The organism is Sinomonas sp. G460-2 (assembly GCF_047759905.1).
Taxonomy (GTDB): Bacteria; Actinomycetota; Actinomycetes; order Actinomycetales; family Micrococcaceae; genus Sinomonas.
In genome coordinates this window covers 1-56651 of the sequence record NZ_JBKZWT010000002.1, presented here as the reverse complement: position 1 = coordinate 56651, position 56651 = coordinate 1, and the positions used below count along the sequence as shown (strand labels likewise).

Here is a 56651-nt window from a genome sequence, read left to right as displayed (position 1 = left end):
GAAGTTGTCCCGTTCCTAGGTCCTGGTTACCCACTCACCACGTCGGTCCAGCAGCCGGAGCATAGAGCCTCATCATCGGAGGCTTTCAAAGCGCCGCACCTGCCACACCGGCCCAGGTCCTCTGCTTCAAATACCGCGGCGCAGGTGAAACATACGTGCGTGAGCTTCGGACGTCTAGCGACCTGGGCTCCGGCGACGAGGGCGAACGATTCGCAGTTGAAGCACTCGTGGAGAGGATTTTCCCCGCCGTCGGCTTCGTCTTTCCAGCTCCACCACAGAACATCGCTGACATATCGCTGTGCTAGTTCCTCACCGTCTGTTGTTGCCAAGCAGAAAAGACAGGTGTCGGCATCGTCCTCGCTATCGATGACAAGGGCTTCTTGGTTGCAGTCCGGGCATGTCACGGTTGTCGCGCGGGTGTTAAGTTCCGCCTCAAGGGCTGCAAGGCGGTCGGTTCTGAATTCGTCGAGCTTCGAGAAGACTTCGGTGATCTCCTGCTTCAGCGTTTCGAGTTCCGTTTGTTCTTCGGTTGGAAGCTCCGATAGCAGGTGCTTATGAATGAAATCGAGGGCGAAACCCAGGCCAACGGCCAGTTCGACTCGGACGGCAAGTTGAGGGGGAGGCCCGTAGTGGACCATTCGATTGCGCAGTCTAAAGACCTGATCCGGGGAGTCGGATTTAAGACTCAGCGGTGCCACATTGTTGAGGCGCTGGACCAGTTTCGAGGCTTGAACACTGAGGAATTCACCACTTTTTAGATCCTGCAGCTTCGCTTTGGAGGGATCTTCGAACAGAAGCGTCCAATGTTCCAGCGCTAGCCGAGTCTTGAGCAAGACCTCCACTGCTGCTGCGACGAAAATGACGGCATTGCGGTTTCCGGTCTCGTCGTCCCTGCCGATTTCATCGAGTGTGCTTCTTAGAAAGTGTCGTCCGTTCTCGGACAGCACTTTGATGGCGTGAACCGCGTCGTGATGCATGTGGAGAATCTTACGGTGATCGCGCCCTAACCGGACGACACCGACAGCTCGCACTTCCGCGATGCCAGGGCGTCGTGGCCACAGCGGCGTCGATCCTGCTAGAGGCCAGCCCGGCTGACGCTCCACGCTGGGGGCGCACCGTTGTTTTCGGGGATTTGCCCCGAGCAACTCGGGCAACTGAAACGAACTGCGACTATCGGTTAGAAACCGCGAGATCCCGCGGATCTAGCCCCTAGATGCAGTACGAAGTGCCGCTAAGGCTCATCGAAAATCAAACGGTCATCAGGCCGACTCCCCTCGAAGGCGGATCGAAGCGAGAGCGAAGCCAGCTCGTGCGGCCTGGGCCTTACTTCGCTGCGCTATGCCGCTTCACAATCCCGGGGGGCAGTTCCAAGGGCGACTCCGTAGACCGCCGCTGGCTCACGTGGCGTCCCCTGATGGTCTTCGGTGACATCAAAACTGAAGACGGAGCACGAGAACTCATGAAGTCGCCATGCCCATAAAATACCCATCTAAAACACCCGTGACCGACCGGGAATGACACGGTAGAATCCACATGGGGGAGTCGCCCGATTCCCCGTCTGATCAGGGAAAACGCGAGATTTCCGCAGTCTTCCGGAGGGTTCAAAATTCCTCCAAGGGGTCGCAGGTTCAAATCCTGTCAGCCCGACAAATCAACTCCGGTGAGAGGTCACTCTTGCCGGAGTTTTGTTTTCCCTGGTGAGAGGGCAGAAGGTCCCCTCTCGACCTTCCCTCGCCGGCCTACGGGCCGTCCTGTGATCTCTTGCCGCTGCTGGTCCTCGTGGCGGTGAAGTGGACCAAAATGTGCCCGTTAAGTGGACCAATTTCCGGGCAGAGCGACGATCCGGCCCCTTCCGGGGGTCGGATCGTGCTCGCAAGCTGCTCAGAGCCGGGGGACGTCGGGGCGGGGCGTCTCCCTTCGGACTTGCGGTGCGGAGAGGAATTGGTTGGCCTGTCGGGCGGCTGCGGCGAGGTGCCGGTGGTCTGGGTGCAGGTATCGCTTCGTGGTCTCGATGGACTGGTGTCCGAGGATTTCCTGGAGCACGTGCAAGGGGATGCCTGCGTCGGCCATCCAGGTTGCCCCGGTGTGCCGTAGCCCGTGGCGGGTGAGGTCTTCCAGGCCGAGCGTTTTCACGAGGTCATCCCAGTGGGTTGCGTCGCGGACGGTCGCGGTGGTCAGGACTCCGCCGCGTGGGCCGCGCAGCAGCGGTGCCTCTGCTTGCTTGCCTTGTGTGAGGCGTTCTAGGACGGGTTCGAGTGCGTCGAGGATGGGGACATAGCGGGCGCGGCGCCCCTTGGTTTGCTTGAGGACGAGTCCGCCCTTTCCGGGGTAGTGCTGGCGCTCGATCTTCACCACCCGGTTCCTCCAGTCGACGTCTCCGACGTGCAGGCCGGCGACCTCGGAGCCGCGGGCCGCGAGAAGGGCGGCGAGCATGACGTGGTCGGAGTAGGACTGGTGCACCTTGCCGCAGGCGTCCGCCAGCTTGCGCAGTGTGGGCAGATCCGGGACCGCGTGGGCGCGAAGCGAGCCGGTCCCGCCGGTTGCGTTCTGGTGGAGGCTGCGGCGGGCGCGGTTCCTGGCGGGGTTGACGGTGATGAGGTCGTCGCGGACGGCTTCGTCGAGGAGCCGGACAAGGGCCGCGGTGGTGTTCTTGACGGTAGAGGCGGAGTAGTTGGTCTCCCAGGAGTCGATGGTGCGGTCGATCATCCCGGCGGTGAGCTTGACGACCTGGATGTGCCCGAGCGCGGGAAGCACCCTCAGCCGTAGTCCGATCGCGTAGTTCTCGCCTGTCGATGTTCGGTCGAGGCCGCGCTTCCAACGGTCGCCGATGGATGAGGCGTACTCGGCGAGCGTGGCGGTGGTGTCGGTTCCAGTTTCTGTGGCCTTGCGCATCTGGTCGAAGAATTCCTCGAGCTCTTCCTTGGTGCGCACGTGGCTGACTCGGCCGAGGCGCTTCTTGGTTGATGGGTCGGTCCATTGCACTCGGGCACGGAACCCGTCGACGCGGCGCTCGACGTCGGTGGTCAGGTGGACCCCGACTGGAGGCATCCTGTGGTTGCGGGGGTCAGCCATGCGCGGCCTCTTGGTCGCATACCCAGGCCCGTACGGCGGCGGGGTTGTAGCGGGAGACCCCGCCGACCTGGAGGAACGGTGGGCCGACTCTCTCGCGGCGCCACCGGGAGAGGGTGGCCTGGGAGACGTTCAGGAACTCCGAGACCTCGCGGGCGCGCCATAGCGGTTCGACTGGCGCGATGCCGTGCTCAGTCGTCCCGCTCATCGTTGCCAGACCAGCTCGGGGTGTCGGTGCCAGGACGGCGGGATCACCGCGGCCGGGAGTCCGTAGGTGCGGCGGAGCCAGTCCACCCACGCGTTGAGCTCCAGCCATTCCGCTTCGGCCTCGCCAGCGCTGAGCAGGTTCCAGTTGATCGGGTGCGGCGGCTCGGGCAAAGTCGAGCCGGCGTGCTCGCTGTCGGTGTCGTAGGGTTCGGGCTCGTCCGGCTCAGGGGCCGTGTCGGGGTTGGTCCTCATCGCGGTGGCCGTTCAGAGCCCGAGGGCCGGCGAGGTGTTCGCCGGGTCCCTGCGGGCCTCGCTCGCCTGGGGCCCGGTGGCTGGGTTTTCGCGTTCGGCGGCGGCCTGTGCCCGGCGGGTGCGGTCGACCTCGTAGGTGGTGCGGGCGAGGTTGTGTCCGATCTTCTTGGCCACGAATTCCTCGCTCTCGACGGTTTGTCCGTCGCGCTCGTGCTCGAAGGTGTGGGCGTATCCCTCGGCGACGAAGCTGTCGCCCTTCGCCAGCCGCTCGTGCGCCCGCTCGGCCGTGGCCCGGTACGCCACGAGGTCGTGGAACGTCGGCTCCAGCTCGGTGAACGACCCGTCGGCCTCGCGCCGGTAGTGCTCCTGGCCGATGCGGGCGTAGAACCTTGCGTCGCCTTTGGCTGTGTAGCTGAGCTGTGGATCGGATGCGATGAACCCGGAGACGGATTGCTGTGTGTGGATCGCCATGGGACTGCCCTCCTGACATCGACGGCAACCCGTTTGGGTCGCCCTTGTCGGGCAGGTGCGCCGCAGCTCCCCGGGGTGCGGGTCAGGCGCCATCGGGCGCCGCAGGAGTGCTTCGATCCCGGCGCGGTCGGCCTTGAGCTGGGCGCCGTCGTGGCGGGCCGGCCAAGGGTTCAGGTCGGTGACGATCGGCGGGGCGGAGCGGAGCATGATGACGCCTGTGCCGAACGGGAATCAACGCCCAAGCTGCTGTCGATCTCCCCGCCGAATTGCTCGGTCACACCGATCCGAAGATCACCATCCAGCACTGCATCCGCCGCAGCGAGATGGTGGACCCGCCCCGGCCGAGATGCTCGAGCGCGCGTTCGCGAGGGACGAGGGACTTCCCCCGGCCAAAAGAAGCGGTCACGGGTGTGCTCCGCCCGTAGCGGTTTCTGTCGAGGAGTGGTGGAATAAGTGGTCTCGTCGCATTCGCTGATCACGGTGGTCAGGGAGTGCAAATCCATGGGGTTGGAGCCCCCGCCGTGAGGACTTTGACGATGGAAGCTTCCCAGATTGCCTCGGGGTTCTCCGACCATTTCTCGCGCGCCCGCCCAGGGACTGGAGGACGGCAGCGTCGCGATCCGGTGGCGGTCGACGGTGCCGCCACCGTGGCGGCACCGTCCGACCTGGGGCTTTGCCCTGCCGGCGGTGAACCGTGCTGCCGCCTGCCCTCGCGCTGTGCTCTCGGCGAGCTCGTCCCACGCTGCGGATCGCTGATGGGTTCCAGGCTCCTGTACGAGATTCGTCCTCTGGCCATGAGCGCGGCGTGTTCACGCGTCTTCCCGTTCGCCCCTGACGGTGGGGCCACGGTGGCCCCACCGTCTGACCTGGGCTTTTGCCCGCCGTCGGGAGCCTGGACGCCGTCTGAGGACGCGCGGCTTCCTCGCCCCGGCAGGGCCTAAGCTCCCCGTAGTGCGCGGCCAGCCCAGTGTCGCGATCGCTCAAGCGCTCCGCGTCGTGGAATCCGCGGCATCGGGGGCGGCCTACGGGGTCGTCCCTTCGGGCGCCGCGCCCGGCTTGGTGCGGGCGGCTCGGGAGAGCTGGCAGCTCCTCGGGATCTTCGAACCCGTACGGGTCCTTCTGTTCGCCGTTTGTCCTAGCCATGGGTGTGGCACCTCCTGGGAGGTAGGTGCGCACTCGTTCCCCAGCAATCGATGTCGGCGCGTTCGAGGCGAGACTTTCAATGGCGCATTAAGCCCGTCGGGCCGCACCGGGACGCGGAGTACGGTATTGGCAGCGCGCTGAACGATGAGACCCTGGCGTTGCCAATCCTCTGCTAAATCTGTTGCGTCATGTCTGAAGCGTTGGACACTACTGATGCAAATGACAGACAGACCACCCTAGAGCCATATCGAATCGAGTGGCCCCTGGGCGTTGCGTTGGGGTGCACGCTAGCGCAACACATAGGAGAGGTGCAGGTTTACTAGAGCCGTGCGCGTTCCGCGATGGGGGGCGAAGGGCAATAGACAGGCCTGCCGCTGGTTCCGGTCAGCCAGCGCGCCGCAGGCCGATTCTTGGTACCAGGTTTTTGACCTTCTAGCGGGCCGCGACGGCGAGGAACCGGATGGGGAGGTCGATGAGGTGGAGCGGCCCGTGCGGTCCCTCGCCCTCGAATACGAGCGAATCCCCGGGCGCGAGCTCGTATTCGTACGACCCGTGCCCGTACACCATGCGGCCCTCGAGCATGTAGATGAATTCGGTGCCCGGGTGCTGGAACAGCGGGAAGACGTCAGATGCACTCGTGAGCGTGACGAGGCTCGGCTCGATCGGGTTCTCACGCCGCTTCAGGGCGCCAAGCGAGCGGTATTCGTGACCGTGCCGCGTCCCGGTCCGCACGGTCACACTGCCCTCGCCAGCCTTCGTGAAGGTCGCCTCACGCTCGGTGTCGGCACCTTGGAAGAGTGCGGTAACGGGCACGTTCAGGGCCTGCGCGAGACGCTGCACCGTGGTGAGCGAGCACGAGGTGCTCGCAGACTCGATCTTCGACACCATGGCCTTCGAGAGCCCGGTCCGCACGGCGAGCTCGGCGGCGGAGATCCCGGCTTCGTGCCGGTACCGCTTGACCTGCCCGGCAATGATGGCCTCGAGAGAGCCGGGGGCGCTGGGCGTGCCCTCGGCTTCCTCAGTCGTCATGGAGCGAGTATAGACAGCAGCTGTCATGCGCGCCCTGCAAGGCCTTCGAGGACGTCGGCGAGGGCAAGCGCACCGGCCTCGGCGTCGTCGTCCTCCACGTGCTCTTCGGGCGAGTGGGAGACGCCGGTGGGGTTGCGGACGAAGAGCATCGCCGTGGGCAGCGCGGCGGCGAGCACGCCGGCGTCGTGGCCTGCGCCTGTGGGCAGGACCGGCGCGTCCGGCAGGAGCTCCCCAAGCCGATGCCTGAGCGCGGGGTCGAAATGGACCGTGGGGCTCAGCGATTCCTCTCGCAATTCCACGGAGCAGGCTTCGACGGCGGCGGCTTGCCGCGCGTCGGCATGGATGCGTTCGACCACGGCAGCCGTCACCGCATCGTCGGCGTGCCGGACGTCAAGCCACAGGTTCACCGACGACGCGATGACGTTCGTGCCGCCTGGCACGGGCACGATCCGGCCGACAGTGGCCCGCGCGCCTGGGTGCTGAAGGGCGGCGTGCCGTACGGCTTGGACAATCGCCGCCGCGGCGATGAGCGGGTCGTGGCGGTCCTCCATGAGGGTGGTTCCGGCGTGGTTCCCTTGGCCGATGACGGAGATCCTCCACCGTCCGTGACCGAGGATCGTCGAGCCGATCGCGACGGGCCGACCGAGGTCGATGAGCCCGCGCCCCTGTTCGACGTGCAGTTCGACGAATGAGCCGATCCTGCCGAGGGCCTCCGGATCCGGCCCGATGAAGCGGGGATCAAGGCCCGCCCTGGCCGCGACCTCGGCGAAGGTGTCACCATGGGGATCGCGCAGAGTCCGCGCCCTGTCCGGGTCGATCGCGTCAGTGAGCAGCCGCGAGCCGAGGCACGCGACACCGAAGCGTGAACCCTCCTCCTCGGGGAAGACAGCGAGGGCGAGTGGCTTGGCGGGAGTGAGGCCGCGCTCACGGAGACGGTCGACGGCGACGAGCGCCGAGGCGACGCCGAGCGGGCCGTCGAACGCGCCACCGCCGGGGACGGAATCCAGATGGCTTCCGGTGACGACGGCGTCCTGCCGCACTGAGCCGGGCCTATCCCACCACGCCCACAGGATGCCATTGCGGTCCGTCTCGACGTCTAGACCGCGGCGGGCGGCTTGGGCGATGAACCACTGGCGAAGGTCCAGTTCAGCGGTCGAAAAGACTGGCCTGCTGTAGCCTCCCCGGGCGCCGTCCCGACCGATGTCCGCGATCTCGCCCAGGAGCCCGGCGACGCTCGCGCCCTCGGGACCGGCCGCCGTCGTCCGATGCCGGGCGGACGTCGTCGCGCTCACGCCTGCCTCCCTGCGCCCGCCAAGGACGGGCGGAACCGCAGGGGCACCTCCCGCGCCCCCGTGGCAAGGTCCACCGCAAGCTCGCCCAGCAGCGGGGCGAACTTCGCACCGTGGCCGCTGCAGGGGGAGAGGACCGTGACTCCGTCCGCGGAGTCGATGACAAACTCCTCGTCGGGCGTGTTGGTGAACAGGCACGTCGTCTCGGCGTAGGGCTCCGGGAGCAGGCCGGGGACGTACTGCTTGACGTACTCGACGATGCGCTCGCGGTGTGCTGGGTCGATCAGCCCGTCCTGGGCGGAGGCATCCGCGATCGCCCTGCCGCCATTGAACTCGGCGAGCTTCTGCCCGCGGTAGTCCGCGTCGCGGCGGCCGGGGAGGCCGTAGGTCTGGATGCCGTGACGCTTGTGGATGAACGCGGGCCAGAACGTGCCCGGGTCGGGCTGCTCGCGGTACGGGAAGTGGAACGCCGTCTCCTGCATGACCGTGAAGGCGGGCAGGGAGGCGAGGAACGCCGACGGCAGGTCGAGGCCGCCTAAGAGTCGGGGGAGCCAGCCGCCCGCCGCGATCACAACGCGCCCCGCGCGGAGCTCCTCGCCGCGCTCGTTCGTCAGCAGGTAGCCCGCGCCCGAGCGGCGGGCCGCGGCCAGCGCCCAGTCCTCGTAGACGCGCGCCCCGAGTCCGACGGCGGCACGCACCATCGTGTGCACCGTCTCCTGGGCGTCGATGACTCCTGCGCCCGAATGCCAGAGCACCACGGTGTCGAACGCGAACTGCGGCCAGCGGGAGCGGGCCTCCTCGGGCGAGAGCACCTCGTGGGCCACACCAACGCTCGCAAGCACTTCGGCCAGTTCGCGCGGCTTCCGGACTTGGCCGTAGTCCACGCAGCCCGTGGGCGTGATGAGGGAGTGCCTCGCGAGCCGGCCGAGCTCCTTCCAGCCCGCGAGCGATTCCTTCACGAGGGCCGCGTACGCCGTTTCCGCATAGGCGAACCGGAAGATCCGGGCCGAGCCGTGGGAGCTGCCTTCATGGTTGGCCGGTTCAGAGCGTTCGACGACGGCGACCTGGTGCCCGCGCTCTGCGAGCCGCCACGCCGTGGCGGCGCCGGCGAGGCCCGCGCCGACCACGACGTAGTCGAAGGAGTCCGCCATCAGAGCCCCGCTCCCGCGACGCCGGGAATCCACGAGGTGCCGGCCAACGGGACGCGGGCCATCGCCGCGGACTCGATGGTGAGCGCGACGAGGTCCTCGGGCTCGAGGTTGTGCAGGTGCGCCTTGCCGCACGCCCGGGCGATCGTCTGGGCCTCCATCGTGAGGACGCGGAGGTAGTTCGCGATGCGATGGCCGCCTGCGACGGGGTCCAGCCGGGCCGAGAGCTCAGGGTCCTGGGTGCTGATCCCGGCAGGGTCGCGGCCGTCCTGGAAGTCGTCGTAGTAGCCGGCCGCGGAGCCGAGCTTGGCGTACTCGGCCGCGTAGCGGGGGTTGTTGTCGCCGAGCGCGATGAGCGCGGCGGTGCCGATTGCGACGGCGTCGGCGCCCAGGGCCATGGCCTTGGCGACGTCGGCGCCCGTGCGGATGCCGCCGGAGACGATGAGCTGGACCTTGCGGTGCATCCCGAGCTCCTGGAGTGCCTGCACGGCTTGGGGGATCGCGGCGAGCGTTGGGATGCCGACGTTCTCGATGAAGACCTGCTGCGTCGCGGCGGTCCCGCCCTGCATGCCGTCCAGCACGACGACGTCGGCGCCAGACTTCACTGCGAGCGCCGTGTCGTAGTACGGGCGCGAGGCTCCGACCTTGACGTAGATCGGCTTCTCCCAGTCCGTGATCTCGCGCAGTTCGCCGATCTTGATCTCGAGGTCATCGGGCCCGGTCCAGTCGGGGTGCCGGCAGGCCGAGCGCTGGTCGATCCCGATCGGGAGTGTGCGCATCCCAGCGACGCGCTCGGTGATCTTCTGGCCGAGGAGCATCCCCCCGCCGCCGGGCTTCGCGCCCTGGCCGAGCACGACCTCTATCGCGTCGGCCTTGCGCAGGTCTTCAGGGTTCATGCCGTAGCGCGACGGGAGGTACTGGTACACGAGGTGCTTGGACTGGCCGCGCTCCTCAGGCGTCATGCCGCCGTCGCCCGTCGTCGTGGAGGTGCCCACGGCGCTCGCCCCGCGTCCCAGGGCCTCCTTGGCGTTGGCGGAAAGAGCGCCGAAGCTCATGCCGGCGATGGTGACTGGGATGTCGAGGTGCAGCGGCTTGGACGCGTAGCGGTCGCCGAGGACGACGTCGGTCCCGCACTTTTCGCGGTAGCCCTCGAGCGGGTAGCGGGACATCGAGGCGCCGAGGAAGAGCAGGTCGTCGAAGTGTGGGACTTTGCGCTTGGCGCCCCAGCCGCGGATGTCGTAGATGCCGGTCTCGGCGGCGCGCTGGATGTCAGCGATCGTGGCGCGGTCGAAGGTCGCGGACTCGCGCAGGCCCAGTTCTGCTAGGGCGGGGAGGGCGGGGGAGGCAGCGGTCTGGTCTGGTGCAGTGAGGGTCATGGCCGTCTCCTAGTAAGCGCTCGAGTTGTCAACGTGGAAGTTGTAAAGGGTTCGGGCCGAACCGTAGCGGGTGAAGTCCGCCGGGTCGTCGTCGCGCCCCGCGGCGCGCAGCAGCTCGCCGAGCTCGGCGAGGTGCTCGGGGCGCATGTCCTTCGCGATGCAGTCGGCGCCGAGTGAGGCGACCGTGCCCTTGACGTAGATCCGGGCCTCGTAGATCGAGTCGCCGAGGGCTTCGCCCGCGTCGCCGCAGACCACGAGCCTGCCGGCCTGGGCCATGAAGGCGGACATGTGCCCGATGTTCCCGCCGACGACGATGTCCACGCCCTTCATCGAGATGCCGCAGCGGGCCGAGGCGTTGCCGTCGATGACGAGCAGTCCGCCGTGCGCGGTGGCGCCTGCGGACTGCGAGGCGTCGCCGGTGACGTGGACGGTGCCGGACATCATGTTCTCGGCGACGCCTACCCCGGCGTTGCCGTTGATGGTGATGCGCCCGCCTTGGTTCATTCCGGCCGCGTAGTAGCCGACGTGGCCGTTGATCTCGATGTCGACTTCGGCGTTCACGCCGACGGCGATGCTGTGCTTTCCGCCGGGATGGTCGACGGCGAAGGCCTCGCCGTCCGCGGCGTGGTGGAGGACTTGGTTGAGGTCACGAACGCTGTCGGTCTTCAGGTCGAAGATCGCGGTCTTGGTCTGGACCGGGTCGATAGTAATAGTCATTGATGCTCCTGATGGGTGAGTGGGCGCGACTGGACGTTCATAGCGACCAGGTGTAGACCTTGCCGGGCTCGGGTTCGAAGATCCGGGCGTTCTCGATGCCTGGCAGCTCCGCGAGGGCGCGGAACTCGGACGCCATGGCGACCCAGTCCTCGGTCTGGGCGATGATCGCGGGCTTGCACGCGATGGGGTCGCGGACCACGGCCATGCTGTCCGCCGTGGTGACCACGAGCGTGTAGAAACCGTCGAGGACCTTGCCCAGGTTCACGAGCGCGGTCTCGAGGTCGTCTCCCTGCTCGAGGCGGTGGGCCACGTAGCGCGCCCCGACCTCGGTGTCGTTCTCGGAGTCGAAGTGCACGCCCAGCCGCTTGAGCTCGCGACGCACGGACGCGTGGTTGGAGAACGAGCCGTTGTGGACGAGGCACAGGTCGTCGGCCACCGAGAACGGGTGCGAACCCCCGGCCGTGACGGCGGATTCCGTGGCCATGCGGGTGTGGCTCACAGCCTGCGTTCCGTGCATCGCCTTGAGGCCGTGGCGCTCGGTGACCTCGACCGGATGGCCGACGCTCTTCATGACCGCCACGCGCTCGCCGCGGCCGGCGACGACGACCTGCGGGTAAGCCCTGGCTACTGCCTCTGCTAGATCCTGGGCGGGGACTTCCGCGGAGATGAACGTGGTGTCGCCCACGACCTTGATCTCTGTACCGAAGCCTTCTGCAGCCAAGCCTTCGGCGGCGAGCTCGCCCAGGAGGGCATCGACGTCGTCCGCTCGAATGCCAAGGTCGCCGCCGAGCAGGCTCAGCGTTGACCGGCCCTCCGCTGTGAGAGCCGGGTTGTCGTAGACGGCGAGGCCAGCCGAGTCAGGGCCGCGGTCGACGATCTCGCACAGCATCGTGGTGAGCAGGGAGCCCATGCTCGAGCGCAGTTCGGGGTTGCGCAGCTGGAGGGCGGCGATTCCGCACATGGTGTGGTTCCTCTTCTGTGGGGGTGGGTGGGATCGGAGCCAGCAGTCAGACCGCAGTCAGGTAGCGGTTGACCTCCCAGGACGTGACCTGGCTGTGCCAGTCGAGGAACTCCTCTTCCTTGGCAGCCGCGTAGTAGCTGCCGATCTCGGCCGAGCCGGACAGTGCGGAGAGCATGATCGGGTCGTTCCGGAGTTCCTGGACGGCATGCAGAAGCGTGGGCGGGAGCGGCTTGGCGTCGGGTCGGCGCTCGCCGGGGCCGCAGGGCGCCCCCGGGTCGAGCTCGCGCTCGATGCCGTCGAGGCCGGCCGCGATCGCCGCGGCGACGGCGAGGTACGGATTCGCAGAGCCGTCGCCCGAGCGCAGCTCGATCCGGTGCGGGTCCGGGACGCGGATCATGTGCGTTCGGTCGTTGCCGCCGTACGAGGCCCGGTTGGTGGACCACGTCGCGCCGGATTCGGTCGCCGTGGCGCCAGTGCGCTTGTACGAGTTCACCGTCGGCGCGAGGAATGCCTGGAGCGCCGGGGCGTGGTCGAGGATTCCGGCGACGAACGCGTAGGCGGTGTCGGAAAAGCCAAGCCCGTGCCGGTCATCCCAGTCGGTGGGGAAGAGCTCCTCGCCGCCGTCGTTCCACAGGGAAAGGTGGAAGTGGAGGCCATTGCCGGTGCGGTTCGTGAAGGGCTTGGGCATGAACGTGGCAACCATGCCCCGCTGTTCCGCGAGCACGTTCAGGAGGTAACGGAGCGTGACGACGCGGTCGGCGGTGACGAGGGCGTCGGCGTAGTCGAAGTTCTGCTCGAACTGGCCGGCGCCGTCCTCGTGGTCGTTCGCGTAGTTGCCCCAGCCGAGCGCGTTCATGGCCTCGGAGACCTCGGTGAGGTGCTCGTACATGCGGGTGACGCCGCGGGCGTCGTAGCACGTGTGTGCGCCGTCGTCCTTTGTGTCGGCGGGAGCCAGCGAGTCGTCGTCGCCCTTCGTGACGAGGAAGTACTCCACCTCCGCGCCGGCTTTCGCCGTCATGCCCTTCTCGGCGAGGCGGGCGAGGGCGTTCTTGAGGATGACGCGCGGGGCGTAGGGCCAGGGCTTGCCATCGACGTACGGGTCGCAGTGCACGAGGGCCAGGCCCCGGCGGACCGCGTCGAGGGGAGTGAAGCTTGCGGCGTCCGGTACCGCGCAGAGGTCGCCGTCCTGTGGCTTCTGCCCGACGAGACCTGCGGCGTAACCGGCGAAGCCGAGCTTGCCGGCCTCCAGCTCGGCGAGGGCAGAGACCGGAACGAGCTTGGCGCAGGGCTTGCCGTTCATGTCGACGAACGTGGCGAGGATGAACTTCGTGCCGTAGGCCCGGACCAACTCGGACAGGGGGCTGCGGGCCTCCTGAAGGTCGAGGACTGAAGGATCTGGGGCGAGGGCTGTCATCGTGGATCCAATCTATCCGAAATGTTCCCTGTCAGGAAACTGTGTTGAATCCAGTTATCCACGCGCGAGGTGTCAAGACAATGGTCGCCGCGTAAATCCTGCGTTTCCGCACCCTCACGAAGGTCTCGGGGAGCCGCGGATGTGCGCCGCGGAGAAGGAATTAACGCGAGAGAAACCCATAGTCGTTGACTGTGAGTGATCTTTGTTTCATCGCAGTGCTCGACGGATTGGCTGCGCAGCTCACCCCACACCGCCTTCGCGCACCTCTGCGACCCACCCTGAGATAGGAGTCCCATGGAAACTGGACATACCGCGTGGATCCTCGCCGCCTCGGCGCTGGTCTGCATGCTGATACCCGCCCTCGCCCTCTTCTACGGGGGCATGGTCGGCTCGCGGCGCATTCTGAACATGATGATGATGTGCTTCGGCGGCGTGAGCGTCGTCGCGGTGATCTGGGCTCTCTTCGGCTACTCGGCCGTCTTCGGCAGCTCGGTCGGAGGACTCGGGCTGATCGGCGACGTCACGCAGTACCTCGGCCTCAGCCAGATCCTGCCCGAAGATCCCAAGGCGCCCATCCCTCCCGCGATCTTCGCGTCCTTCCAGCTCTTCTTCGCCGGCATCACGACGGCGATCATCGCCGGGGCCGCGGCGGGACGCATGAAGTTCGGCGCGTGGATGCTCTTCGCCGGTATTTGGTCAACCCTCGTCTACCTTCCTGTCGCCCACTGGGTCTTCGCCGCGAGTTCGGCGGACGGAACCGTTGTGGGCGGCTGGATCCTCAACGGGATCAAGGCCATCGACTTCGCCGGCGGAACCGCCGTCCACATCAACTCGGGCGTCGCGGCCCTCGCCCTCTCGCTCGTCCTCGGACGCAGCGCCGGGTGGCCGAAGAGCGAGCACGTCCGCCCGCACAGCCGGCCGCTCGTCCTCGTGGGGGCAGGCCTGCTCTGGGCGGGCTGGTTCGGGTTCAACGCAGGCTCTGCGCTGACGGCCGGCAACAGCGCCGCCGTCGTCTTCCTCAACACCGCCATTGCCGGCGCCGCGGGCCTCTTGGGGTGGATCGCGCTCGAGCGGATTCGCCTCGGCCGATCGAGCAGCATCGGCGCGGCCTCGGGCCTCGTCGCGGGCCTCGTGGCCATCACGCCCGCGTGCGGAGCCGTCAACCCGCTTGGGGCCATCGCCATTGGTGCTATCGCGGGAGTCGTCTGTTCCTTGGCGATCGAATGGAAGTACCGCCTCGGCTTCGACGATTCGCTTGACGTCGTCGGCGTCCACCTCGTCGGCGGGATTATCGGCACCCTGCTGATCGGCCTCTTTGCGACCGATGCGGCCCCCAACAAGATGAACGGGCTCTTCTATGGCGGCGGATTCCAGCTCCTCGGTGTCCAAGCCATCGCCGTCGGGGCCGTGCTCGCCTACTCCTTCGCACTCACGTGGGTGATCGCCATCGTCGTCAAGCGCCTCGTCGGGCTCCGGATCGACGCCACGGACGAGCTCCGCGGCATCGACATGGCCGCCCACGAAGAGGAGGCCTACTTCGTGGACGAGGAGCCCGTGGACCTAGGCTCCCCGTCGCATGTCTAACGGACACCCCGAGCCGCGGGGCGGACCTCCCGCCCCGCGGCAACGTGCAACGCAGACCCCGTGATCATCCACGTCGATAGCCTCCAGTCCGTGGAAGCACGGCCGGGTTGTGCTGCTCCGCAGTTGATGCGCTGATCAGAGCACCTTGCTCAAGAAGCTCTGGGTCCTGTGGTGCTGCGGGTTCGCGATGACTTCGCGGGGGTTGCCCGACTCGACCACGACGCCGCCGTCCATGAAGGTCAGGGTGTCCCCGACCTCGCGGGCGAAGCCGATCTCGTGGGTCACCACGACCATGGTCATGCCGGAGCGTGCGAGGTCCTTCATGACGTTGAGCACGTCGCCCACGAGCTCGGGGTCGAGCGCCGAGGTGGGCTCGTCGAAGAGCATGAGCTCGGGGTCCATCGCGAGGGCGCGGCCAATCGCGACGCGCTGCTGCTGGCCGCCCGAGAGCTGGGCCGGGTAGTGGTTGGCCCGCTCGGAGAGGCCCACGCGGTCGAGGAGCTCGAGGGCGCGCTTCTTCGCGGCAGCCCTGTCGTGGCCCTTGACCTGGACAGGAGCTTCCATGACGTTCTCGACGGCGGTCTTGTGGCCGAAGAGGTTGAAGCGCTGGAACACCATGCCGATGTTGCGGCGCTGCTGCGCGATCTCCTTGGTGTGGAGCTCGTGGAGCTTGCCGCCCTTCTCCCTGTAGCCGATCAGTTCGTCGTTGACCCAGATGCGGCCGGCGCTGATCGTCTCGAGATGGTTGACGCAGCGCAGGAGCGTGGACTTCCCGGAGCCCGACGGGCCGATCAGCACCGACACCTCGCCCTGACGGACGGTCATGTCGATGCCGCGCAGCACGTGGTGCTCGCCGAAGTACTTGTGGACGCCCTCGATCCGGACCAGTTCCTTGGCGGTCGGCGCGGGGGCGGTGTGCCCGACGGTGGCGGGGGCGCTCATCGGCCACTCTCCTCGAAGGTGTCGCCGGCGCCGGTCGGGCCGCCCGGCATCGTGATTGTGTTACCCGCTCCGGCGGCTTTGGCTGCGGCGGCGTTGATCGGGGCGGGGGAGAGGTTGTCCACGCCCTTGCCGTAGTACTTCTCGATGTAGTGCTGGCCGACCATCAGGATGCTCGTGACCAGCAGGTACCAGGTGGCCGCGACGATCAGCAGCGGGATCGGCTGGTAGGTGCGGTTGGCCAGAACGTTGGTAACGAATGTCAGGTCCAGGGTGAACGGCACGGCCAGGACCAAGGAGGTGGTCTTGAGCATGCCGATCGTCTCGTTGCCGGTCGGGGGCACGATGACTCGCATGGCTTGGGGAAGCACGATGCGCCACATGATCTTGATGCCGCGCATGCCGACGGCTTCAGCGGCCTCGATCTGGCCCTTGTCCACGGACTTCAGGCCGGCGCGGAAGATCTCAGCCAGGTATGCAGCCTCGTTCAGGCCCAAGCCCAATACCGCGGCCCAGAAAGCGCTGAGCAGGTCTTGGGTCGTGAAATGGAAGAGCTCGGGGCCGAACGGCACACCGAGCGATATCCTCGGGTACAGCACCGAGACGAGACCCCAGAAGATCAGCTGGGTGTAGACGGGGGTACCCCGGAAGAACCAGACGAAGAACCAGGACGACCAGCGCAGGATCGGGTTGTCGGACTGGCGCGCGAAGGCCAGCACGATCGCGAGGATGATCGCCAAGAGCATCGACAGAACCGTCAGGAGCAGGGTCCAGCCGACGCCGCGGACCACGTTGACGTCCACGATGTACAGCGCGACGGTGCCCCAGCCGAAGCGGGGGTTCGTGGCGAGGCTCTGGATGGCCAGAGCCACGAGGATGAGAATGACGGCGGCTGCGACCCATCGGCCGGGGTGGCGCACCGGAACCGCCTTGATCAGTTCCGGCGTGCCGTTGGCGGTGGCTCCAATGTTCTCGTTGCGGCGAGGAGCGACGACGCTCATGACGCAACCGAAGGGTTGACCTCGGACTTGGAGACGGCGCTGTCGGCGACACTCCAGCTATCGAGGATCTTCTTGTATGTGCCGTCGGCAATGAGCTTAGTCATCACCTTTTGGATGAGGTCGGCGAAGGCGGTGTCGTTCTTTGCGATCGCGATGCCCACAGGCGCGGAATTGTACGTGTCGCCGATCTTCTGTGCGGCGCCGTTGGTCTGCTGGACGGCGTAGCCGATGAGGGCCGAATCGGCCACCATCGCGTCAAGGCTCCCGTTCACGAGGCGGGTGTTGATATCGGTCTGGCTCTTGAGCGTCACGATGTCGATCGGCTTCTTGCCCGCCTTGACGCACCTGTCGTTGCGGTCCTTGAGGTCCGGGTCCTCCTGGATGGTTCCGGTCTCGACCCCGACAGATTTGCCGCACACGTCGTCGAGCGAGAAGTTCTTCGGGTTGCCCTTCGGCACCGCCCAGGTGGTGCCTGCGCTCAGGTAGCTTACGAAGTTCACGGCACCGAGGCGCTCCTTGGTGATGCTGTAGGAGCTGATGCCGAGGTCGTACTTCGGGCCGAGGGCGGGGAGGATGCCCGTGAAGTCGCCCGTCTGGACCTCGGTCTTGAGCCCGAGGGTCGCGCCGATCGCCTTGGCGAGGTCGACGTCGTATCCCATAGGGGTGTGGTTGTCCGAGCCGCCGAGGAATTCGGCGGGCGCGTAGGTCGTGTCGGAGCCGATCACGAGCGTGCCCTTCGACTTGATCGCGGCTGGGACCTGCGAAGCGAGCGAATCGTCTTTGTGCACCGAACTCGGGTCGAAGCTCGCGGCCGCGGATCCGCTCGGCTGGGCGACGCCGCCCGTCTCGGACGCGTTGGTGCATGCGGTCAGAGCGAGGGCGGCGACGGCGAGGAGCGCGGCACTCTTCGCGGCAGTCTTCATGGTGAAGGTCATCGTTGTCCTAGGTTGAGTTGGGGATGGGTGGGAGGCTGCGCCAACGCGGCCCGGAGATGTGCGTCTGGATAAGGGCGATAGAGGTTTCCGCTGCTCTGCAGCCGATGGGTTCTTCCTGTTCGGGGCGGCGCCAATCGGATTGGTTCGGGTCAGCTCCGGAATGCCGGCGCTTCTTCGGCAGTGAGACCCATGAGGGTGAGGAGTTCCCAGGCTGTATGTGCTGCGGCGAGGCCGGTGACTCCTGCGTGATCGTAGGCGGGAGCGACTTCCACCACGTCTCCGCCGACGATGTTGAGTCCCTTCAGCCGGCGGAGTACCGAGAAGAATTCCCGGGTGTTGATGCCGCCGACCTCTGGCGTCCCGGTTGCCGGCGCCTGCGCGGGGTCCAGGACATCAATGTCGATGGAGATGTAGACGGGGCCGGTGCCGAGGCGCTGAAGGATTTGCTCGGCAATCTCTTGCATCGTGCGTTCTTGGAACTCTTCAGCACGGATGATCTGGAATCCGGCGCGCTTGTCGTCTTCGAGTTCGCTGGGATCGTAGATCCCGCCGCGGATTCCGACATGCTGGCAGTGGTCCAGGTCCAGCAGGCCTTCCCCGGCGGCGCGGCGGAAGGGAGATCCGTGCCAGATGGAGGATCCGTGAAGTACGTCCCAAGTGTCCAGGTGGGCATCGAAGTGGAGGACAGCCAGAGGGCCGTGCACGTCGGCGGCTGCTCTGATCAAGGGAAGGGCAATGGTGTGGTCGCCGCCAAGTGCCAGAATTCTGGTGCCCTGGGCGGTCAGCCGGTTTGCCTTGGCATGAATCGTCTCCACCGATGCTTCGATTCCATACGGACCGACGCCGAAGTCGCCGGCGTCGACGATCTGTTGATTCCTGAACGGGAAGGCGTCGTGGATCTGGTGGTACGGGTGAAGCTGGCGGGAGTGTTCGCGGATGTAGGAGGGGCCGAAGCGCGCCCCGGGCCGGAAGCTCGTTCCTGAGTCGAAGGGGATACCGACCACGGCGACATCGGCATGCTCCACGTCTTCCATCCTCGGAAGGAGAGCAAAGGTCGCGATTCCGGCATAGCGGGGAAGACCGTCTTCTTCACGCTGGCCCAGGATCTGTCGGTCGGTCATGAAATCTCCATGTGGTTGGTGATGCCTTGCGGGCCCCTGGCCGTGCTGAGTTCACGTATCCAGGCCTGGCACGATCTGGAACGACCAACTCTTGGTCCATCAGCAATGCGGGTGACGTCAAGGTGTGTTGATTCGTTGGATTCCATGAAACGGGGCCTATAGGCTGGGTACAACCCTCATCTACCGAAGGAGCATGACGGATTTTCCGATGCTAGATTTTCGTCGGCTTACTCTCCTGGTCGGAGTGGCACGACTGGGATCCATCTCGGCGGCCGCCGTCGAGGCCGGTTGCACAGCGTCCTCAGCATCCGAGCAGCTGTCGAAGCTCGAGGCGGAACTCGGAACAGCTCTCTTGGAGCGCAGCGCGCGCAGTGTGCGCTTGACTGTGGCCGGAATGGAGCTCGCCGAACACGGTCGTAGTCTCATCGCCCAGGCTGAGGCCGCGGAGCGGGCAGTCAAGGAAATCGCTGGCCTGTCGGGCGGACGCGTGCGGGTCGCCGCGTATCAAACGGGCGCCGCGCGTTTCGTCATTCCTGCGATTGCCACTTTCCTGCGTAGGCGCCCGCAGGTCCGCGTGATGTTCGATGAAATGGAACCGGAGACTGGCCTCATGGCAGTCGCCGAGGGGGCCGCGGATATCGCGCTCGTCAACAGTTATCTGGGGCTGAAGGTGCCCGAGATGAACGGGCTCGAGGTCGTCGAGCTCGGGCAGGATCCTTTCATCCTCGCGGTTCCAGCGAGATTCTCAACCCCCTCCGGAACAGCGTCGTTGTCCGACTTCGCAGACGCGCCTTGGATCAGCGGCCGCCCGGACAAGGGATTCCAAGCGATTACAGAATTGGCGGCATCCCGGGCAGGCTTCACGCCCGACATCGTTGCCCGCGCAGACAATTACGCATTGATGTTAGACCTCGTGGCAGGCGGACTCGGGGTAGCCCTGATCCCGAGCAGCGCGGTGCGCACCAAGGCCTCGGTCAAAGCTTACGAGCTCCGAGAGTCCTTCGATTTGGCACGTCTTGAGTGCTTGGTGAAACGCGCATCTGATCGAGCCCCTGCAACATTGGAATTATGCGAGTTGATTGTTATGCGCTTCAGAGACACCACCAAGGGTGCCCAAGCCGGATGACGTCGTCTTAGCACGTGCAACGGTGCCTACGCACCTCTACCAGCCGCGCTCGGCGAGGCGGTGGGCTGGGGGATGTCGTTGACGCTGATGTCGACATGCGTCCGGGTCGTCGAAGAAGGTAAGGCCTTCACGACGGCGGCGGCGCGCTGGGCACGTCACGCGCAATCCGCTCATTCAAATAGCTGTTGGACTGCGCCCGACGAACGGGGTCTGGGAATGGCGAATCTCAGCCGCCGGCCCCGAGGCACAGAGGCGGCGATGATGAACACGGTCTCCTCGCCGATACCCGGGTCATGCGAGTGAGCATCCCCCAGTGGGGGCTGCGTGGACTCACGGGAACGCAGGGTGATGCCCTCACGGTCACCGAGGATCCTAGGTTCACCAGCAAGCACGTTGTGGATCGATGCCGGCGACCCCCGGGTTCCCCGGCGAGTCGTACCGGTCACCGGGAACCAGCTTCCACTTCCAAGGTTCCACTGAGGAACCGCGTGTGACGATCGCACCCAGAGGAAAGGCCCAGCTCCCCGCCTGCGTCGCCCAGACCTCGACCCCCAACGGCGGTCTCCGGCGCACACCCATGAGGGCGGCGAAAGTGGCTTCGAGGCCAGAGGCCACCCGATCGAGGGTTTCGGCGAAGGTCGACACAACCGGCTCACCTCTGGACAATCTGTCTATTTTGGACATACGCTCCATTCGTGGAGTCCGAACAGGAACTTGTCCGACGCTGGTCATCCGCATGCGATGCAGTGGCACGCCTAATGGCCCCTCATGCGGAAGTCGTTCTCCATGACCCAGTAACGGACCGAATTCTGGCCATATGGAACCCAATTTCGGGCAGGAAGGCCGGAGACGAATCACTGCTGGTCGAATTGGGAGAACTGTTCGAAACGGATGACGATGTGTTCGGCCCCTACCCGAAGTCGCTGGCAGACGGACGACAGTTCAGCAGCGTTACCGCGGTCCTTCGCGGCAGCGAGGGAGCCATCGAAGCGTTGCTGTGCATCAATGTTGACCGCAGCGCCTTTCAGGAGGCCTCTCGATTGCTTGCTGGCTTTGCCACGCCAATTCAAGCTCAACCCCACCAGCTTTTCGAGCACGACTGGATCGAGAGAGTCAACGAGCTCGTGGGTTCATACGTGCGGGAGACCGGCAAACCCATCCACCGATTCACGCGGGCGGATAAGTGCAAGTTGGTCGCCAAAATGGACGGAGCAGGCGTTTTCGGACGCCAGCGATCGATCCCGATCGTAGCGCAGACCTTACAAGTCTCGCGTTCTTCGATCTACAACTTACTCGCCGACGTGCGAAGAGGAGACGTGACAACTGATGACAATGCTCCCTGATTTCCGCCTCGAGGCCTACCTTGGGAAGTGGGAATTTGCAGCCAAATACCATCTCACTGCATCCGATGCGCAGTCCGTATCGGTGAAGGACCTGCTTGACCTCGCCGATGAAGACAGCCGTCACCGCTGGGACAATCTGCAACTGAGCTATACGGAAAGCTATGGACTTCTAGCTCTCCGAGAAAGCATTGCAGCGACGTACGAGAACGTTTCGCCTCACGACGTTATCTGCTTCGCCGGCGCAGAAGAGGGTCTCTATCTGGCGATGAAGGTGCTGCTCAACGCCGGGGACCATGCAGTGGTCGTTACCCCAAACTATCAGGCAGCAGAAACGATTCCGCTCTCCATCTGCGATGTCACTGGTGTTCCACTTTCCGCTGAGGAGTACTGGGCGCTGGACATCGAGGCGATAACTGCTGCCCTTCGCCCCAACACTCGGATCGTTTCGGTCAACTTTCCCAACAACCCGACCGGCGCACTTCCAGACCAGGCAACATGGCGAGCATTGGTCGCCTTATGCGATGAGAGGGACATCTACCTCTTCAGCGATGAGGTCTACAGAGGGCTCGAACTCGAGTCAGGCAGGAAACTGCCGCAGGCAGCCGATATGTCCTCCAAAGCCCTGTCTCTAAATGTTCTTTCCAAGTCCTATGGGCTTCCGGGGTTGCGGGTCGGCTGGATCGCCTGCAGAGACAGGTCGGTTCTCGACCGGCTCGAACGTGCCAAGCACTACACGTCTATCTGCAACTCAGCCCCGAGCGAAGTACTGGGCTTGATCGCCTTGCGGGCAGGTGAACGGCTTCAGTCGAAGAACCGGAAGATCATCGCGGACAACCTGCCGATCTTCACCGACTTCTTCAGCCAGTACCCGCACCTCTTCGAGTGGACAGAGCCACAGGGAGGTTGCGTGGCATTTCCGCGCTATCTAGGATCTGACGGGGTCGAGGCGATGTGCGCAAGGCTTGTTGAACAGGCCGGAATCTTGCTGCTTCCCGCCAGCATCTACAAATCTGATCTCACGACCACGCCCGAAGACCGGTTCCGGGTCGGCGTCGGGCGCCTGGGGGCCGATGAGGCGCTCGGAGTTTGGGCGGAATGGTTGGAGGGGCGCTCATGAGCCTGGCAATCATCGGACTTGATGAGATCCGGGCTGCCGCCACCCCCGCACTGGTCTTTGCAGCAGTACGGGAATCTCTGATAGCCCATGCCGAAGCCCGCACTCTGGTTCCGCCCGCCACCCACTTGAAATTTGAGGCCGTGGGAGGAGACTGCCACGTAAAAGCAGGCCACGTCCACGGCTCCCGGTACGCGACAGTGAAAATAGCCAGCGGCTTCCCAGCCAACGAGAAACTCGGGCTGCCATCCAACAACGGGGTCATCCTCACTTTCAGCGCGGAAACCGGCGAACCGCATTCGGTCCTGGCGGACGAAGGGTGGATTACGGCCTGGCGGACGGCTGCGGTGGGTGCGTTGGCCACACACACACTTGCCCCACCCGAAATCACCGAAGTTGGCATTCTCGGGACGGGACTCCAAGCCCGTCTCCAGATCGAGTGGCTCGACAAGCTGAGACCCCTGGGCAGCGTGAAAGTATGGGGCCGGCGTGCAAACGCAGCTCAGAAACTCTCGGCTGATCTGTGTGCGGCCGGGATCGACGCGCGCGCTTCTGACCTTGAAGATGTCATGCAGCAGGATTGCATTATCACTGCAACCGCCTCGACGGCCCCACTCGCTCCTTCAGCCGCATTCCAACAGGTGCGGCACGTTACCGCATTGGGCGCGGACATGCCTGGCAAAATGGAGCTGCCTTCTGAGTTGTTCGCGCGGGCCACGGAAGTGGTGACTGATGACCACGAGCAATGCCTGGAATACAGTGACTTCGGTATCGCAGTCCGGGAAGGCTTTATCCCGGGAACGGCCGACGTCCCGCTTGGATTTGTGCTCCGAGACGGTCTCGGACCGAGCGGCAGGGACCCGAACGCTCTGACGATTGCCGATCTCACCGGCGTAGGGGCGACCGACGCTGCGGTCGCCAACGCTGTGATCGACGCTTTGGATCACGTGAAGGTAGGCGGTCACGGCGGGGCAAGGCCTCTCTGAAGCGCAGTGCATCTGCTGCTGTTCGAGGGCCGCTCCCAAGAGATTCCATCCAGGGGCGCCCCGGAAAAATTAACACGGAAGGATTCGAACATGGGCCTCGGTGTCGCCGACTCTGCTCGATGGGGGTCGGCGACCCACACAGAGTAGGACATCCCGACGATTGCTCACCGGGAACGACTCGGCATTCGTGCTGAAGGTGCTGTTCATCGTGTGGGTCATCAGTTCCAAGAGCGTCCATCGCAAGAACCCCGATGCGACGCTTGGCGAAGGCGGCGCCGCGACCGACCGCGGACCCGGCTGACTTTGGCCTGCGATGGAACTGGATCAGCTCCGAGCGCTCGTCACAGTCGTTGACTGCGAGACCTTCGATGCCGCGGCGGGCGAGCTGCGGGTGACTCCTTCGGCCACCAGCCAGCGGATCAAGGCCCTCGAGCGGTCGCTCGGATGCGTTCTCGTGCACAGGAACAAGCCGGTGCGCCCGACGCGGTCGGGGGAGCGGCTGCTGCCTTCGGCGCGTCAGCTGCTCCACCTTGCAGACGAGGGGCTCCTGACCCTGCGGGAGCCAGCGGCCGGATCAGGGGAGGGCGCGTCCTTGCCTTTGACTGTCGTGGCCGACCCGGATTCGATCGCGACCTGGCTTCCGTCGGCGCTCCGAGAGATCTCCTGCCACGGCCGCATCGCGCTGGAAGTAGTGCGCGGGCGGGCAGGACGTCACCGAGCTGCTCCGGTCGGGCCAGGCCGCAGCTGCCATCACCCCCGACCCTCGGGCTGCTCCAGGCTGCAGCCTCCGCCAGCTCGGGACGATGGTCTATCGAGCCAAGGCGACTGGGGAGTTCGTGGAGCGGTGGCTCCCCGACGGGCCACGACGAGCGCGCTCTCGCTCGCTCCGGTCGTCGTCTTCGACCGTCTCGACCAATGCCGCCCCACGTCGCTGTCGAAGATCGCCCCGCGCTCGGCCCCGCCGCACCGCCATTACATGCCCGATCCGGCGCAGCACGTCGAGGCCATCCGTGCCGGCATCGGGTGGGGCATGGTCCCCGACCAACAGGACCCCGACCGTGAGCTCCAACAAGCGGCACAACCAACCATCAAAACCGCGTGTCGCATTTTCATGGGGCAAGGCCCGACGTACATCCTGTCCCTGAGGGAGGCAGATGGCCAGCGATTAGTCGCGATCAGACGCGAAGCTTTTCCTCGGCGGCGATCAGCTCACGGAAGTGCTCCCGCATCCGGGTCGCGTCGGCACGGCGACCGGTGATGATGCTGAACGCGTCGGCGGCCTGGCGCACGGCCATACGCCCGCCGTCCAGCACCCGGCAGCCCTTGGCGCGGGCCCCACGGACCAGCAGCGTTTCAATCGGCCGATAGACGATGTCTGCTACCCAATGACGGCTATCAACCAGCGCCATGTCCAGCGGGATGCCCGGATGCGCTGCCATACCCACTGGGGTGCAGTTCACAAGGCCGGAGGCCAGTCTCATGAGCTGCGGCAGTTCCGCCTTCGGGCGGGCAGTAATAGTGGCATCCGGGAAGAATTCGGAAAGCCTTGCAGCAAGTTCGGAGCAGCGGGAAGGGTTCCTGCCGACCAGGTCCAGGGTCTGGACGCCCGTTGACAGCAGCGCGTATGCGACGGCTGACCCGGCACCGCCAGCGCCTAGCTGCACCACGCGTTCCGGGGAAGCCCCCGGGAGGCCCTCGGCCAGAGCCGTGGCGAAGCCGGAAAAGTCCGTGTTGTGACCGATGAATCGGCCATCCCTGATCAGCACGAGGTTTACTGCCCCAAATCGTCGGGCGTCGTCGGAGACTTCGTCCAGATAGGGCAGCACCAGCCGCTTGCAGGGATGCGTGATTGCCAGAGCGTTGAAACCCATGCGGTACCCCGCAATCAGGAGATCGCCGACGGCGGCACCTGGCAGCGCGAGTTCCAGCAGGTCGATGGGGCGGTAGAGGTAACGCAGACCTTGCTGGTCGGCCTCGCGCTCGTGCATGGCCGGCGAGAGCGAGGGAATGACTCCCTCTCCGATCACACCCACCAAGTAGGACTCGGCTCGAGTGCTCATGTTCATTGCTCCTTTAACAACGACGACAGGGGTTTGGCTCGGGGAAGCCGGATGCTTTTCTCGATTCCCGGCCCGGAAGGCGAAGGTCCAAATGGAGGAATCGGTGAGCTTTGCCATCCCAAGCCATCACGCAGTTGACCGCCTCAGGCGTCGGAAATGACCGGCTGATTGATCTTGCCGACGGCGGCAATGTTCAGCATCTCGAGGCCGGGACCGAAAGCCACACAGAGGGAACCTTCCACGTTCTTGACGGTTAGGCAGTGACTGCCGTGGTAGACAGAGAACGGTGGCTCTGGGTGTTCCTCGGTGACTTTCCGGAGCCCGGGGCGAGGAAGGCCGCCGGGGGATTCGCTGCACCGGGGAACGGGTTCGGGAACGTAGGGCCGAATGCAATCGGCAAACCGGTGGCAGGGCGGGGATCTGGGTCAGCGGATGGACGCGGCCCCGCTGCCTTTCGTTTCATCGGGCTCCGGCGCCGCGGGAGCGCTGAGGATGCTGACGGAGCGTAGAGCGACGTCCCGGTCGGTCTGGAGCAGGCTCGCAGCCTCCTGGGCCGCCTGGAATCCGGAAGTAATGGAGGTCTCCGTGTACAGCGTGCCGAGGTAGTCGCCAGCGAGGAATACCCGGTCCGCCCCGCGCAGCAGGGTGGGCTGGATCTTGCCGCGGCCGGGGAAGCAGTAGGGCGAACCTTCCACGAGTTTGATCGTCTTCGTTTCCACGACGTGGTCCGCGATCTTCCCCCCGAGGATGTCATCCAGGTCCCTCAGATGGGTCTCGCCGATCTCCTCCTCGCTCTTGTCTAGGAGAGCTGTGCCCAGAGGGCCGGGGGAGAAGACCATGAAGCTGCCCCCGGGCTGGCGCTCTTTCTCCGTGCCCCGGACGATGCTTGCCTGGTTGGTTGCGATCGCGAACGACTTCTTCGGCGCCGCAATGGCGTAGACGTTGTCCCACTTCTGCGGCCCCGTCTCGTTGGTCAGGAATGCCGTCACGACATGCGGGCCATACTTGATCTGCCCGAGGGCATCGCGCAAGTCTGCTGGCAGGTTCACGCCGACCTTCTTCGCCACGCTCGAAGTCGTCGCGAGGATGGCCGTGCGGGCTTCCACCTCTTTGTCGACGCCTCCCTGACGGTACCGTACGAGGACCGAGCCCTTTTTCTGGACGACCTCCTGCACGTCGGCGCCGAGCTCGATCCGGTCCCCCAGAGCAGCTGCGATCGAGCCGGTGAGGGTGGAGGGGCCGCCAACGATGCCGCGGTTGAGTCCTTGGCCGAGTCCCAGCACCAGGTTGAAGTAGCCGATGCCGAATCCCGAAGCGATCTCATCCATCGCCCCGGTCGCGCGCACCACCGTGGTGGTGAACAGTGCTTCGGCGTCCTCGGGCAAGCCGTAGCCGATGAAATCACGGAAGGTGCGGTCGTTGTCGAAGTCGTAAATCCGTTGCTGGCGCGAGGCCCCGGACTCTCCGGGCCGAATGCGCACCATCGGCACATACTTGAGCAGCAGAGATGACATGATCTTCATGCCCATGGTCACCGTTGCTGCGCGTGCCTTCATCGACATCGGCAGCCGGAACGGGTAGGACGCGAAGAAGGAATCGCTGATGAACTTGCCATTCATCGAGATAGCGCCCAGCGACCCCGGGACCTCAACCGCGGTCACCCCGACCTCGTTGAGCAGATGATCGGTAGAGCTGCCAGGGCCAGCGTAGACGTGCCCGCCCCAATTCAACCAGTACCGTCCGCGTCGCTCGGAATGGATGCGTCCACCGACCCGGGCATCTGACTCGAGAATCACGGAGTCCCAGTGGCGCATCCGCCAAGCAGCTGACAAACCGGCCAAACCGGCTCCGATAACCGCAACGTCTTTCATTCGCGACTCCTTTGTTCACCGTCGAGTACTGCGTGGTTGGAATGCTGCTCATGAAGGGAACTCCGCCGATGCAAGGGGCCCCTCGGCTAGGAAACTGCGCCGGCCAGGAAATCGATCGCGAGCTTGTAGCCCTGGATCCCTGCCCCCATGATCACCGCGGTGCAGACGGGGGAAAGCTGGGAATGATGCCGGAACTCTTCGAGCTTGTGCACGTTGCTGATGTGCACCTCGACAACGGGGCGTCCAAAGGCGGCAAGGGCATCGCGAAGCGCCACGGAGTTGTGCGTGTAGGCGCCAGCGTTGATGACGATTGCGGCGGCGGTGCCGCGGGCCGCATGGATCGCGTCCAAGAGCGCGCCCTCGTGATTGGACTGCACACAGGCCACCGCGAAGCCGTGTGCCGCGGCCGCATCCGTGGCGAGTTGTTCGATGTCGGCCAAGGTCGACGTGCCGTACCTTTCGGGTTCGCTGATGCCCAGCAGGTTCAGGTTGGGGCCGTTCAGGACAAGGATGGTGCCGCGGTCGGCCGCGGGGGTATCAGTCATGTCCGCACCGTACCACTGAGCGTCGCTCGAATCTAGGGTTGTGGTCTGTGTCGATTCTTGGTTGTCCTACAACAGGGTCATGAAATCGTTGCTTGGGTAAACCTCGGTATCTCCGCCTGAAACACCATGGATGCGCGAGTATGCGGCGGCTTCAGCTCGCCGATCGCATACCGACCGGATGATTGGCTTCTGCGAAGTCATCTTATTTTCATGAAGACTCTAGACAACTTGGAGGACGCGTGGGACAGTGGTGGCGAAGGCGCTCCACTGAGTCAGTCAGGCGAGTGCCGGGCATGGGGCGCCGGAGGCGAAACACGACGTCGTGGAATATCAGCCGACTCCGGCGAGCCGCAGTCTTGCCCGGTCATCGCTGGTTTGCGAAAGGCGCGGTAGCGACGCCAGGACCGAACGGTCCGCTATCCGAAGGAAACGAGAATGGGCTTGAATTTCAGCACAAAGGCTCGGCCAATCGCGCTTTCAGGTGAGGTTATGGTCTCGGGCCTTGGCAAGAGTTACGGCGCCGCCCGGGTGTTGTCAGATGTGAATCTGACGATGAAATCGGGTGAGGTGGTTTCGATCATCGGTCCGTCGGGGGCGGGCAAGAGCACCTTCCTGCGGTGTTTGAACTACTTGGAGACTCCCACCGAGGGCGAAATCTCAATCGGTGGAGCCCACGTTGTTGCGGGCGGGAAACTGCCGGACAGGGCGAGCCTCAACCACCTCCGGCGCGTGACCGGGATGGTCTTCCAGAGCTTCAACCTGTTCCCCCACCTCACGGTGATGGAGAACATCACGCTGCCGCAGCGGAAGGTGCTGGGGACGAGCAAGGAGCAGGCGCAGGAGGTCGCGGAGAGGCTGCTCAAGCGCGTCGGGCTTCCCGACAAGGCCAAGGCCTATCCCGCCCGCCTCTCGGGCGGGCAGCAGCAGCGCATCGCCATCGCGCGAGCCTTGGCGCTCTCTCCAAAGGTCATGCTCTTCGACGAGCCGACGTCCGCGCTTGACCCCGAGATCGGCCTCGAGGTCCTGGCAGTCATGCGCGATCTCGCCGGCGAGGGGATGACCATGATCGTCGTCACCCACGAGATGCACTTCGCGCGTGACGTCTCCGATCGCATCATGGTCATGGGCAACGGCGGCGTCCTGGAGATCGGCCCGAGCGAGCAGGTGATGTCGGAACCGCAGAACGAACGCACCCGGCAGTTCCTCAAGGCCGTTCTGGACAGGTGACACGGCGATGATCACGCAACTTCTGACTTCGATCTCCCAGGGCGTCGGACTCACCCTGTACGTAACAGGCGCTTCGCTCCTGTTCGGAGGCCTCATCGGTCTGGTGCTCGTCGCGGCCGCGCGTTCACCAATCGCGATCGTGCGGGCCATCGCCACCCTATACATCAGCATCGTGCGGGTCATCCCGCCGATCACATGGCTGTTCCTGATCTACTTCGGTTTGCCCCAGTATGCCCTGCGGCTGTCGACGATCCAGGCGGCGATCATCGGCTTTTCCATTATCGCCTCGGCGTTCATGGCCGAGATCTACCGCTCAGGATTGCTGAGCATCCCGGATGGCCAACGCGAAGCCGCCCACGCGCTCGGGCTGAGCCCGATCACCACAGTTGGGTACATCATCACCCCGCAAGCGTTCCGGGTCGCACTGCCCGCGATGGCCACCTACGGCATCGGGCTCCTCAAGGACTCCGCCCTGGCGTCCACCATTGGGGTGCGTGAGATCACCTACTACGCCCAGCAAAGCGCGAAGCACATGCACGAAGGTCTGCTCTCGTTCATCGTGGCCGGGGCGCTTTACATCGTGATCAGCCTTGTAGTCGCCATCGTCTCCCGGCGGGTCGACCTCACGCTGCGCAGGAAGATCGGGGTGGCGTGATGGATCTGCTGGCCCAGTGGCTTGGATGGCTGCCAAGCCTTACACCAGGACTGCTCATCAGCCTCCAGCTGACCGGGCTGTCGCTGCTCTTCGGATTCCCGCTCGGCCTGCTGTTCGCAGTGATGGCGGCGGCGAAACTCGCGCCTCTGCAGTGGATCTCATTCTTCTTCGTGGAGATCGGTCGTGGCCTGCCGGCACTTGTGCTGTTGTACCTGCTGTACTTCAGCCTCCCCGACGCGGGCATCACCCTGCCATCCCTGACTACCGCGATTATCGCTTTGACCTGGAATACCGGTGCCTACGCATCGGAGTACTTCCGGGCCGGACTTGCCGCCGTGCCACTGGGGCAGAGAGAAGCGGCCCTCACCTCCGGGCTCTACGGTTGGACAGGGTTCCGGCTGATCATCCTGCCGCAAGCACTTCGGATCTCCACCCCACCGCTGGCCGGGCTCGCCGTCCTCGTGTTCCAAGGCAGCGCACTCGCGTTCGTCATCGCCGTGCCGGAACTGATGTCCAAGGCCTCCGAGATCGGATCCATCACCTTCGAATACCTCAGCGTCTACACACTGACGGCGGTGGTCTACGGATCTCTAACTCTGGTCTTTCTCGGCTTCGTTCGTGTGCTGGAGTGGCGCCTCGGCCGCCACCTGCAACGCAACTGAACCACCCTGCTCCCATCACCAGATCCAGGGGCGATCTGCCCTTATCAACACAAAGGAAGAACCATGACGCGAATCCACCGTACGCTCGTGCGCGTGCTTTCCGCCGGCACCGCCGCTGGCCTGCTCGCCGTCTCCCTCGCTGCCTGCGGCGGCAGCGAGACCGCCGGGAACGCATCCAGCTGCAAGCCGGCACACAGTGGCCTCAAAACCGTCTCCGACGGCGAGCTCACGGTTGCCAGCTACGACTTTGCGCCCGCGACGATCCTGAATGGCGACAATCTCACCGGCATGGAGGGTGACTTGATCGCGGAGATCGCCAAGCTCGAATGTCTCAAGGTCACGGTGAGCACCTCCGGCGGTGCGGGAGCGGTCATTTCGTCCGTGCAGTCGAAGCGCGTCGACATCGGTTCGGGAAACTGGCTGCGCACCAAGGCACGAGAGAAGATCGTCCACCTGAGCACGCCGTTGTGGAGCGACCCGGGGGCGATTGTCTCCACGAAGGGCATCACCAGCGACGATCTTCAGGGCAAAGTGGTCGGCTCTGTCGCTGGTAACCTCTGGAACGCCCCTCTGCAGAATTGGCTCGGCGACAAGTTCAAGATCTACCAGGACGAGGAGTCCATCTACGGTGACCTCAAAGCGGGCCGCATCGATGCCCTCGTGACATCGGCGGCATCCGCCAGCTACCGGTTGAAGAATTCCCCCATCGCGGGCGCCACCGTGGTCGACGTGAAGCCGAACGCGAATGTCCCCGAGTTCGCTGCGGTCGGCCAGGTAATGCTGCCGTCCAGCCTCGACAATGCGGCGCTGGGCAATGCACTGGACGATGACATCAAGAAGCTCCGCGAAGACGGCACCATCAAGAAGATCCTCGAGAAGTACGGAATCGACCCCAAAGTCGGCGAGCCCGGCGCGCCAACCGAACTCTGACAAGAAGCGCTATTCGTAATGGGCGGCGCCGGATGTCCCCGTCCGGCGCCGCCCGCATGCGACCAACAGCCGAAAAGTGCTCCAGTTCCCACGCGTTCCACAGCAAGAAAGGCAGCATGCACATGAGCGGAATCATCGTTGTAGGGGTTGACGGCAGCCCGACGGCCAGAAAGGCAGCAGAGGCTGCGAGGGACCTTGCCGCCGCGCTCGACGCAACCCTCCACGTGGTTTCGGCCTTCGACCCTGACCGTTCGGAGGTGTTCGGCAGCGGCAGCAACAAATGGATAGTGTCGGACGCGGACAAGGCCGAACACGTCGCCCGGTCCGTGGCGGACACACTAGGCGGCGACATCAATATCACCTACTCCGCAGTCAGCGGCAGGCCAGCCGATGCCCTCATCAGGGAAGCGAACCTCAAGGAAGCCCGCATCATCGTGGTGGGCAACCGCAGGATGCAGGGGATCGGGCGCGTCCTGGGCAGCGTTGCCAACAGCGTGGCCCACAACGCATCGTGTGATGTCTACATCGCCAACACCTACGACGCAAACTGAGACGCCACCGAAGAATTCGCTGCCGTGGCAACCATTTCCGCGGTGATTTCCCTTCTCGCGGTCAGGGGGGCTTCGACCGCGAAGGAAACGTTCCGGATCCCCCGACAAGCTGAGGGCTCCGATCTCCAGCAAAACCTAAATCTTCTTCCATCCAGGTCAGGAGAACACTCATGAGCCAGTCCCTCCGCGTAGGTATAGTGGGTTGCGGCAATATCGCAGACAACCACTACCAGTCATACTCTGAACTTCCCGGCGTTCAGGTTGTGGGCGTCTGCGACGTCGACCTCGCCCGCGCCGAGCGCTTTGCCGCCGAACGAGGCATTGCCCACGCGGTCCAGTCCGTCAGCGAACTCATCGCAGTCGGAGTTGACGCCATCAGCGTCTGCACGCCACACCCCACCCATGAGATGGTGGTAACCGAAGCTGCTACGGCAGGTGTGCACATCTTGTGCGAAAAGCCGGTGGCAATTGACCTGGCCTCTGCCGAGCGCATGGTGCAGGCAGCCGAGCGCAACGGGGTTACCCTCGGCGTAGTGTTCCAGCGCAGGTACTGGCCCGGCGCCCAGGCGCTGCGTGCCGCCATCGATGATGGGCGGCTGGGCCGGCCCATGCTCGGCCATTGCCAGGTCCTCGTGCACAGGGGGGCCGACTACTACGACACTGCAGCCTGGCGGGGCACCTGGGCCGCGGACGGCGGAGGGGTCCTGATGACGCAGGCCATCCACAACATCGACCTGTTGCAGTGGTTCATGGGAGAACCCGTGGAAGTGAGCGCCAAAGCAGGCACCTTTGTCCTTGGCGGTTCCATCGAAGTCGAAGATACAGCGGCTGCCCTCATTACCTTTGCCTCAGGTGCTGTGGCAACGCTCACCGCAACGGTTGCGGCATCCCCCAGTCTGGGTAGCCGGATCGTAGTGACCGGCAGCAATGGAGCCACTGTGAATGTCACCGAGTACCCTGAAGGCGCCGACGCCGTCAACGACTTGTGGGCTGTGCGGGGCGAAGAGCGGACCATCGACGTTTTCGCGGATGGAATCCAGGAAGATATTCCCGTGGCCGACATCAACGCCAGGCTCGTGCCACTGCACAAACTCCAGGTGGCTGATTTTGTGGAAGCCGTTCGTGAAGGACGCGCCCCCGGCGTGAGTGGCCGCGAAGCGATGAAGTCACTGCAAATCATTCTCGCTATTTATGAATCTGCCCGGACCGGGCTCCCCGTGCGGATCAAGGGCGGGACGGGCGAGCGGGCGGAATTTACCCACCTTGACGAGATTGTGGTTAGTCAATGAACAGCGTGGAGCTCAGCCTGAACCAAACCACCGCTCGCCCCCAATCCGCCGGTTGAGAAAGTTGAGCCCGTGCGTCCTGCCGTCTAGACGGGGCGATCGAGGCCCTGTAATGAGGGCCGGGAGCTGCTATCAGTTCCGAGAGCCGCCAGGTGTAGACGGCCTGGCGGCTCTCGCCGGACTCGTGCTTGTGTGCCCAGAGCACGATGCGGTCCGAGGACCAGCGAACTGCGTACGGGCTCACGCGCGCACCGGTCCTGCACGGTCGAATACGGACAGGGGTCCCCACACAGCTCGGCGTTCTCGAGCCGCAACCGCGCCAGCTCATCCGCCGCCGGGGCCGGCACAGCCGCGCTCCCGCGCCGACCCCGCACCGGCACCCCCGCAGCCCTGCACCAGCCCGACAGCGTCGCGTCCTTGATCCCGAGATCCGCGGCGATCCCCGCGATCGTCGCCCTTCCGTGTCCCGGTACAGCGCCACCGCGTCGCGGCGGAACTCCTCCGAGTAGCTCGTCTTTGCCATGAGTGGATCGTCTCGCTTCCACCGGACCGAACCCGGGATTCGAGCGTGTCCACATCACGGGGTCAAGCCCTTCAAGCCAATCGAGGATTCAGAGATAATCAAATGAAAAACCCATTCACACTGGACGGCAAGGTCGTCCTTATCACCGGATCCACGCGTGGGCTCGGCTGGGCCTCCGCTCAAGCCGCGGCCTGGGCCGGTGCAATGGTGGTGCTCAATGGACGCGACGAAGCGGTAGGAAAAGCGCGAAAGGAAGAATTGGAGGCGCAAGGACTGAAGGCCGACTACCTGGCCTTCGACATGGCTGATCGTGAGGCCGTCGCCACCGCGATTCCGACGGTCATCCGGCGCCATGGCAGCATCTGGGGTCTGGTGAACAATGCAGGCATGCTCTTGCATAACGCCCTGCCCGACGAGACCGCGGAAACCTACGAGCGGATCATGGCGGTCCACATGATCGCGCCCTTCCTGCTGACGCAGGCGGCAGCTGCAGAGATGAAGAAATCGGATGCTGCTGACCGGGGCCGGATTGTAAACATCTCGTCGATAGCGTTCTCCAGCCCGCGCGCCGGGATCTGCAATTACACCTCGGCAAAGGGGGCGATCGTGGGGTTCACGCGAGCCGCCTCCGCCGAACTTGGGGCCCACGGCATTCGCGTCAACGCGATCGCTCCCGGATATTTCGCAACCGACATCAACAAGGAACGGCTCCAGGACGAGACCTTCGCAAACAACATCAAGGTGCGCACCCCTGCGGCACGTTGGGGCGACCCGTCGGAGCTCGGCGGCCCAACCGTTTTCCTGCTTTCGAATGCGTCGTCCTACGTCAATGGCCAGCTACTGTACGTGGACGGCGGCATGAGCCACTTCCTCCACAGCGCATAACGGAGATCGGTTATGCAAGGACGGCTTAGCCTAGGCTAAGCCGTCGCAACTCAGGAGCTGCGTAGATTAAACATCTTTGATTTCCTTGCCTTGGGTTTTGTCTGGATGAAACCCTTTTTGGGCCTGGTATCTGACTGTCAAGCAAGGATGCCCTCAGGCGGACCCATGTCTTCCATGACGACGAGGAATTTCTGGTGGTCCCTGAGCGACGGCGATGCGGGGTGTGCGTGATGCCTTCAAGGTAGTCCTCCGTCCGCGGCGCGGCCCTTTCCCCGCGGAAAGTCGGTTGGCGCCGTCGGCGCGAAGCGCGTTCCATTGCCCGTCGGGAAGGACGGTGCGCCGCGAACTCGATGTCCGGCGGAGACAGTTTTCAGTCTTCTCTGCATGCAGGTTTCCACGCACGGCGACTCCGTTAACAAGGGCTCCAACCGCCCTTACAACACGACGCGAAGCCATTTGACGCTCCCCCGGGTGCCCTTCATCGCGCCAACCCCTGCGCGGGGCATGTAATGTCCAGGTTTTCTAACGCCTCTGCCAATTTGCCTGTTCAGGCTTTGTTGTATGCCGGAAGACAACTACGTCGTCCTCCGGCAGGAACAGTGCCCGGCCTTTGCCGTTGTCCTGGATAAGCCAAAGCACACTTCCGTCGGGAGCGAGCATGTCGACTCGCCCTGCGGCGACGGGTTCGCCCGAGTGACTCACCAGTTCGAGTTCATCCAGATGGGTGAGGGTGCCCCAGTCCAAAACCTGTTCCAGGTGGATTTCCTGCGGCAAAGACGATTGCTGATTGGATATTGGGTGACTCTCACCGACCATTTAGACGTCCCTTGTCCTGTAATTCTTGCGGCCGGAGCTATGTGAACAGCTCCGGCCGCACTTGCATAGATCGCTAGTGAAGCAATGTTCGGTTACCTGACGTAGTCGGCACCCGTGATGTCGACTGTCGTTCCAGTGGTGTGCCGGGCCCGCCCTGAGGCAAGAAATGCGATCGTCTCAGCAACATCTTCGGGTGGGATCACCTCGCCGAGTGGAAGTGCGGCGGCTGCCTCTGCGGTGACGGGCTTTCCGGTAAGGCTGGTGGCGACCCACGCTGGTGCAACCGCGTACGAAAGTACACCGTCCTTGGCATATCCACGGGCGACGCCACGCGAGAGTGACAGCAGCGCCCCCTTTGCGGCCCCGTATCCGAAGTACCCGGGGTTGTCGCCGCGGTGTGAAGATCGGCTTGCCACGTTGACGATGATGCCGCCGTTGCGTTCCTGGAAATGACGGATCGCGTACCGGGTGAGATCTGCGGGTGCGATGATGTTCAGTGCCACGTTGCGTTCCCACCCCTCCCGCCATGCATCGTCGTCGTCCATCGGCGTCGGGATGTATGCGCCGGCATTGTTGACGAGAACGTCGAGATGTCCCACCGCCCGGACTGAGTCCTCCCATACCCTCTTGGTCTCTGCAGGATTGGCGAGGTCTCCCTGGACCAGGTGAACGCGGCCGTCGCCAAGTTCTGCGGACAGCGACTCGGCTGATGCCCGGTTGGAACCATAATGCACGACGACAACGGCGCCTTCACGGTGTGCCACTCGGGCAGTGGCTGCGCCGATCCCACCGGACGCACCGGTGATAAGAATGGTCTTCCCGTTTAACATTCCTGGGGTCAAGGTCATGCTTTTCCTCCGTCTAATTCGGTGAAGAATCTCGTAAGCAATTCCCTGTGTTTTCGCAGAGAAGAGCTCGGTCTGCGGTGAGAGACGATTCCAGGGCCCTCGACGAGCCCTGAGCGGGGTTCGCAGAATTCCCGACGCAAGCGCGTGGCGTCGAAAACCCAGTGCGACAATGAATCAAGAGCCGATCTCAGAGGCCCGCGGGCTCAGTGGGCTGACCACCCGGCTGCCGACTCGGACAAGGTCTTGCCCTTGGTTTCCGGCGCCCACAGCTGCGAGATGAGAGCTCCGACGCCGACGACGCCTGCGAGGATCAGCAGCACGGAGCTGATTCCGAGCTTGTCGATTCCGACAGGCAGTAGGAACGTACCGACCGCAGCGCCGATCCGGCTGACCGCGGCAGCGAAACCGATGCCTACGCCGCGGACCTCGGTCGGGAACAGCTCACCGGGGTACACAGCGACCAGCACACCATTGATCGCATTCAAGAACGAGAAGAGCAAGAACAGAATGAGAACCAGAACTGTTGGGATACCAGACCAGAGCCCGAGGAATAGGAAGATGCCGAGCATGATCCACTGCGGCGGCACGGTGAACACCCGTCGGCCTGCTTTGTCGATCAGCCACATGGTGACCGCAACACCGATCACTGCGATCATCGACAGTCCCACACCGCCGGCAAGACCGCCGGACAGGCCGTACTGCGTCAGAACTGCATCGGCAAACGTTGCGATCCCAAAATACGGCAGCACGTTGCAGAACCAGAAAATTGTGATGAAGACGGTGCACCGAATGTACTTGCGCGAGAAGACGTCTGCGAACCGCCCCTTCGTCTTGTGCGCCGTGACCTGCTCGAACTCGGCGATATCGGACTCGCCCTCCATGTACTTGAAGGCTATGGCGCGAGCTTCGTCCTTGCGGCCCTTGCTCCACAACCAGCGCGCCGACTCCGGAAGGCCGAGTCTGCCCAGCAGCAGCGCAAGCGCGAGGAACGTCGAGGAGCCGAGGATCCAGTGCCACGAAACGCCGACCGAGTTCAGGTAGTAGGCGAACGCGTAGGCCACCATGAATCCGCCGTAGAAGGCGAGCTGGTTCACGGACATCAGCCGGCCGCGTTTGCGGGCGGGTGCAAACTCGGACAGCATCGGCCAGCTCACCGAGTACTCAGCGCCGATAGCTATGCCCATGACGAATCGAACGATCATCAGCAGCCCGGGCGAATCGACGAAGAACTGCACCCCGGATGCCACGACGAACAGTGATATGTCGATGATGAACAGTGGTTTCCGTCCCCACCTGTCTGTCGCCCAGCCGCCCAACGGAGCGCCGATCAGGATTCCCAGCATGGCCATTGCGGCAAGCAGGCCAACGTCGGTCGAAGTCAGACTCAGGTCAGTCGCCAGGGTGACCGTAACGGGGCCGATGACTCCCAGGATGAAGCCGTCCAGGAGCGTGCCACCGGCAAGCACGACGAACAGCCGGGTCAGGAACCGTCTCCTGAAAAGGTCTGGCTTGGACAAGATCCTGGTATCTAACATGTTTGCTCCTTGGCGTCTGCGACTCTGCAACACTAGGTGTGATGTACCCGACCTCGTAAAGGTTGTCATACATCTATGAAATTGTGAAGAGGTCTGCCCCGCAAACGCGGCGACCTCACCGGTTCAGCGCGCATCAGGGCTTCGCGCCAGCGCCCGCGCCGTCACCCCACTGCAGCTCTCGCCAAGTCCCTCCGAGGTTGCCGCATCTCTGGGCGGACATCATGGGGTTTCGGCCCCCGCCTGCGCCGACAGCCCCTTGACAGCTCCTCCCCGATGTGTGAAAGTCATCTCAATGGTTGTTGTCATACAACTTGCCTCGAAGGGCGAACCACTTCCGCCAACATGCAGCCACCGCCGACAGCTGGCTCGACCACCGCAAGATCGGACTACATCGGTAGACCCAAGAAAGGTAACGAGAGTGAACGACAAGTTTGTGGGGGTTTACCCCGTTCTGGTGACCCCGTTCAACGAAGACGGCTCCTTCCGCCTCGAGGCCGCAAAGAAGCACGCGGACTGGCTCGTCGACAATGGCATCAAGAACGCGATTGTTCTGGGCGCCACGAGTGAGTACCAGAGCCTCACGAACGACGAACACAAGTACTACATCTCGGAAATGGTCCCGTATCTGAAGGAGAAGGGACTCACCGTTGCCGCTGGTGTGGCGCGCGAAAGGCCGGACGAGGTCATCGATCTGATCAATCACGATCAGAGTGCGGGCCTTGACATCGCCATGCTGCTGCCGCCCTTCTACTCGAACCCCAATCAGACCGAGATCGTCGAGAACTACCGCTACATTGCAGAGCACACCACTCTGCCCCTCATGATCTACAACAACCCCTGGAACTCTGGGGTGAACATCTCCAGGGAGTCTCTCAAGGAGATCTTCAAACTGCCTGCGGCGCAGGCGTTCAAGGAGTCGACGGCTGATATCCACCGCACGACGGAGGCCCTGATCGATGCTCCGGACCGCCTGAACGTGTTCTGCGGCGACGAGAACATGGCTCTCGAAAGCTTCATGATGGGCGCAAAGGCATGGGTCTGCCTGTCCGCCAACTTCGCTCCCAAGACTGCCTTGGCTCTCTACGACGCAGCGATGTCCGGTGATTGGGAATGGGCGAAGAAGCACTACGCGAAGTACCTGCCGGTATTCGACCTCATGGAGAACGCCGAGAAGGTTCCAGCCACGATTAAGTACATCGTCACCAAGTACCGGGGCATCGACGTGGGCTCGGTGCGTCGTCCCCGGCTCGATCTGACTGCAGACGAAAAGGCCGCAGTCGACGCAGTATTCGATTTCGCAGGGATCGAGTAGCACCGGGCTCGATGAGTACGGCCATCTTTCTGAAGTAGCGGGCGGGATCGCGTTGCTGCGTGCTTGCGAAACGGCGCGATCCCCACCCCAGAGCGAGGGGCTCGCCGCTCCGGTCGGCCTGAAGCCACCGGAACGGCCTGCACCAGCCGACTCACCCGGGAACTCCCTCGGCTGACCCGTTCATCTGGGGGGCGACGGAATCAAGCCAGACATGCGCAAGGACATAGATGCGGTACCTGAAAGAGAGATCATAATGGCACCCAAAATGGGGCTTGTAGTACTCGTCAGCAGATATGAGCTCGGCGGCGATCGGTGCGACGATCTGCTCGCGGCCACCGCGAAATCGCTGACCGAGGCCGGCATCGACCTGGTCGTGGGCCAGCGCGTCGTAGAGAACGTCGGGGACGCCCTCGCGGTCTGCGATCAGTTCAAGAACTCCGGGATCACTTCCCTTGCGATAGTCGACGCGACCTGGCAGAGCGACTCGCTCAAGTACCTTTTCGCTCGGGAACTAGGCCTGCCGACCTTGTACTGGGCCACCCCGTATCCTGAGACGCTCTCGATGGCCTGCGTTCAGCACTTCACCTCGATCCTCAAGATACAGGACATCCCGTACCAGTACGTGTACGGTCTGCCGACCGATAACGCGGCCGTCCGGAAGGCCGTCCTGGTCGCTAAGGCAGGACACATTATCAGCACCCTCGCGAATGCGCGCGTGGCATTTGTCGGTCCTCGCAACTACTGGCGGATCGCCGGCGCCATGGACATGGTGAACGAAGAATGGGAGTTCTCGAAGAAGTTCGGTGCCACCATCGTTCACCTGGAGATGGAAGAAATCACCGATTTCGCAGAGGGAGTTGCCGACGACGAGGCAAGAAGCGTTCTGCAGGACTTGGCTTCGCGGACCGGCAAGGTCAATGCAAGTGATGAAACGCTTCTCTGGTCGGCCAAGGTGTATCTCGGCACGAAGGCGATTGTCGAGAAGTACAACCTGGACGTGGTCGTCGGCGAGTGCTACCCGAGGTACTCGGGTCTGCTGAACCTCGCAGCCTCCTGGCTGGGCGACGAGGGACTTGTCGTCGAGACTGAGGGCGACCTCGGCAACGCTGTGGTTCAGCACATCCTCAACACGGCAGCCTCTGGCGACGAGGTGGCCATCGCATCGATCCTCGGTGAAACAGGAAGCTTCGACGACGAGAACGACCAACTCAATTTCGCTCACGAGGGAAGCACAGCGACTGTCTACGCTGAGGGCGTCAACGAGGTGCGCGTCGAGCAGATGGGTGACGGCACCCAGGTCTGCTTCACGGTCAAGCCCTTGAAGAAGGTCACGGTCTGTAGCTTGGCCGGTGCCGCTGGCAACTACAAGATGCTGGTGGCGAACGCGTCGACGCTCGAGGCGAGCCAGGAGGAGTGGGACGCCGCTGGCATCAGGCTGTATGCCAAGCTGCGCTTCAGCGAAAAGCCCAGCAAGGTAGTGGACACCATGGTCCGTGAAGGCATCGGCCATCACTGGCTCATCAAGGAAGGCGACTATGCCGAGCTCATGCAGGTTGTCTGCGACTACCTGCAGGTGAGCACCCTGAGAATGTGACCGCGCTGACGGTTCCAGTTCCCAGCTGCGCACCGCCGCTGGCCTTCACGTCAGGGAAGAAGTCGTTTCTTACGACATGCAGCTCCCGACGGCGGCGCAGACGGTGAGTCCTCGCCAGCACGCGTAAAGAAAAATACGCCAAGTAGAGAAAGAACAAGCAAATGAAAGACGTAGTTATTGTCGGGGGCGGCCTTGCCGGCCTTTCGGCAGCATGGCGTACACGCTACTACGACAACCTCGTGTTGGAGAGCACCGAACGAATCGGAGGACGGGTCCGCTCGGAACGGCGCGGCGAGCACTGGATGAACTGGGGCGGACATATGTACGCCGGCCCAGGATCGGCCTCGGACACCCTGTTCAACGAAGTGGGAATCAACACCGTGCAAATTCCGGGCTTGTTGACCGGCATGTCCATGAACGGCAAACTCCTCACCAAAGGTTCGCTCGCGACGTATCCACTTCGAATCCCGATGCCCTTGTCGGCCCGGGTGGGGACGTTCGCGGTGGGCGCCAAGATTCTCTCCTCGCTGGTCTTCAAATACCTCAAAGTCGTGCGCGCTCGTCCGGGTGAGTCACCTGCCGAGCGCCAGCAGAGAATTTTCGACTTCGAGAACAACCGCTCTTTCCGCGACTTCATTGGCAAGAACGTGCCGCACGACGCCCAGGCGCTGTTCGAAGTCACGGTGACTCGCGTGTGCGGCGAGCTGGATCAAATCTCTGCAGGTCAGGGCATCGGCTATTTCACGATGGTGCTGGGAAGCGGTTCAGGCCTTTACCGGTATATTGTCGGCGGCCCGTCGACCCTGACGACTTCGATGGCCGCTGCCCTCGGTGATCGCGTTCAGACTGGCGCGGAGGTCCACGAGGTCGTGAAAAAGACGGACTCCGTGCTGGTGCGATACCGCCAGGACGGTACGGACCGCGAAGTCGAAGCGCGAACCGCCATCCTTGCTCCCACGGCGAGTGTGGCGCACCGCATCGGAGTCGATCTGCCCACCGAACTTCGGGACGCCCTCGGCCAGATCAAGTACGGCCCGCACGTGGTCAGCTCATTCCTCACAAACGAGACGGAGCCTCGTCCCTGGGACGACGTCTACTGCATCGCGGCGCCGAAGAAATCCTTCTCGATCGCCACGAACAACTCGAACATCATCCGCGGTAGCGAGAAGGAGCGCACACCCGGCGGCAGCTTCATGGTGTTTTCCCCAGGCGACAAGGGACGCGCCCTCTTCGACAAGAGCGACGAAGAGGTGGCGCGGATTCACCAAGCGGACCTGGACGACGTCCTGGGTCACGGTTTCGCCGACAGCGTCGTCGATGCCGGAGTTTCTCGCTGGGCCGAGGGCTCGCCCTACTGCTTCCCCGGCCGCGGCAAGATCCAGCAAACGCTGATGCGCGGCGCCAGCCGCGTCTTCCTCGCGGGAGACTACCTGGGCTCGCTCGCAACCGAGACTTCCATAGCCACGGGCCTGCAAGCAGGCCAGAACGTTCTGAGTCTGCTCGGCACTGAGCACCAGGCGCGCCGGGTGCCGAATGTCTCCGCCCGAGCCGCGCTGCAGACGCAGGCATCTGATTTCGCACAGGACAGTGCTTCCGCTGCGCGCAGGTCACCGGCTCTTTCCGTCGATTGAGCACGGACCCGCCCATAGCCCCGGTCACCCCGGCGCTATGGGCGGGATCGGGCCAATGCGGCGGTTTCGCCGCTCGCTGTGCTTGTGGATGATCCTGCCGGACCCAAGAGGCATTCGAGATCTCCGGCGGCGACATCCCTGAGCTTGGTGACGATCGCGGCCATCAGCGCCTGTCAGCTCTCGACGGCGATGATGTTCCCCGGACCGCATAAGTGCTGGTGCAGGCAAGGGCAGCGCGGAGTAGCTCTCCCGCGGCCGCATACGGCGAGGATCCCGCCGTTTCGACCCGGCGGAGCCGGCTCCGCAGACAGACCGCGCCCGAAACTCGGACGATCCCAGATGGATACGGCCCCTCCTTGCCGTACCGCAGCACGCGGACCACACCCCCATAGACGTTACAGATCGGAACCAACATGAAGTCAGAACTCATCGTCATGCTCACCAATCAGGACGTGACGGTCCCTAATGCCCGAGAACTCTTCCTGGAGTGCGCTCACCTTCCGGTGGCCTTCTGGGGGTTCAAGGACGTCGGCCTGGCAAAACCCGAAATGGTGAGGCTTGTCGAGGAGTTCAGCGCGGCGGGTAAGACTCCGGTTCTCGAAGTTGTCCAGTTCGAAGAGGCCAAGGCACTCGAGGCGGCCCGCCTCGCCCGCGATTGCGGCATCGAATACTTCACAGGCACCCGCTACTCACCTGCCGTCCACGCGTTCGCCCAAGAGGCCGGGCTGAAGTACTTCCCCTTCTGCGGGGAGGTCAGCGGCGAGCAAATCGCTCTCACCGGTAGCATCGAAGAGATCGTCGAGGACGCCCAGCGCGTCCTCGATGCCGGCACCGACGGCGTCGATCTGACTGCCTATCGGTCGGTCACCGCAGACCCCGTCGCGCTGGCGAGGGAACTGGTTGCCAGGGTCGGCGGCGAACGTGTCATCATCGCCGGCAGCATCAATACGGTGGAGCAAGTGCAACTCATGGATGAGATTGGACCGCTAGGGTTCACCATGGGCGGGGCACTGTTCGAAAGTCGATTCGTCCCGGGCGGATCGTTCAAGGAAAACCTGCAGTTCGTCGTCGACACGCTGCACGATCTGAGAATGAAGGTGTCATGACTGACTACCTGTTGGGGGTCGATGTTGGAACGAGCGCGATCAAAGCTGCCATTTTCGATGCGCACGGCGCCGAAATCGGAAGCCACGCTGAGGAGTATTCCCTTCTGACCGCTGCGGCGGGACACGTCGAGCTTGAGGTCGATACCTATACCTCGACGTTCGCGCTGGCGGTCAGACGAGCCATTGCTTCATCTGGAGTCAGCCCGCGCGAGATCCGCGCGCTCGGACTTTCCTGCCAGGGCGAGACATTCCTGTGCCTGGACGAGGAGGCGCAGCCCCTGCGCCGGGCCATCGTCTGGATGGACAACCGCGCGACCGCCGAGGCAGAAGAGATCGAGCAGCGCTTTACGCGTCCGACGCTGCAAGAGGTGACCGGGCAGGTGGGGATGGACGCCATCTGGCCCGCATCGAAGATCCTGTGGCTGCGGAAGAACGAACCGGACATGTTCGAACGCACCGCCAAATTCGCTCTGCTGAAGGACTTCCTTGTCCAGCAGCTCACCGGCACGCTCGCAAGCGAAGACTCTTTGCTCTGCACAACGATGCTGTTCGACATCAGGCAGCGGAAGTACTGGCCGGACATGTTGGAGTACCTGGGCATCACTGAGCAGCAGCTCCCCGAGATCAAGGAACAAGGCGAGATCGTCGGGACGCTCACGGCGTCGGCCGCTGCCGAGTTGGGGCTTCCAGAGGGTGTTCCGGTGTCCGTGGGAGCGCTCGACCAAGCCTGTGGGGCCCTCGGTGTAGGCAACGCGATCCCTGGAATCTTCTCGGAGAGCACAGGATCTGCGCTGGCAACCGTCACGATCACCGAGGACATCGTGGTCGATCCCTCGGGCGAGGTTCCCTGCTTTCCCGCAGCCATCCCCGGCCAGTTCATGGTGCACATGTTCTCCACGGGCGGCATGGTCATGCGCTGGTACCGTGACCAGTTCTGCGCCGACGAGCTCAAGGTGGCAGAGCTCTGCGGAAAGAGCGCTTACACGCTCATCGATTTCGAAGTCAGCCAGGTCAGACCGGGCGCAGACGATCTCATCGTCTTGCCACATCTGCAGAGCGCCGGCCCTCCTGACACAGACGCGTATGCGCGAGGAGTAATCTTCGGCCTGACACTGGCCCACACGAAGCAACACGTCGCCCGCGGAATCATGGAAGGCGTAGCCATCGTCCTCCGCCGCATGATCGAGGCCGCTTCGAGGCTCGGCGTCGAAGTGGGCGAGATCATCTCGCTCTCGGGCGGATCGAAATCGGACGTTTGGTGCCAGATCAAGGCGGATGCAACCCACCTGCCGATCCGTACCCTTCTCGCCACGGAATCGGCTGCTTCCCGCGGCGCAGCAATCCTCGCGGGTGGAGCAGCAGGAGTGTGTGCATCGGTCATTGACGTCTCACGCTCATCGATGCACTACGACCGCGAATTCAAGCCGAACAAGGACAACGCCGACGTTTACGACCGGCTGTTCACGCGCTACGAGGCGCTGCAGCAAGCGGTGACGCCACTGTTCCGGCTGGGCCAGCAGCCGTAAGCGGAATGTGACGGGACCAACGTCGCCAACCACAACGCCGTTCCCCGGTCTGCTCCAGACCCGTTTCTGGGCAGGTTCAACCGAGGGAGCCCGACCCCGATGCAAAGGCAACCACACACAATGCATGTTCTTATCGTCCTCGCCCACCCTGACGCCGAATCGCTGACAGCTTCTGTGGCGCGAGACATTGCCGGAGGGCTGTCGTCCGCGCACACCGTGGAGGTGGCGGACTTGAGCGCCGAGGGCTTCGCGCCGGCGTTCACCATGGAGGACCTACAGGCATACCGTTTGGAGGCGCCCGTGCCCGGCGACGTAAGGCGGGAACAGGATCGGGCCAGTCGTGCAGACGCCATCGTCTTCGTCTATCCCATCTACTGGTGGGGAATCCCTTCCGTCCTCAAAGGCTGGATCGAGAGGGTGTTCAGCATCGGTTGGGCGTGGGGCAAGGGAATCGACGAGGACGCTCAAGGAACGGCGTTGGTCGGCAAGCGGATCCACCTCGTCGGGCTTGGCGCGAGCAGCCTCGAACGCTACGAAAGGCGCGGGTTCCTCAACGCCATGCACACCTCAATCAACGAAGGCATCTTCGAATACTGCTCCGCTCCCGTGACCTCATCGCGCATTCTGCACGGTTCCGAAGGCGACGTGTCGGACCGCGCTGAATTTGTGGAGTCTACGGTGAGCGACATCCTGCAGAGCCTGGAGCCGGCGGAGCAGTATGAGCGCGCCGGCGTCTGCTGAGCCGACCTCCCGGAGCACCAGTTCGTGGGTAACCGCCGGGTTGTCGGTTGCCTTCGTTCTTGCGTGGAGCTCCGGATGGATCGGTTCCCGGCTTGGAACTCAGGCATTCACCGCGCTGAACCTGCTGTCATGGCGGATGGTGGTGTTGTGCCCGGTCGCCGTGGTCATCCTGATCATTACCACCACCCCCAGACCCAACAGCGCGCGACGGATGCCCGCCGGCTGGAAACAGCAGGTGCTCGTTGGCCTACTCTCACAAGTTGTCTACACGTGGGGTGCGGTGGCCGCCGTCCAGTACGGCGTGGGCGTCGGCACTGCAGCGGTCATCGCCGCACTCCAGCCGATGATGACCGGCGCGATCGCATCCCTGATTCTCAAGGAAACCGTGAAGAAACGGGAGTGGACCGGACTGGTGACCGGCCTGGCCGGCGTCGCTCTCGCCGTGAGCGGCGACCTCCAGGGAGGGGCCGCGCCCGCGTGGGCCTACCTGTTGCCGTTCACCGCAATGCTCGCCCTTGTCGCTGCCACCTTGATCGAGGCTCGACGGCCGAGCCAACGTCCAGTAGCGGAGCGGCTCAGCATCCAGGTCCTCGTCGGCGCAATCGTGTTCGTCGCCCTTGCGGCAGTCACTGGACAGTTCGTCGGGCCGCACCTTTCGAACGGCGACTTCTGGGTAACGGTGGCGTGGTACGTGGTGTTCTCCATCACCGGCGGCTACACCTTGTACTGGGTCGTACTGCGCCGCACTAGCGCCACCAGGGTCGGCACGCTCATCTACCTCACGCCGCCGACCGCAGCCGTGTGGGCATGGCTGATGTTCGGGGACACCCTCACCGGTATGACTCTGATCGGCTTCGCCGTCGTAGCCGTCGGCGTGGCGCTGGTCTTCCTCGATGCCTCGAGCAAGAAGGTCTAGTCCGCGGTTCGCAAGAGATCGGCCAACATTGGCAGATGCCGTCGGGGTAGCGCGCGGTCCAAAGAAGCTCTCGCGCGGTCCGACACGGATGCCGAAGAGACACACCTAGCTTGAAATATGTCTGCAGAGATGCCAACATGTCATACATGTCTGAAACGAATCGATTGAGCGTGGCCCAGCGCCGTGAATCGATCGATGGGATGCGGCGGGAGGAGCTGGACGTGCTCGTCGTCGGCGGCGGCATCACGGGGGCGGGCGCAGCGCTCGACGCCGCACTTCGCGGGCTCACAGTGGGACTGATCGAGCAGACCGATCTGGCAGCCGGTACATCCAGCAGGTCCAGCAAGCTCATCCACGGCGGCCTGCGCTACCTGGCGCAGTTCAACTTCCGGCTCGTGCGCGAAGCGCTCCGCGAGAGGAGTCTGCTGCTGCAGCGAATCGCTCCACACCTCGTCACGCCTGTGCCGTTCGTCTTGCCCCTCCGCCACCGCGTATGGGAACGCCTCTATGTCGGCGCGGGCATTGCGCTGTACGACCGCCTCGGCGGCGCTCGGCATATCCCTGCAGGCCGGCACCTCTCCCGCAGGGGTGTTGCCAGGGTCGCTTCCGCGCTCCGCACCAGCGGCTACGTGGGAGGCGTGCTGTTCCACGACGTTCAGACCGACGACGCAAGATACACGATCACCGTCGCGCGGACCGCGAGAGCACACGGCGCGCTGATTGCCACGAGAATCCGCGCCGACCACGTCGCTATTGAAGACGGACGGGCCATCGGAGTCCAATGCACCGATCTGGAGACCGGCGAGGGCATCGCTATCCGCGCACGGCACACCGTCACCGCCGCGGGCGCATGGACCGGCAGCCTCGTGCCCTCCGGGTCCTTGACGAGACCCGAGTTGCGCCTCTCGAAGGGCGTCCATATCGTATTGCCGAAGTCAGCGATCGACATGGACACCGGCCTGCTGGCACGCACGGCCACGGGACTCCTGTTCGTCATTCCGTGGCAGGGATCCTGGCTCGTTGGCGACACAGATACTGAGTGGCAGGGCGCCGACCCGGCCTGCGCTGCAGCCGACCGCGCCGATGTCGCAGTCCTCCTGGGACGCTTGAACAGCGTCCTCAACACACCCGTGTCAGCGGCCGACATCCTCGGCGTGTTCGTCGGCTTGCGCCCGCTGGTGGCGGGGGAGCCCGACGTGGATACCTTCCGGCTCAGCCGTGAGCATGCGATTATTTCACCGGTCCCGGGCATGTCAATGATCACCGGTGGCAAGTTCACGACGTACCGCGCCATGGCAGCGCAGCTGATCGACACCGCTGCGACCGCGCTCGGTGACCCAGCCATACCAGCGTCCACCACCGATCGCACGCCCCTGCTTGGGGCAGAGGGATTCGACGCACCACGCTCGGCGAAGGGCGTGAGGGCGGACGAGCAAGCCTTGGGCCTAACCCAGGCGGAGCGCCTCTCACGGCGCTATGGATCGTGCATCGCCGAACTGCTCGATCTCATCGAAGACCACCCTCAATTACGTGAGGAAATCCCCGGTGGTGCCGGAACTCTCGCCGCGGAGATCGTGCACGCGTGTACTCACGAGGGTGCGCTGCACCTCGACGATGTGCTCGAGCGCCGAACACGAATTGCGATTCAGACTGCCGACCGTGGCCGCGACGCACTGCCCCGGATTGCCGCCCTCATGAAAGACACACTGGGCTGGTCGGACGCCGAGGCCGATCGAGAACGGCACCGGTACGAGCAGATCGCCCGACATGACCAGTGGATACCCAGGCAGCCCTGCTCGGGACCGCAAGCCCATAGGTAACCCATCCACCAGAGAAGGACGAATGACATTGTCGAAGCCCACCATCATCCGAAAGTCAGATGCCAAGGTCTTCCACGAGGGACCGGAGCTCTGCCACGAATACCTCCGCAACGATGCCCTCTGGTTCGGCAGTTCGCTGGTGAACCCGGGAGACACCGGAGCTGTCGACCCAGGGCACGCAAACTCCTGGGAGATCTTCTACTGCGTGTCGGGGGAGGGCATCATCGATGACGGCGAGAACGAGTACCCCCTGCAGGCGGGTGACACTATCGCTATCCCGCCGAGCATTCCACACCGCATTCACAACCGCGGCACCGAACCGGTGCTGATGGTGTGGGCAGGAGGCCCCGGCGAGAATGTCGAATAGCAGCATTGCTTCTTGCGGAGCACGTTTGCACTCGTCAACACATCAAATCCGAAGTTCAACGGTGGCTTCCGCGGTTGTACAGGTGCAACGCGGGTACCGATTGGGTGAGGCATTCATGACTGAAATCAGTGATTCGCATGCTCGACGTTGACGGGGGATTGCGCGAGGCGGTCTCGCGCCGACCCAGTGCAACGAATCGCGCGCTTCAGGCGCTGCGCCAGCTTCTCAGAGAAGACAGGTGGATAGCTGGCGACCGCCTTCCCTCCGAACCCGCACTCGCAGAAGAACTCGGCGTCAGCAGGGTCAGCGTTCGCGCCGCACTTGCGCAGCTTCAGAGCGAAGGGCTCGTCGACCGACGACATGGCTCGGGCACGTACGTGAACTCTGTTCGCCCCTTGGTCAATAGCCTTCACCAGAACGTCGGCTCTGATCAGCTCATCAGCTCGGGGGGACACACGCCCGGGATCGCTGAGATGTCGTGGCGTCTGGGTTCAGCGAGCGAAGACGTGTCAGCCCGTCTCGGTTTGGAACCTGGCGCAGCCGTCGTGGACCTTTACCGGGTCCGGACCTCCGACGGAACACCCGTGACGGTCGAACATGACTATTTCTCAGCCGCGTTGTTGCCGCCGAATCCGGCAAGTCTTGGAGCGTCTCTTTACGCGTTCCTGTCGGATGTCTGCGGTGTCGACGTCGCCTTCGGCATCGCCGCCATCGAACCAGCTACGGCAGGCGCCGAACTTGCACCCGTATTCGGCGTGTCACCCGATGAGTTATTGCTCGTGATCAAACAAGTCGACTACGACGCCGACGAGCGCCCCGTCTCTTTTTCCATCGAGCAGCACCTTGCAAGCGCCTTCGACTTCCGTTTGGTGAGGCAGGGCCCGGCGAAGGGTCTGTCCGGATAACTTGCGAACGGGTCGATCTCGGCTTCAGACGCTTTTCGCCAACTTCAACGCCGCGAGACAGCTGTCCGGTTCGCTCGTTTCCTCCCAGCGCCGAAGAATCAGGCGGGCACCGGTCTGGGTGCGTTGGCGGGTCGCGAGAGTCCGCGGTTGGCGGGATCTCTCGCGTGGTCGGAGAACGCCTCGGATGAGGTCAGTCCAGGTTCAGGTCGGTGAGGATCGCGGCGATCTCGAGCTCGCGGCTGAGGAGCTCTTGCGCTGTCGCGCCGGCCTGTGGCTGCTCGTCGCCGAGCCGGGCAGCGGCGGTCAGGCCGGTCGTGGTGCGCGGGGTGCGGCGCTTCACCGGAGGCCTCCCATCGGAACGCTGCCGCGGGAGTCGGCCGGGCCGAGCCCTTCGTGGGCGAGGTCGTGGAGGAGCTGGTGGTAGCTGGCGAGCGCCAGCGGCGGCACTTGGTGCAGGTCCGCGATGGTCGCATGGGGGCGGTCGACCCGGTACAGGGCCAGGATCGCGAGGTCTTCGGCGTAATCGTCCAAGACGCGGTATGCGCCGATCGCGCTGGTCGCGGCCAGTGCCTGCGCGTACAGTCCGAGGCGGTCGTCCGGTGTGTAGTTGCCGGCCCGGTTCCAGGCGTGGACGACATCGCTGGTGTGCAACATGGCCCCGCCCTCCTACTTCCTTGCTGACGGCGGTCGGTTGGGGATCTGCATCCCGTTCCGCTTCCTGTGATTAAGAATAAACCTGTGAGTTCACATGTCAAGAGTTTGCCCTATACTGGTTCGAGAGGATGCATGGCCAGAGGGCGGATGTAGGAGGGGGTGCCATGAGCAGCAGCTGGACAGAGAAACTCGCGTTCGCGCCGTTGGAGATTGCAGAGCGCGGGGAGGAGATCGGGCGCCGGCTCCGCCAAGCTATCGAACTCGGTGTCCTCGAGGACGGCACCCAGCTGCCCAGCGAGAGCGAGCTGGCGGCCATGATGGGCGTCTCGACCCAGACGCTGCGCACCGCGCTCGCCGAGCTGCGCCACCTGGGGCTCGTGGAGACGCGGCGGGGCCGGGGAGGGGGCAGCTTCGTCAAGGCCAACATGGGGGACATAGCCAGAGCGCGCCGGGAGACCCTCGCCGGGTATTCGCTGGATGAGCTGCGGGACCTCCGGGAATACCGGGCCGTGCTGGCAGGATCGGCGGCGGCTGCGGCGGCGGCCAGGAGTGAGCAGATCTCCGTGGCGCGCCTGGTGTCCCTGGCGGCCATGGTGGAGGGCGCCCAGGGGCCCGCGGAGATGACCCGGGCGGACAGCGGGTTCCACATGGAGCTCGCGGCCGCCTCGCGCTCGGTCCGGCTCAGCCGCCAGGAGATGGCCCTGCTGGCCGAGGTGGGGCCGCTGGTGTGGTCCAGCGCCTCCGACCGCGGGCGCCAGGCGGCCACGGAGCACGCCGCCATCGTGGAGGCAATACTGGCCGGGGACGTGGCCCGTGCCCGAGCCAGGGCCGAACAGCACGTCCGGGGCGACATTAATCGCCTCATCGACCTGCGCATGTCCATGGACACCGCCGCCCCCGGGGCCCCGCCGGCGGGCGCCGGACTCGAGTACGTCATCGCCTCCATCGAGGCCCTTGCGTCAAAGATCCAGAACACCGCAGCCTCCTCGATCCGCGTCGTCGAGGACGCCGTCCACGCTGCCCTCGCGGCCGCCCCGACCGCCGGACTGGAGGAGCTGGAGGCCGTCTACGACGTCGCACGCCGGACCCTAGGTGAGGTCTCCCCAACGCTGTACGGGCTGGGTATCATGGCCGACGCATCGTTCTTCGGCGAACCCCGCCTGATCTGGTCCTACACCCCCGTCGGCCAGCATACCCAGCAGCGGCTGCACATGGACTTGGAGTTCTACGACTACACCAGCACCCCGTGGTGGCCGCAGGGAGGGACCCAGGATGCCATCCGCCCCACTTACGCCTACGCGGACGGCAACGGCTCGAACGCCTACATCATCACCTTCAGCAAACCTGTCACCCAGCAAGGCGGGCTGGTCGGGGTCGCCCTCGCCGATGTTCTGATCGGCCAGCTCCAGGCGAGCTTCGAACCCCTTCTGCTCTCTCTACCCCCGGGCTCGTGCATCGTGGACCAGAAGAATGTCGTCATCGCCACCAACACCGGCAGCTTGATCGGCGAAACCTTCAAACCCACCGGCGACGCGGGAAGCACGACTGCACTCCCAGCCGTCCCCTGGCAGCTCCACCTCGGCCGCCAGGCAGAACCCCAGAAATGACGGCGTCCATGAGTCATGAATCAAGCATTTGAAGTTGCCGGTTGGTTTGGGGCGGCCGCGATCCTGATCGCGTGTCCATCGGTCTCCATGAGCTGGTTGCGACCGGGCCGTCGCTTTCTGACAGCGACCACAGCCAGGGTGCGAATGTGTCGGGCAATCCTCAAGAGTCGCATACACCTCGCAGCTCATGGCGCTGGCAATCGGCGACGAGGCCGTACCGCGCAGGGCCTCTGGCCTCAGGCCGTTTCCCCCGCATCTGCGAGCAACGTGCTTCCCGTCATGAGGACCGAGAGGTCGGAGGCGCAGAACAGCACGACCCGCGCGACGTCGTCCGGGACCCCGACGCGGCCGAGTCTGCTCGTAAGCATCATGGGCGGGAGCGAGCCGCCGTCGGGCACGGGCCCGGCACCCGCGATCCGGTTCCCTTCGGTCGGGACGTACGTGGGAGCCACCCCGAGGACCCGGATGCCGTGGGGCGCGAGTTCGAGGGCGAGCTGCCGCGTCATGCCGCGTGCCGCGTGCTTCGAGCTGACGTAGGCGGCGAGGCCGGGGGCAGTGCCGCGGAAGCCTGCGGTGGAGATGACGTTGACGACGACGCCGCCCCGCCCGGCGGCGGCCATGTGCCGGGCGGCTTCGCGGGAACCGGACGAAGACGCCGCGGGAGTTGACGGCGAAGACCTCGTCCCACAGCGAATCGGTCGTCTCGAGCAGCGGGACGCTGGGGAAGATCCCCGCGTTGTTGACCCAGATGTCGAGGCCGCCGAACCTCGCCTCGGCCATGTTGGCCGCGGCGGCGACGGATGCACTGTCGGTCACATCCATGAGCTTTCCGTGCGCTGAGACGCCGTAGCGGTCGGAGAGTTCAGCGGCGGTTGCACGCGCGGACTCTTCGTCGAGGTCCCCGATAAGGACCTCGGCGCCGGCTTCGGCGAGCCGGGAGGCGATGGCCTTGCCGAGCCCGCGGCCGCCACCGGTGACGACCGCGGAGCGGCCAGCGAGGGAGAGCAGCTCCGCTAGGGGCTTGTCGGAGACTTCCGGGGCAGCGAAGGTCCTGAGAGTCCTTTCAGGGGAATGGGCGGCTGGATCGGGAATCACTCTGCGAGGTCTTCGACCTTGAGAACCTGACCGCCGTAGCGCGCGAAGCCGTGGCTCTTGGGCAGGCCGTCTTCGGCGGGGCCGAAGAGCAGGCGCGTGCCGTCGCGCAGGCTCGACCAGGTGGCGCGGAGGCTCATCTCGCCCGACTCGTCTCCCGTCACGTCGAGGTCTGCCGCATAGACGCTCTCGGCGGCGAACGAGCTGAGGGTCCGCTCCCAGCCGTTGTAGAATGTCCGGCCGTCGTCGCTGTAGTCGACGTACGTGGTCGTGACCGAGGCTGCGAGTCCCTCCGAGAAATTGCCCGGCTGGCTCTCGAAGTCGAGGTGCCCCGAGTGCTGCCCCGCGATGCGCCCCGCGCGGAGATGCTCGGCCGGCCCGCGCAGGACTCGTTCGGCAGCCTCACCCGCCATGCCGTAGGGGACGGCGAGAGGCGTCGGCCGGACGGGCACCGGCGCGGAGGGCTCGTGGTCGACGAGGTGCGCGACCCGCACCCGAATCTGACGGTAGACGCCGGGCCGTTCGCTGCCGCGCAGCATCTCCGGCCACATCGCCTTCCGACCGGACGGGTGCCAGGACATGGGCGAGACATAGACCCACGATTCGTCGGGGTCGTTGAGCGCAACGCCCTGGTAGCCGGGCTCGCTCATCGACCGTTCGATGTCGATGAGCACAGGGCCGATGTTGCCCTCTCGGAAGCTGCGCACGCCGGAGACGGCGTATTGGTAGACGATCCAGGCCAGGTCCATGCCCGAGAGGATTCCGTGCGGCCGCGGGACCAAGCCGAGGACCGCCGGGTCTGTGCGCTGTGAGGCGCGCGAGGTCATGACGAGGCCAAGGCGCTCGTCGGGCGAGAAGATAGTCGTCTCGTCGTAGCCCGGGGTGCGGGTGACCCGGACGACCTCGTCCGTGGTCAGGTCCTGGACGACGGAGTCGGTCAGGAAGGCGTTCTTGCCGCCGGCCGAGGAGATCGCCGTGCCGCCGCGCACGAACTGCTTGACCTCACCGCCCCTGATCGGGAGGGGGACAACGCAGCCCTCGCGCCCGGGGTCGGCGGCGAACCTCTCTGTGCTGCTGATGACGACCGGGTCCTCGATGATGTAGCGGTCGTGGGCCCGAGTCAGGTGCCCCAACGCGACAGCTGCTCCCATGTCGTTCCGCAGGATCGTCCACGCGATGTGTTCGTTGTCCGCTGAGACGATGATCTCGGACCAGTGGTGCGAGGTCATCGGGTCCTGCTCGAGCCCCCACGGGTACTCGACCGCCACGAGTTCGGCCCTCGTGCAGGTGTCGATGTCCGGGCTGCATTCGAGTACGTAGTCGCCGAGCAGCACACGCCGGTTGTCGGCGAAGGGCATGTGGCGGATGCCGTTGGCCTTGGGGTGCTCGGGGATGGGGCCCGAGAAGATGTTCGTGAAGTCGGTGCCGTCGTCGTTGAGGACGGCGGCGTGGTACCAGTCCTCGCTCCGTGGGTGCTCGTCGGTCCGGTAGAGGACGAAGACCTTGCCGGAGAAGGTGTAGGTGGCCGTCACATCGCGGAGGTGGTCGGGGAGAGGGACGTCGGTGACCTCAATCCGGCCGAAGTCCTCGGTGGCGATCTTCATCGTGAGCTCTCAATTCTCGTTGCATGGGTGGGGGTTGGGGCCGGGCAGGAAGCCTGGTGGCGTCCAGGACCGTAGGCGGCTGTTGTCTCGTCGGGCATCGTGACCTGGGCCGTGCTTCCGGCAGGGACGGTGACGTCGATGCGGAAGTCGCCGCCGTCGTCGTCAATGACCCATGACACCGAAATCTCGCCCCTGGGAGAGACGAAGCGGAAGCCCGCCGATGTGACGCCTCCCCCCAGCAGGGGACGAACCTCGAAGCGCTCCCAGCCGACCGAATCGGGTGCCTGGCGGAGGCCCACGAGGTATTCGTGAAGAAAGCGGATGACTGCGCCCTTGCTGTAGTGGTTGAGTGATGCGTGGGCGTTGCCGTTCTCGTCGATGCCGTCCCAGTCTTCCCAGACGGTTGTCGCGCCGCGGTCGAGCATTCCGAGCCAGGACGGCGTGCCGCGGCGGAAGAGCAGCCGGTAGGCGAGGTCAGCGTGGCCGTGGTCGGCGAGTACGGGAAGCAGGAGCCCGCTCGAGAGGAAGCCCGTGCCGAGCCGGTCGCCAGCCTCGTGGACGAGCTCCACGAGGCGTGAGGCCGCCGCACCGCGCAGCGCCTCGGGGATGAGGCCGAAGGCCAGCCCTCGGACGTAGGCGCCTTGGGAGTCGTCGTGGGTTCGCCCGTCGGGGGCGAGGAATTCGGTCTGCCAGGCCGCCTTCACGGCTTCGGCGACGAGGGCATAGCGATCGGCGGCTTCCCCCCGTCCGAGCAGGCGGGCGATCCGACTCAGCGCGGACGTGGACCTGTAGAGGTAGGCCGTTCCCACCTCCCCGCGGTCCGCGCTCATGTAGGCGTAGGAGTCCTCCTCCATAGGATCGAGGAGCGAACCGTCCGCACGGCGGCGCCTGGGCTGACACCATTCCCCGTAGTGGAACGGACCGTCCCAGATGTACCGCTCGTGGGGGAGCGGGTCCGCAGACCGGGCTACACGCGATGGGTGTCGGAGGGTCTCGGCGAGGTGCAGGGCGTAGTCGACCCATCGCGTCATCGAGTCCCAGCTCTCCGCGAGGACCTCCGGGTCCCCGTAGGCCTCGTAGACCGCCCACGGGACGAGCACGGTCGCGTCGCCCCAGCCCGCCGACGCTCCCATGACCCGGGACGGGTTCGCGGGGTGCCGCTTGATCCGGGCGGAATCCGGGGAGAAGGCGGCCGGAAGCCCGTCCCCGCACTGGTCGTCTCGCACGGCCCGCAGCCACTTCCGCGAGAATCCCTCGACGTCGTACAGCATGGCCGCGACGGGCGCGAAGACCTGGTAGTCCCCGGTCCAGCCGGCGCGCTCGCGGGTGGGGCAGTCGGTGGGGACGTCGACGATATTGCCACGGAAGCTCCACACCGCGGCGTCGTGCAGGCGTTCGAGATCGGGCGAGCTGCAGCGGAACCATCCGCTGCGCGCGAGGTCCGAATGGACGACGACGACCGTGAAGTCATCGACGGAGAGCTCGCGGCCGGGGTGGGAGATACGCACATAGCGGAACCCATGAACGGTGTGCCGGGGCTCGAACACGTCACCGTGTGTGCCGGCGATGACCCGGTCGGTCTGGTGGAACTCGAGCTTCCGGCCGTCGTTGGCCGTCATGTCGAGGTGGGCGGTGGTCAGGTCGCCGGCTGCGTCGAGGTGCTCGCCGAACTCGAGAACGGTCTCGCTCTCCGGTGCGCCGAGATTCGCGAGCCGCACCCACCCAGAGAGATTCTGGCCAGCGTCGAGGATCGACACGCCGTCGCGCAGCGTGGTCAGGGAGAGCGGCTTTCGTTCCTCGACGCGCCGCACGGGTGCGGCGGGGGAGCGTGTGGGGGCCGGCGGCGAGACGATGCCGACGCGGACCGGTGCGGGCTCGGCGCGGTCGGGGTCGATGCGGAAGTCGGTCGTCTGGCCGCCCATGAGGTCGGCCCGGACGATCCGGCTCGGGAGCGTGACCCAGTCGCCGCCGGTGCCGACGGTCATCCGCTCCCCGGGTGCGAGGTCGACCTCGAGCTGGGCGAGCGCCGCCGTCGTCTCGCCCCAGACGTTCCTGCGCTGGGCGCCGCTGTTCCGCCCGCGGTACCACCCGTCGGAGAGGACGACGTCGATCTGGTTCCGTCCCGGCGTCAGGTGCGCTCCGACGTCGTACTTCTGC

General features: G+C 64.7%; 52 protein-coding genes and 1 pseudogene. 24 read left to right on the top strand and 29 right to left on the bottom strand.

Translation table 11 applies throughout. From position 1 onward, the window contains the following. Positions 1–26: 26 nt before the first annotated feature. From ACLN58_RS00655 to glnT, 13 genes are all read right to left on the bottom strand, one after another. Positions 27–977, bottom strand: a complete 951-nt coding sequence (locus tag ACLN58_RS00655; RefSeq protein ID WP_415853341.1) for a hypothetical protein — start codon at positions 975–977, stop codon at positions 27–29. A 904-nt stretch (positions 978–1881) separates the two neighbouring features. Continuing rightward, positions 1882–3072, bottom strand: a complete 1191-nt coding sequence (locus ACLN58_RS00650; protein WP_415853340.1) for a tyrosine-type recombinase/integrase — start codon at positions 3070–3072, stop codon at positions 1882–1884. Continuing rightward, on the bottom strand, positions 3065–3277 hold the full coding sequence (locus tag ACLN58_RS00645) for a helix-turn-helix transcriptional regulator (RefSeq protein ID WP_415853339.1): 213 nt from the start codon (positions 3275–3277) through the stop codon (positions 3065–3067). Before ACLN58_RS00645 ends, ACLN58_RS00650 begins: the two co-directional genes overlap by 8 nt. Then, the gene (locus ACLN58_RS00640) at positions 3274–3528 is read right to left on the bottom strand and encodes a hypothetical protein (protein ID WP_415853338.1); all 255 of its coding nucleotides are present in this window, start codon (positions 3526–3528) and stop codon (positions 3274–3276) included. The genes ACLN58_RS00645 and ACLN58_RS00640 overlap by 4 nt, the downstream gene beginning before the upstream one ends. A gap of 12 nt (positions 3529–3540) precedes the next feature. Beyond that, positions 3541–3999 (bottom strand): single-stranded DNA-binding protein, encoded by a 459-nt coding sequence (locus ACLN58_RS00635; RefSeq protein WP_415853349.1) that lies wholly within the window; start codon positions 3997–3999, stop codon positions 3541–3543. Positions 4000–4273: 274 nt separating this feature from the next. After that, positions 4274–4405 carry a hypothetical protein gene (locus tag ACLN58_RS00630; RefSeq protein ID WP_415853337.1) on the bottom strand — a complete coding sequence of 44 codons (132 nt, stop codon included), beginning with the start codon at positions 4403–4405 and terminating at the stop codon, positions 4274–4276. A gap of 1169 nt (positions 4406–5574) precedes the next feature. Beyond that, positions 5575–6171: a helix-turn-helix domain-containing protein gene (locus ACLN58_RS00625; RefSeq protein WP_415853336.1), complete on the bottom strand. Its 597-nt coding sequence runs from the start codon at positions 6169–6171 to the stop codon at positions 5575–5577. A 23-nt stretch (positions 6172–6194) separates the two neighbouring features. Continuing rightward, the gene (locus ACLN58_RS00620; protein ID WP_415853335.1) at positions 6195–7463 is read right to left on the bottom strand and encodes an allantoate amidohydrolase; all 1269 of its coding nucleotides are present in this window, start codon (positions 7461–7463) and stop codon (positions 6195–6197) included. Then, positions 7460–8611 carry an FAD-dependent oxidoreductase gene (locus ACLN58_RS00615; RefSeq protein WP_415853334.1) on the bottom strand — a complete coding sequence of 384 codons (1152 nt, stop codon included), beginning with the start codon at positions 8609–8611 and terminating at the stop codon, positions 7460–7462. Before ACLN58_RS00615 ends, ACLN58_RS00620 begins: the two co-directional genes overlap by 4 nt. Next, positions 8611–9984 (bottom strand): FMN-binding glutamate synthase family protein, encoded by a 1374-nt coding sequence (locus ACLN58_RS00610; protein WP_415853333.1) that lies wholly within the window; start codon positions 9982–9984, stop codon positions 8611–8613. Before ACLN58_RS00610 ends, ACLN58_RS00615 begins: the two co-directional genes overlap by 1 nt. 9 nt (positions 9985–9993) lie before the next feature. Beyond that, positions 9994–10701: a protein glxC gene (locus tag ACLN58_RS00605; protein ID WP_415853332.1), complete on the bottom strand. Its 708-nt coding sequence runs from the start codon at positions 10699–10701 to the stop codon at positions 9994–9996. A gap of 37 nt (positions 10702–10738) precedes the next feature. Then, on the bottom strand, positions 10739–11662 hold the full coding sequence (locus ACLN58_RS00600; RefSeq protein WP_415853331.1) for a glutamine amidotransferase: 924 nt from the start codon (positions 11660–11662) through the stop codon (positions 10739–10741). Positions 11663–11708: 46 nt separating this feature from the next. Then, positions 11709–13076 (bottom strand): type III glutamate--ammonia ligase, encoded by a 1368-nt coding sequence (gene glnT, locus ACLN58_RS00595; RefSeq protein WP_415853330.1) that lies wholly within the window; start codon positions 13074–13076, stop codon positions 11709–11711. 294 nt (positions 13077–13370) lie between these two features. Here glnT and ACLN58_RS00590 point away from each other — a divergent pair, with 294 nt between their 5' ends. After that, positions 13371–14660 carry an ammonium transporter gene (locus ACLN58_RS00590; protein WP_415853329.1) on the top strand — a complete coding sequence of 430 codons (1290 nt, stop codon included), beginning with the start codon at positions 13371–13373 and terminating at the stop codon, positions 14658–14660. Positions 14661–14795: 135 nt separating this feature from the next. Here ACLN58_RS00590 and ACLN58_RS00585 read toward each other — a convergent pair whose 3' ends face one another. The 4 genes from ACLN58_RS00585 to speB form a co-directional block, all read right to left on the bottom strand. Further along, on the bottom strand, positions 14796–15602 hold the full coding sequence (locus ACLN58_RS00585; RefSeq protein WP_415853328.1) for an amino acid ABC transporter ATP-binding protein: 807 nt from the start codon (positions 15600–15602) through the stop codon (positions 14796–14798). Further along, a complete protein-coding gene (locus ACLN58_RS00580) occupies positions 15599–16600 on the bottom strand; it encodes an amino acid ABC transporter permease (RefSeq protein WP_415853327.1) in 1002 nt (333 codons plus the stop codon). The genes ACLN58_RS00585 and ACLN58_RS00580 overlap by 4 nt, the downstream gene beginning before the upstream one ends. After that, positions 16597–17535 carry an ABC transporter substrate-binding protein gene (locus tag ACLN58_RS00575; RefSeq protein WP_415853326.1) on the bottom strand — a complete coding sequence of 313 codons (939 nt, stop codon included), beginning with the start codon at positions 17533–17535 and terminating at the stop codon, positions 16597–16599. Before ACLN58_RS00575 ends, ACLN58_RS00580 begins: the two co-directional genes overlap by 4 nt. 149 nt (positions 17536–17684) lie before the next feature. Next, positions 17685–18656 (bottom strand): agmatinase, encoded by a 972-nt coding sequence (gene speB / locus ACLN58_RS00570; protein WP_415853325.1) that lies wholly within the window; start codon positions 18654–18656, stop codon positions 17685–17687. Positions 18657–18849: 193 nt separating this feature from the next. Between speB and ACLN58_RS00565 the strand changes: the two genes are divergently transcribed. From ACLN58_RS00565 to ACLN58_RS00545, 5 genes are all read left to right on the top strand, one after another. After that, entirely contained in the window at positions 18850–19782 is a 933-nt protein-coding gene (locus ACLN58_RS00565; protein WP_415853324.1) for a LysR family transcriptional regulator, read from the top strand. A 695-nt stretch (positions 19783–20477) separates the two neighbouring features. Next, on the top strand, positions 20478–21125 hold the full coding sequence (locus tag ACLN58_RS00560) for a helix-turn-helix transcriptional regulator (protein ID WP_415853323.1): 648 nt from the start codon (positions 20478–20480) through the stop codon (positions 21123–21125). Next, positions 21109–22242, top strand: a complete 1134-nt coding sequence (locus ACLN58_RS00555) for an aminotransferase class I/II-fold pyridoxal phosphate-dependent enzyme (RefSeq protein ID WP_415853322.1) — start codon at positions 21109–21111, stop codon at positions 22240–22242. The genes ACLN58_RS00560 and ACLN58_RS00555 overlap by 17 nt, the downstream gene beginning before the upstream one ends. Next, on the top strand, positions 22239–23225 hold the full coding sequence (locus ACLN58_RS00550; RefSeq protein WP_415853321.1) for an ornithine cyclodeaminase family protein: 987 nt from the start codon (positions 22239–22241) through the stop codon (positions 23223–23225). Before ACLN58_RS00555 ends, ACLN58_RS00550 begins: the two co-directional genes overlap by 4 nt. Before the next feature lie 313 nt (positions 23226–23538). After that, the gene (locus tag ACLN58_RS00545; protein WP_415853320.1) at positions 23539–24483 is read left to right on the top strand and encodes a LysR family transcriptional regulator; all 945 of its coding nucleotides are present in this window, start codon (positions 23539–23541) and stop codon (positions 24481–24483) included. On the opposite strand, the gene ACLN58_RS00540 is transcribed toward ACLN58_RS00545, so the two are convergent. The 3 genes from ACLN58_RS00540 to aroQ form a co-directional block, all read right to left on the bottom strand. Then, positions 24401–25285 (bottom strand): shikimate dehydrogenase, encoded by an 885-nt coding sequence (locus tag ACLN58_RS00540; RefSeq protein ID WP_415853319.1) that lies wholly within the window; start codon positions 25283–25285, stop codon positions 24401–24403. The genes ACLN58_RS00545 and ACLN58_RS00540 overlap by 83 nt on opposite strands. 425 nt (positions 25286–25710) lie before the next feature. After that, positions 25711–27156 carry a flavin monoamine oxidase family protein gene (locus tag ACLN58_RS00535; RefSeq protein ID WP_415853318.1) on the bottom strand — a complete coding sequence of 482 codons (1446 nt, stop codon included), beginning with the start codon at positions 27154–27156 and terminating at the stop codon, positions 25711–25713. Between the two features lie 86 nt (positions 27157–27242). Continuing rightward, positions 27243–27701, bottom strand: coding sequence for a type II 3-dehydroquinate dehydratase (aroQ, locus tag ACLN58_RS00530; RefSeq protein WP_415853317.1), 459 nt, complete (start codon positions 27699–27701; stop codon positions 27243–27245). 435 nt (positions 27702–28136) lie between these two features. Between aroQ and ACLN58_RS00525 the strand changes: the two genes are divergently transcribed. The 7 genes from ACLN58_RS00525 (at position 28137) to ACLN58_RS00495 (ending at position 34420) form a co-directional block, all read left to right on the top strand. After that, on the top strand, positions 28137–28928 hold the full coding sequence (locus ACLN58_RS00525) for an amino acid ABC transporter ATP-binding protein (RefSeq protein WP_415853316.1): 792 nt from the start codon (positions 28137–28139) through the stop codon (positions 28926–28928). 7 nt (positions 28929–28935) lie between these two features. Continuing rightward, positions 28936–29583 carry an amino acid ABC transporter permease gene (locus ACLN58_RS00520; RefSeq protein ID WP_415853315.1) on the top strand — a complete coding sequence of 216 codons (648 nt, stop codon included), beginning with the start codon at positions 28936–28938 and terminating at the stop codon, positions 29581–29583. Further along, entirely contained in the window at positions 29583–30245 is a 663-nt protein-coding gene (locus tag ACLN58_RS00515) for an amino acid ABC transporter permease (RefSeq protein ID WP_415853348.1), read from the top strand. Before ACLN58_RS00520 ends, ACLN58_RS00515 begins: the two co-directional genes overlap by 1 nt. A 63-nt stretch (positions 30246–30308) precedes the next feature. Beyond that, the gene (locus ACLN58_RS00510; protein ID WP_415853314.1) at positions 30309–31175 is read left to right on the top strand and encodes a substrate-binding periplasmic protein; all 867 of its coding nucleotides are present in this window, start codon (positions 30309–30311) and stop codon (positions 31173–31175) included. A gap of 122 nt (positions 31176–31297) precedes the next feature. Continuing rightward, entirely contained in the window at positions 31298–31726 is a 429-nt protein-coding gene (locus ACLN58_RS00505; RefSeq protein WP_415853313.1) for a universal stress protein, read from the top strand. Positions 31727–31896: 170 nt separating this feature from the next. Next, positions 31897–33015: a Gfo/Idh/MocA family protein gene (locus ACLN58_RS00500; RefSeq protein ID WP_415853312.1), complete on the top strand. Its 1119-nt coding sequence runs from the start codon at positions 31897–31899 to the stop codon at positions 33013–33015. A gap of 622 nt (positions 33016–33637) precedes the next feature. Continuing rightward, positions 33638–34420, top strand: a complete 783-nt coding sequence (locus tag ACLN58_RS00495; RefSeq protein ID WP_415853311.1) for an SDR family NAD(P)-dependent oxidoreductase — start codon at positions 33638–33640, stop codon at positions 34418–34420. A gap of 522 nt (positions 34421–34942) precedes the next feature. Here ACLN58_RS00495 and ACLN58_RS00490 read toward each other — a convergent pair. From ACLN58_RS00490 to ACLN58_RS00480, 3 genes are all read right to left on the bottom strand, one after another. Next, positions 34943–35236: a hypothetical protein gene (locus tag ACLN58_RS00490; protein WP_415853310.1), complete on the bottom strand. Its 294-nt coding sequence runs from the start codon at positions 35234–35236 to the stop codon at positions 34943–34945. A 92-nt stretch (positions 35237–35328) separates the two neighbouring features. Next, the gene (locus ACLN58_RS00485) at positions 35329–36084 is read right to left on the bottom strand and encodes an SDR family NAD(P)-dependent oxidoreductase (RefSeq protein ID WP_415853309.1); all 756 of its coding nucleotides are present in this window, start codon (positions 36082–36084) and stop codon (positions 35329–35331) included. 203 nt (positions 36085–36287) lie between these two features. Further along, positions 36288–37619, bottom strand: a complete 1332-nt coding sequence (locus ACLN58_RS00480; RefSeq protein WP_415853308.1) for an MFS transporter — start codon at positions 37617–37619, stop codon at positions 36288–36290. 418 nt (positions 37620–38037) lie between these two features. On the opposite strand from ACLN58_RS00480, the gene ACLN58_RS00475 reads away from it, so the two are divergent. The 10 genes from ACLN58_RS00475 to ACLN58_RS00430 all read left to right on the top strand — a co-directional run bounded on the left by ACLN58_RS00475 (position 38038) and on the right by ACLN58_RS00430 (position 49537). Further along, positions 38038–38931, top strand: coding sequence for a dihydrodipicolinate synthase family protein (locus tag ACLN58_RS00475; RefSeq protein WP_415853307.1), 894 nt, complete (start codon positions 38038–38040; stop codon positions 38929–38931). A 211-nt stretch (positions 38932–39142) separates the two neighbouring features. Further along, positions 39143–40525 carry a hypothetical protein gene (locus ACLN58_RS00470; RefSeq protein ID WP_415853306.1) on the top strand — a complete coding sequence of 461 codons (1383 nt, stop codon included), beginning with the start codon at positions 39143–39145 and terminating at the stop codon, positions 40523–40525. A gap of 161 nt (positions 40526–40686) precedes the next feature. Then, entirely contained in the window at positions 40687–42156 is a 1470-nt protein-coding gene (locus tag ACLN58_RS00465; protein ID WP_415853305.1) for a flavin monoamine oxidase family protein, read from the top strand. 413 nt (positions 42157–42569) lie between these two features. Next, the gene (locus ACLN58_RS00460; protein WP_415853304.1) at positions 42570–43262 is read left to right on the top strand and encodes a hypothetical protein; all 693 of its coding nucleotides are present in this window, start codon (positions 42570–42572) and stop codon (positions 43260–43262) included. Continuing rightward, positions 43259–44788, top strand: a complete 1530-nt coding sequence (locus ACLN58_RS00455) for a xylulokinase (RefSeq protein WP_415853303.1) — start codon at positions 43259–43261, stop codon at positions 44786–44788. Before ACLN58_RS00460 ends, ACLN58_RS00455 begins: the two co-directional genes overlap by 4 nt. A 120-nt stretch (positions 44789–44908) precedes the next feature. Next, positions 44909–45529, top strand: a complete 621-nt coding sequence (locus ACLN58_RS00450) for an NAD(P)H-dependent oxidoreductase (protein ID WP_415853302.1) — start codon at positions 44909–44911, stop codon at positions 45527–45529. Beyond that, entirely contained in the window at positions 45507–46445 is a 939-nt protein-coding gene (locus tag ACLN58_RS00445) for a DMT family transporter (RefSeq protein ID WP_415853301.1), read from the top strand. Before ACLN58_RS00450 ends, ACLN58_RS00445 begins: the two co-directional genes overlap by 23 nt. A gap of 146 nt (positions 46446–46591) precedes the next feature. Further along, positions 46592–48265 carry a glycerol-3-phosphate dehydrogenase/oxidase gene (locus tag ACLN58_RS00440; RefSeq protein ID WP_415853300.1) on the top strand — a complete coding sequence of 558 codons (1674 nt, stop codon included), beginning with the start codon at positions 46592–46594 and terminating at the stop codon, positions 48263–48265. Positions 48266–48293: 28 nt separating this feature from the next. Beyond that, positions 48294–48632 carry a cupin domain-containing protein gene (locus ACLN58_RS00435; protein ID WP_415853299.1) on the top strand — a complete coding sequence of 113 codons (339 nt, stop codon included), beginning with the start codon at positions 48294–48296 and terminating at the stop codon, positions 48630–48632. Positions 48633–48769: 137 nt separating this feature from the next. Further along, complete coding sequence (locus ACLN58_RS00430) at positions 48770–49537, top strand: GntR family transcriptional regulator (RefSeq protein ID WP_415853298.1); 768 nt, start codon at positions 48770–48772, stop codon at positions 49535–49537. Between the two features lie 190 nt (positions 49538–49727). Here ACLN58_RS00430 and ACLN58_RS00425 read toward each other — a convergent pair whose 3' ends face one another. Both ACLN58_RS00425 and ACLN58_RS00420 read right to left on the bottom strand, forming a co-directional pair. Next, positions 49728–49877, bottom strand: a complete 150-nt coding sequence (locus ACLN58_RS00425) for a hypothetical protein (RefSeq protein ID WP_415853297.1) — start codon at positions 49875–49877, stop codon at positions 49728–49730. Then, positions 49874–50191: a hypothetical protein gene (locus ACLN58_RS00420; RefSeq protein WP_415853296.1), complete on the bottom strand. Its 318-nt coding sequence runs from the start codon at positions 50189–50191 to the stop codon at positions 49874–49876. The genes ACLN58_RS00425 and ACLN58_RS00420 overlap by 4 nt, the downstream gene beginning before the upstream one ends. Positions 50192–50355: 164 nt before the next feature. Here ACLN58_RS00420 and ACLN58_RS00415 point away from each other — a divergent pair, with 164 nt between their 5' ends. Beyond that, complete coding sequence (locus ACLN58_RS00415) at positions 50356–51798, top strand: GntR family transcriptional regulator (RefSeq protein WP_415853295.1); 1443 nt, start codon at positions 50356–50358, stop codon at positions 51796–51798. A 236-nt stretch (positions 51799–52034) separates the two neighbouring features. Here ACLN58_RS00415 and ACLN58_RS00410 read toward each other — a convergent pair whose 3' ends face one another. The 4 genes and pseudogenes from ACLN58_RS00410 to ACLN58_RS00395 all read right to left on the bottom strand — a co-directional run. Continuing rightward, positions 52035–52418 carry an SDR family NAD(P)-dependent oxidoreductase gene (locus ACLN58_RS00410; RefSeq protein ID WP_415853294.1) on the bottom strand — a complete coding sequence of 128 codons (384 nt, stop codon included), beginning with the start codon at positions 52416–52418 and terminating at the stop codon, positions 52035–52037. 85 nt (positions 52419–52503) lie between these two features. Continuing rightward, a pseudogene (locus ACLN58_RS00405) lies at positions 52504–52893 on the bottom strand (SDR family NAD(P)-dependent oxidoreductase); the annotation flags it as partial. Continuing rightward, complete coding sequence (locus tag ACLN58_RS00400; protein ID WP_415853293.1) at positions 52890–54494, bottom strand: hypothetical protein; 1605 nt, start codon at positions 54492–54494, stop codon at positions 52890–52892. The gene ACLN58_RS00400 and the pseudogene ACLN58_RS00405, both read right to left, overlap by 4 nt. Further along, the coding region (locus ACLN58_RS00395; protein WP_415853292.1) for a family 78 glycoside hydrolase catalytic domain at positions 54491–56651 on the bottom strand (2161 nt) is incomplete at its 5' end. The genes ACLN58_RS00395 and ACLN58_RS00400, both read right to left, overlap by 4 nt.

Excerpts from the sequence above, each read along its gene's own strand:
- ACLN58_RS00545 (WP_415853320.1), top strand. The coding sequence starts at position 23,539 with ATGGAACTGGATCAGCTCCGAGCGCTCGTCACAGTCGTTGACTGCGAG.
- ACLN58_RS00615 (WP_415853334.1), bottom strand. The coding sequence starts at position 8,611 with ATGGCGGACTCCTTCGACTACGTCGTGGTCGGCGCGGGCCTCGCCGGC.
- ACLN58_RS00625 (WP_415853336.1), bottom strand. The coding sequence starts at position 6,171 with ATGACGACTGAGGAAGCCGAGGGCACGCCCAGCGCCCCCGGCTCTCTC.
- ACLN58_RS00465 (WP_415853305.1), top strand. The coding sequence starts at position 40,687 with ATGAAAGACGTAGTTATTGTCGGGGGCGGCCTTGCCGGCCTTTCGGCA.
- speB (WP_415853325.1), bottom strand. The coding sequence starts at position 18,656 with ATGACCGACCGACAGATCCTGGGCCAGCGTGAAGAAGACGGTCTTCCC.
- ACLN58_RS00415 (WP_415853295.1), top strand. The coding sequence starts at position 50,356 with ATGAGCAGCAGCTGGACAGAGAAACTCGCGTTCGCGCCGTTGGAGATT.
- ACLN58_RS00550 (WP_415853321.1), top strand. The coding sequence starts at position 22,239 with ATGAGCCTGGCAATCATCGGACTTGATGAGATCCGGGCTGCCGCCACC.
- ACLN58_RS00445 (WP_415853301.1), top strand. The coding sequence starts at position 45,507 with ATGAGCGCGCCGGCGTCTGCTGAGCCGACCTCCCGGAGCACCAGTTCG.
- ACLN58_RS00410 (WP_415853294.1), bottom strand. The coding sequence starts at position 52,418 with ATGGCCGCCGCCGGGCGGGGCGGCGTCGTCGTCAACGTCATCTCCACC.
- ACLN58_RS00655 (WP_415853341.1), bottom strand. The coding sequence starts at position 977 with ATGCATCACGACGCGGTTCACGCCATCAAAGTGCTGTCCGAGAACGGA.
- ACLN58_RS00505 (WP_415853313.1), top strand. The coding sequence starts at position 31,298 with ATGAGCGGAATCATCGTTGTAGGGGTTGACGGCAGCCCGACGGCCAGA.
- ACLN58_RS00565 (WP_415853324.1), top strand. The coding sequence starts at position 18,850 with ATGACGGATTTTCCGATGCTAGATTTTCGTCGGCTTACTCTCCTGGTC.
- ACLN58_RS00480 (WP_415853308.1), bottom strand. The coding sequence starts at position 37,619 with ATGTTAGATACCAGGATCTTGTCCAAGCCAGACCTTTTCAGGAGACGG.
- ACLN58_RS00525 (WP_415853316.1), top strand. The coding sequence starts at position 28,137 with ATGGGCTTGAATTTCAGCACAAAGGCTCGGCCAATCGCGCTTTCAGGT.
- ACLN58_RS00645 (WP_415853339.1), bottom strand. The coding sequence starts at position 3,277 with ATGAGCGGGACGACTGAGCACGGCATCGCGCCAGTCGAACCGCTATGG.
- ACLN58_RS00575 (WP_415853326.1), bottom strand. The coding sequence starts at position 17,535 with ATGACCTTCACCATGAAGACTGCCGCGAAGAGTGCCGCGCTCCTCGCC.
- ACLN58_RS00555 (WP_415853322.1), top strand. The coding sequence starts at position 21,109 with ATGACAATGCTCCCTGATTTCCGCCTCGAGGCCTACCTTGGGAAGTGG.
- ACLN58_RS00470 (WP_415853306.1), top strand. The coding sequence starts at position 39,143 with ATGCGCAAGGACATAGATGCGGTACCTGAAAGAGAGATCATAATGGCA.
- ACLN58_RS00600 (WP_415853331.1), bottom strand. The coding sequence starts at position 11,662 with ATGTGCGGAATCGCCGCCCTCCAGCTGCGCAACCCCGAACTGCGCTCG.
- ACLN58_RS00460 (WP_415853304.1), top strand. The coding sequence starts at position 42,570 with ATGAAGTCAGAACTCATCGTCATGCTCACCAATCAGGACGTGACGGTC.
- ACLN58_RS00485 (WP_415853309.1), bottom strand. The coding sequence starts at position 36,084 with ATGACCTTGACCCCAGGAATGTTAAACGGGAAGACCATTCTTATCACC.
- ACLN58_RS00500 (WP_415853312.1), top strand. The coding sequence starts at position 31,897 with ATGAGCCAGTCCCTCCGCGTAGGTATAGTGGGTTGCGGCAATATCGCA.
- ACLN58_RS00520 (WP_415853315.1), top strand. The coding sequence starts at position 28,936 with ATGATCACGCAACTTCTGACTTCGATCTCCCAGGGCGTCGGACTCACC.
- ACLN58_RS00650 (WP_415853340.1), bottom strand. The coding sequence starts at position 3,072 with ATGGCTGACCCCCGCAACCACAGGATGCCTCCAGTCGGGGTCCACCTG.
- ACLN58_RS00535 (WP_415853318.1), bottom strand. The coding sequence starts at position 27,156 with ATGAAAGACGTTGCGGTTATCGGAGCCGGTTTGGCCGGTTTGTCAGCT.
- ACLN58_RS00440 (WP_415853300.1), top strand. The coding sequence starts at position 46,592 with ATGTCTGAAACGAATCGATTGAGCGTGGCCCAGCGCCGTGAATCGATC.
- ACLN58_RS00430 (WP_415853298.1), top strand. The coding sequence starts at position 48,770 with ATGCTCGACGTTGACGGGGGATTGCGCGAGGCGGTCTCGCGCCGACCC.
- ACLN58_RS00610 (WP_415853333.1), bottom strand. The coding sequence starts at position 9,984 with ATGACCCTCACTGCACCAGACCAGACCGCTGCCTCCCCCGCCCTCCCC.
- ACLN58_RS00400 (WP_415853293.1), bottom strand. The coding sequence starts at position 54,494 with ATGAAGATCGCCACCGAGGACTTCGGCCGGATTGAGGTCACCGACGTC.
- ACLN58_RS00640 (WP_415853338.1), bottom strand. The coding sequence starts at position 3,528 with ATGAGGACCAACCCCGACACGGCCCCTGAGCCGGACGAGCCCGAACCC.
- ACLN58_RS00590 (WP_415853329.1), top strand. The coding sequence starts at position 13,371 with ATGGAAACTGGACATACCGCGTGGATCCTCGCCGCCTCGGCGCTGGTC.
- glnT (WP_415853330.1), bottom strand. The coding sequence starts at position 13,076 with ATGACAGCCCTCGCCCCAGATCCTTCAGTCCTCGACCTTCAGGAGGCC.
- ACLN58_RS00515 (WP_415853348.1), top strand. The coding sequence starts at position 29,583 with ATGGATCTGCTGGCCCAGTGGCTTGGATGGCTGCCAAGCCTTACACCA.
- ACLN58_RS00490 (WP_415853310.1), bottom strand. The coding sequence starts at position 35,236 with ATGGTCGGTGAGAGTCACCCAATATCCAATCAGCAATCGTCTTTGCCG.
- ACLN58_RS00510 (WP_415853314.1), top strand. The coding sequence starts at position 30,309 with ATGACGCGAATCCACCGTACGCTCGTGCGCGTGCTTTCCGCCGGCACC.
- ACLN58_RS00540 (WP_415853319.1), bottom strand. The coding sequence starts at position 25,285 with ATGAGCACTCGAGCCGAGTCCTACTTGGTGGGTGTGATCGGAGAGGGA.
- ACLN58_RS00455 (WP_415853303.1), top strand. The coding sequence starts at position 43,259 with ATGACTGACTACCTGTTGGGGGTCGATGTTGGAACGAGCGCGATCAAA.
- aroQ (WP_415853317.1), bottom strand. The coding sequence starts at position 27,701 with ATGACTGATACCCCCGCGGCCGACCGCGGCACCATCCTTGTCCTGAAC.
- ACLN58_RS00635 (WP_415853349.1), bottom strand. The coding sequence starts at position 3,999 with ATGGCGATCCACACACAGCAATCCGTCTCCGGGTTCATCGCATCCGAT.
- ACLN58_RS00450 (WP_415853302.1), top strand. The coding sequence starts at position 44,909 with ATGCATGTTCTTATCGTCCTCGCCCACCCTGACGCCGAATCGCTGACA.
- ACLN58_RS00420 (WP_415853296.1), bottom strand. The coding sequence starts at position 50,191 with ATGTTGCACACCAGCGATGTCGTCCACGCCTGGAACCGGGCCGGCAAC.
- ACLN58_RS00605 (WP_415853332.1), bottom strand. The coding sequence starts at position 10,701 with ATGACTATTACTATCGACCCGGTCCAGACCAAGACCGCGATCTTCGAC.
- ACLN58_RS00495 (WP_415853311.1), top strand. The coding sequence starts at position 33,638 with ATGAAAAACCCATTCACACTGGACGGCAAGGTCGTCCTTATCACCGGA.
- ACLN58_RS00585 (WP_415853328.1), bottom strand. The coding sequence starts at position 15,602 with ATGAGCGCCCCCGCCACCGTCGGGCACACCGCCCCCGCGCCGACCGCC.
- ACLN58_RS00580 (WP_415853327.1), bottom strand. The coding sequence starts at position 16,600 with ATGAGCGTCGTCGCTCCTCGCCGCAACGAGAACATTGGAGCCACCGCC.